At 61.4% G+C, this 57,671-nt stretch carries 44 protein-coding genes, 5 tRNA genes and 3 rRNA genes (2 of these 52 running past the window's edge); 39 read left to right on the top strand and 13 right to left on the bottom strand.

Going from position 1 to position 57,671, the window contains the following annotated elements:
* A protein-coding gene (gene purL / locus CE_RS12295; protein WP_006769162.1) for a phosphoribosylformylglycinamidine synthase subunit PurL crosses the window boundary here: on the top strand, nucleotides 1-458 show its end. It extends 1,834 nt beyond the left edge of the window; 458 of the gene's 2,292 nt are visible here — the last part of the coding sequence; its start codon lies off the left edge, out of view; the stop codon is at nucleotides 456-458.
* A gap of 124 nt (nucleotides 459-582) precedes the next feature.
* The gene (locus CE_RS12290; protein WP_011075947.1) at nucleotides 583-1,365 is read left to right on the top strand and encodes a PAQR family membrane homeostasis protein TrhA; all 783 of its coding nucleotides are present in this window, start codon (nucleotides 583-585) and stop codon (nucleotides 1,363-1,365) included.
* Here the strand turns inward: CE_RS12290 and CE_RS12285 are convergent.
* Nucleotides 1,362-2,369, bottom strand: coding sequence for an acyl-CoA thioesterase (locus CE_RS12285; RefSeq protein ID WP_011075946.1), 1,008 nt, complete (start codon nucleotides 2,367-2,369; stop codon nucleotides 1,362-1,364). The genes CE_RS12290 and CE_RS12285 overlap by 4 nt on opposite strands.
* A gap of 36 nt (nucleotides 2,370-2,405) precedes the next feature.
* Here CE_RS12285 and CE_RS12280 point away from each other — a divergent pair, with 36 nt between their 5' ends.
* From CE_RS12280 to purM, 3 genes are all read left to right on the top strand, one after another.
* Nucleotides 2,406-2,783 carry a sterol carrier family protein gene (locus CE_RS12280; protein WP_006769165.1) on the top strand — a complete coding sequence of 126 codons (378 nt, stop codon included), beginning with the start codon at nucleotides 2,406-2,408 and terminating at the stop codon, nucleotides 2,781-2,783.
* A gap of 47 nt (nucleotides 2,784-2,830) precedes the next feature.
* Nucleotides 2,831-4,363, top strand: a complete 1,533-nt coding sequence (gene purF, locus CE_RS12275) for an amidophosphoribosyltransferase (RefSeq protein ID WP_006769166.1) — start codon at nucleotides 2,831-2,833, stop codon at nucleotides 4,361-4,363.
* A 77-nt stretch (nucleotides 4,364-4,440) separates the two neighbouring features.
* Entirely contained in the window at nucleotides 4,441-5,529 is a 1,089-nt protein-coding gene (gene purM / locus CE_RS12270) for a phosphoribosylformylglycinamidine cyclo-ligase (protein WP_006769167.1), read from the top strand.
* Nucleotides 5,530-5,845: 316 nt separating this feature from the next.
* On the opposite strand, the gene CE_RS12265 is transcribed toward purM, so the two are convergent.
* Both CE_RS12265 and CE_RS12260 read right to left on the bottom strand, forming a co-directional pair.
* Nucleotides 5,846-6,058, bottom strand: a complete 213-nt coding sequence (locus CE_RS12265) for a DUF3073 domain-containing protein (protein ID WP_011075944.1) — start codon at nucleotides 6,056-6,058, stop codon at nucleotides 5,846-5,848.
* Nucleotides 6,059-6,292: 234 nt separating this feature from the next.
* A complete protein-coding gene (locus tag CE_RS12260; protein WP_006769169.1) occupies nucleotides 6,293-7,558 on the bottom strand; it encodes a YgfZ/GcvT domain-containing protein in 1,266 nt (421 codons plus the stop codon).
* Here CE_RS12260 and CE_RS12255 point away from each other — a divergent pair.
* Complete coding sequence (locus CE_RS12255; RefSeq protein ID WP_011075943.1) at nucleotides 7,533-8,459, top strand: aminodeoxychorismate lyase; 927 nt, start codon at nucleotides 7,533-7,535, stop codon at nucleotides 8,457-8,459. The two genes, CE_RS12260 and CE_RS12255, sit on opposite strands and share 26 nt — an antisense overlap.
* 1 nt (nucleotide 8,460) lies before the next feature.
* Here CE_RS12255 and CE_RS12250 read toward each other — a convergent pair whose 3' ends face one another.
* Nucleotides 8,461-9,159: an FABP family protein gene (locus CE_RS12250; RefSeq protein WP_006769171.1), complete on the bottom strand. Its 699-nt coding sequence runs from the start codon at nucleotides 9,157-9,159 to the stop codon at nucleotides 8,461-8,463.
* Nucleotides 9,160-9,189: 30 nt separating this feature from the next.
* Between CE_RS12250 and CE_RS12245 the strand changes: the two genes are divergently transcribed.
* Complete coding sequence (locus CE_RS12245) at nucleotides 9,190-10,293, top strand: diacylglycerol/lipid kinase family protein (RefSeq protein WP_006769172.1); 1,104 nt, start codon at nucleotides 9,190-9,192, stop codon at nucleotides 10,291-10,293.
* Here the strand turns inward: CE_RS12245 and CE_RS12240 are convergent.
* The gene (locus tag CE_RS12240) at nucleotides 10,290-11,063 is read right to left on the bottom strand and encodes an LmeA family phospholipid-binding protein (protein ID WP_006769173.1); all 774 of its coding nucleotides are present in this window, start codon (nucleotides 11,061-11,063) and stop codon (nucleotides 10,290-10,292) included. The two genes, CE_RS12245 and CE_RS12240, sit on opposite strands and share 4 nt — an antisense overlap.
* 42 nt (nucleotides 11,064-11,105) lie before the next feature.
* Here CE_RS12240 and mshD point away from each other — a divergent pair, with 42 nt between their 5' ends.
* The 6 genes from mshD (at nucleotide 11,106) to CE_RS12210 (ending at nucleotide 17,610) form a co-directional block, all read left to right on the top strand.
* Nucleotides 11,106-11,996: a mycothiol synthase gene (gene mshD / locus CE_RS12235; RefSeq protein WP_006769174.1), complete on the top strand. Its 891-nt coding sequence runs from the start codon at nucleotides 11,106-11,108 to the stop codon at nucleotides 11,994-11,996.
* 314 nt (nucleotides 11,997-12,310) lie between these two features.
* The gene (pstS, locus tag CE_RS12230) at nucleotides 12,311-13,432 is read left to right on the top strand and encodes a phosphate ABC transporter substrate-binding protein PstS (protein WP_006769176.1); all 1,122 of its coding nucleotides are present in this window, start codon (nucleotides 12,311-12,313) and stop codon (nucleotides 13,430-13,432) included.
* Between the two features lie 151 nt (nucleotides 13,433-13,583).
* Nucleotides 13,584-14,651, top strand: a complete 1,068-nt coding sequence (gene pstC, locus CE_RS12225) for a phosphate ABC transporter permease subunit PstC (RefSeq protein ID WP_006769177.1) — start codon at nucleotides 13,584-13,586, stop codon at nucleotides 14,649-14,651.
* Nucleotides 14,652-14,667: 16 nt separating this feature from the next.
* The gene (pstA, locus tag CE_RS12220; protein ID WP_011075941.1) at nucleotides 14,668-15,600 is read left to right on the top strand and encodes a phosphate ABC transporter permease PstA; all 933 of its coding nucleotides are present in this window, start codon (nucleotides 14,668-14,670) and stop codon (nucleotides 15,598-15,600) included.
* Between the two features lie 44 nt (nucleotides 15,601-15,644).
* Nucleotides 15,645-16,418, top strand: a complete 774-nt coding sequence (pstB, locus tag CE_RS12215) for a phosphate ABC transporter ATP-binding protein PstB (protein ID WP_006769179.1) — start codon at nucleotides 15,645-15,647, stop codon at nucleotides 16,416-16,418.
* Between the two features lie 88 nt (nucleotides 16,419-16,506).
* Entirely contained in the window at nucleotides 16,507-17,610 is a 1,104-nt protein-coding gene (locus tag CE_RS12210) for a cytochrome P450 (protein ID WP_006769180.1), read from the top strand.
* Here the strand turns inward: CE_RS12210 and CE_RS12205 are convergent.
* A complete protein-coding gene (locus CE_RS12205) occupies nucleotides 17,607-18,353 on the bottom strand; it encodes a phosphate signaling complex PhoU family protein (protein WP_006769181.1) in 747 nt (248 codons plus the stop codon). The genes CE_RS12210 and CE_RS12205 overlap by 4 nt on opposite strands.
* A 69-nt stretch (nucleotides 18,354-18,422) precedes the next feature.
* Complete coding sequence (dusB, locus tag CE_RS12200; RefSeq protein ID WP_006769182.1) at nucleotides 18,423-19,568, bottom strand: tRNA dihydrouridine synthase DusB; 1,146 nt, start codon at nucleotides 19,566-19,568, stop codon at nucleotides 18,423-18,425.
* Nucleotides 19,569-19,921: 353 nt separating this feature from the next.
* Here dusB and CE_RS12195 point away from each other — a divergent pair, with 353 nt between their 5' ends.
* The 17 genes from CE_RS12195 (at nucleotide 19,922) to CE_RS12115 (ending at nucleotide 38,843) form a co-directional block, all read left to right on the top strand.
* On the top strand, nucleotides 19,922-21,445 hold the full coding sequence (locus CE_RS12195) for an acetyl-CoA hydrolase/transferase family protein (protein WP_006769184.1): 1,524 nt from the start codon (nucleotides 19,922-19,924) through the stop codon (nucleotides 21,443-21,445).
* A gap of 169 nt (nucleotides 21,446-21,614) precedes the next feature.
* The gene (locus CE_RS12190; protein ID WP_006769186.1) at nucleotides 21,615-22,904 is read left to right on the top strand and encodes a cytochrome P450; all 1,290 of its coding nucleotides are present in this window, start codon (nucleotides 21,615-21,617) and stop codon (nucleotides 22,902-22,904) included.
* Between the two features lie 65 nt (nucleotides 22,905-22,969).
* A tRNA-Lys gene (locus tag CE_RS12185) sits at nucleotides 22,970-23,045 on the top strand.
* Nucleotides 23,046-23,814: 769 nt separating this feature from the next.
* Complete coding sequence (locus tag CE_RS12180; RefSeq protein ID WP_006769187.1) at nucleotides 23,815-28,518, top strand: prealbumin-like fold domain-containing protein; 4,704 nt, start codon at nucleotides 23,815-23,817, stop codon at nucleotides 28,516-28,518.
* 66 nt (nucleotides 28,519-28,584) lie between these two features.
* Nucleotides 28,585-30,081 (top strand): SpaH/EbpB family LPXTG-anchored major pilin, encoded by a 1,497-nt coding sequence (locus tag CE_RS12175; RefSeq protein ID WP_006769188.1) that lies wholly within the window; start codon nucleotides 28,585-28,587, stop codon nucleotides 30,079-30,081.
* A gap of 81 nt (nucleotides 30,082-30,162) precedes the next feature.
* A complete protein-coding gene (locus CE_RS12170; protein ID WP_049783621.1) occupies nucleotides 30,163-31,131 on the top strand; it encodes a class C sortase in 969 nt (322 codons plus the stop codon).
* 2 nt (nucleotides 31,132-31,133) lie between these two features.
* The gene (locus tag CE_RS12165; RefSeq protein WP_006769190.1) at nucleotides 31,134-32,897 is read left to right on the top strand and encodes a SpaH/EbpB family LPXTG-anchored major pilin; all 1,764 of its coding nucleotides are present in this window, start codon (nucleotides 31,134-31,136) and stop codon (nucleotides 32,895-32,897) included.
* Nucleotides 32,894-33,841: a class C sortase gene (locus CE_RS12160; RefSeq protein WP_006769191.1), complete on the top strand. Its 948-nt coding sequence runs from the start codon at nucleotides 32,894-32,896 to the stop codon at nucleotides 33,839-33,841. The genes CE_RS12165 and CE_RS12160 overlap by 4 nt, the downstream gene beginning before the upstream one ends.
* Before the next feature lie 22 nt (nucleotides 33,842-33,863).
* On the top strand, nucleotides 33,864-34,724 hold the full coding sequence (locus CE_RS12155) for an alpha/beta fold hydrolase (RefSeq protein ID WP_006769192.1): 861 nt from the start codon (nucleotides 33,864-33,866) through the stop codon (nucleotides 34,722-34,724).
* 63 nt (nucleotides 34,725-34,787) lie between these two features.
* A complete protein-coding gene (locus CE_RS12150) occupies nucleotides 34,788-35,507 on the top strand; it encodes a DsbA family oxidoreductase (RefSeq protein ID WP_231295120.1) in 720 nt (239 codons plus the stop codon).
* Nucleotides 35,508-35,601: 94 nt separating this feature from the next.
* Nucleotides 35,602-35,674, top strand: a tRNA-Glu gene (locus tag CE_RS12145).
* A 32-nt stretch (nucleotides 35,675-35,706) separates the two neighbouring features.
* Nucleotides 35,707-35,780 (top strand) — tRNA-Asp (locus CE_RS12140).
* A 263-nt stretch (nucleotides 35,781-36,043) separates the two neighbouring features.
* Nucleotides 36,044-37,243, top strand: coding sequence for an ADP-forming succinate--CoA ligase subunit beta (sucC, locus tag CE_RS12135; RefSeq protein WP_006769194.1), 1,200 nt, complete (start codon nucleotides 36,044-36,046; stop codon nucleotides 37,241-37,243).
* A 9-nt stretch (nucleotides 37,244-37,252) separates the two neighbouring features.
* Complete coding sequence (gene sucD, locus CE_RS12130) at nucleotides 37,253-38,137, top strand: succinate--CoA ligase subunit alpha (RefSeq protein ID WP_006769195.1); 885 nt, start codon at nucleotides 37,253-37,255, stop codon at nucleotides 38,135-38,137.
* Between the two features lie 127 nt (nucleotides 38,138-38,264).
* Nucleotides 38,265-38,338 (top strand) — tRNA-Asp (locus CE_RS12125).
* 32 nt (nucleotides 38,339-38,370) lie between these two features.
* A tRNA-Phe gene (locus CE_RS12120) sits at nucleotides 38,371-38,443 on the top strand.
* Between the two features lie 106 nt (nucleotides 38,444-38,549).
* Nucleotides 38,550-38,843: a GNAT family N-acetyltransferase gene (locus tag CE_RS12115; RefSeq protein WP_006769196.1), complete on the top strand. Its 294-nt coding sequence runs from the start codon at nucleotides 38,550-38,552 to the stop codon at nucleotides 38,841-38,843.
* Between the two features lie 62 nt (nucleotides 38,844-38,905).
* On the opposite strand, the gene epsC is transcribed toward CE_RS12115, so the two are convergent.
* A complete protein-coding gene (epsC, locus tag CE_RS12110) occupies nucleotides 38,906-39,472 on the bottom strand; it encodes a serine O-acetyltransferase EpsC (protein ID WP_006769197.1) in 567 nt (188 codons plus the stop codon).
* Nucleotides 39,473-39,621: 149 nt separating this feature from the next.
* Nucleotides 39,622-40,557: a cysteine synthase A gene (gene cysK / locus CE_RS12105; protein ID WP_006769198.1), complete on the bottom strand. Its 936-nt coding sequence runs from the start codon at nucleotides 40,555-40,557 to the stop codon at nucleotides 39,622-39,624.
* Nucleotides 40,558-41,217: 660 nt separating this feature from the next.
* On the opposite strand from cysK, the gene ramA reads away from it, so the two are divergent.
* On the top strand, nucleotides 41,218-42,063 hold the full coding sequence (gene ramA / locus CE_RS12100) for an acetate metabolism transcriptional regulator RamA (RefSeq protein WP_006769199.1): 846 nt from the start codon (nucleotides 41,218-41,220) through the stop codon (nucleotides 42,061-42,063).
* A 24-nt stretch (nucleotides 42,064-42,087) separates the two neighbouring features.
* Here the strand turns inward: ramA and CE_RS12095 are convergent, their stop codons facing one another.
* A complete protein-coding gene (locus CE_RS12095) occupies nucleotides 42,088-42,660 on the bottom strand; it encodes a cob(I)yrinic acid a,c-diamide adenosyltransferase (protein ID WP_006769200.1) in 573 nt (190 codons plus the stop codon).
* Nucleotides 42,661-42,731: 71 nt separating this feature from the next.
* Between CE_RS12095 and murA the strand changes: the two genes are divergently transcribed.
* The 4 genes from murA (at nucleotide 42,732) to rrf (ending at nucleotide 49,844) form a co-directional block, all read left to right on the top strand.
* The gene (gene murA, locus CE_RS12090; protein ID WP_006769201.1) at nucleotides 42,732-43,988 is read left to right on the top strand and encodes a UDP-N-acetylglucosamine 1-carboxyvinyltransferase; all 1,257 of its coding nucleotides are present in this window, start codon (nucleotides 42,732-42,734) and stop codon (nucleotides 43,986-43,988) included.
* 641 nt (nucleotides 43,989-44,629) lie between these two features.
* Nucleotides 44,630-46,150, top strand: a 16S ribosomal RNA gene (locus CE_RS12085).
* 367 nt (nucleotides 46,151-46,517) lie between these two features.
* Nucleotides 46,518-49,600 (top strand): 23S ribosomal RNA (locus CE_RS12080).
* 127 nt (nucleotides 49,601-49,727) lie between these two features.
* A 5S ribosomal RNA gene (gene rrf / locus CE_RS12075) occupies nucleotides 49,728-49,844 on the top strand.
* Together the 16S, 23S and 5S rRNA genes form the textbook arrangement of a ribosomal RNA operon.
* 145 nt (nucleotides 49,845-49,989) lie before the next feature.
* On the opposite strand, the gene ilvD is transcribed toward rrf, so the two are convergent.
* Nucleotides 49,990-51,693 (bottom strand): dihydroxy-acid dehydratase, encoded by a 1,704-nt coding sequence (gene ilvD / locus CE_RS12070; RefSeq protein ID WP_006768446.1) that lies wholly within the window; start codon nucleotides 51,691-51,693, stop codon nucleotides 49,990-49,992.
* A gap of 325 nt (nucleotides 51,694-52,018) precedes the next feature.
* Between ilvD and CE_RS12065 the strand changes: the two genes are divergently transcribed.
* From CE_RS12065 to CE_RS12055, 3 genes are all read left to right on the top strand, one after another.
* Nucleotides 52,019-52,840 carry an ABC transporter ATP-binding protein gene (locus tag CE_RS12065; RefSeq protein ID WP_006768444.1) on the top strand — a complete coding sequence of 274 codons (822 nt, stop codon included), beginning with the start codon at nucleotides 52,019-52,021 and terminating at the stop codon, nucleotides 52,838-52,840.
* Nucleotides 52,840-55,404 carry an ABC transporter permease gene (locus tag CE_RS12060; RefSeq protein ID WP_011075924.1) on the top strand — a complete coding sequence of 855 codons (2,565 nt, stop codon included), beginning with the start codon at nucleotides 52,840-52,842 and terminating at the stop codon, nucleotides 55,402-55,404. The genes CE_RS12065 and CE_RS12060 overlap by 1 nt, the downstream gene beginning before the upstream one ends.
* A gap of 80 nt (nucleotides 55,405-55,484) precedes the next feature.
* A complete protein-coding gene (locus tag CE_RS12055; protein ID WP_231295040.1) occupies nucleotides 55,485-56,228 on the top strand; it encodes a DUF1648 domain-containing protein in 744 nt (247 codons plus the stop codon).
* On the opposite strand, the gene CE_RS12050 is transcribed toward CE_RS12055, so the two are convergent.
* Both CE_RS12050 and CE_RS12045 read right to left on the bottom strand, forming a co-directional pair.
* A complete protein-coding gene (locus CE_RS12050) occupies nucleotides 56,225-56,560 on the bottom strand; it encodes a FluC/FEX family fluoride channel (protein ID WP_006768441.1) in 336 nt (111 codons plus the stop codon). The two genes, CE_RS12055 and CE_RS12050, sit on opposite strands and share 4 nt — an antisense overlap.
* The gene (locus CE_RS12045) at nucleotides 56,557-56,871 is read right to left on the bottom strand and encodes a fluoride efflux transporter family protein (RefSeq protein ID WP_006768440.1); all 315 of its coding nucleotides are present in this window, start codon (nucleotides 56,869-56,871) and stop codon (nucleotides 56,557-56,559) included. The genes CE_RS12050 and CE_RS12045 overlap by 4 nt, the downstream gene beginning before the upstream one ends.
* Nucleotides 56,872-57,001: 130 nt before the next feature.
* Here CE_RS12045 and pgm point away from each other — a divergent pair, with 130 nt between their 5' ends.
* Nucleotides 57,002-57,671, top strand: partial view of a phosphoglucomutase (alpha-D-glucose-1,6-bisphosphate-dependent) gene (gene pgm / locus CE_RS12040; protein WP_006768439.1) — the 5' end (the start) only. Its footprint extends 995 nt past the window's final position; the window shows 670 of its 1,665 coding nt (coding positions 1-670); the start codon lies at nucleotides 57,002-57,004; its stop codon lies beyond the right edge, outside the window.

Raw genomic sequence — 57,671 nt, 5'->3', positions numbered from 1 at the left:
CCGGCGCGGGCCTGTCCGGTCTGCCGCCGCAGATCGACCTGGCCAATGAGCAGCGACTGGCTGACCTGCTGGTTCCGGCTGCCGACCTCGTTGGCGCAGCCCATGACCTCTCCGAGGGTGGCCTCGGCCAGACCCTCGCCGAGCTGGCGATCCACGCCGGCCGTGGCCTGGATGTGGATCTCACGCAGGTCCATGAGGACCTGTTCACCGCACTGTTCTCCGAATCCGCCTCCCGCATCGTCGTGGCCACCACCCGTGGTGATGAACTGGTTGCGCGCGCTCAGGAGCTCGGTGTCCCGGTGACCAGGCTCGGTGTCACCAACGACTCCGGTGTCATCACCGTGCGTGGTGGCGACCTCAGCGTCGAGGTATCCGTCGAGGAGCTTCACGACGCATGGTCCAACACCCTGCCCGAGGCATTCGGACATGCTGTGGGAGCGAACTCCGTCGTTGAATAACATCACCGGGTAATATCGCCCCTGACTCGCCGCTAACCGGGTTTCACCCTGAATGGTGAAACCCGGTTAGCTGTATTTTGGGAAGACAGGGCTGTGAACCAAACCCCGCGCAGAAAGGAAGACGATGTCAGCACACGCACCCCGCGGTGAGGAAGCAAGGGACTACATGGACGCTGACCCTTCCATCGAGGGCGTGCCCAGATCAAACGACGGTGGGCCATCCGACGAACCCATCCTGGAACTGACCAGATATGTCTTCGACCGTGGCCCCCGCCCGCGTGCACGTGGACTGTTCCACCAGATCGCGGCTTTTCTCAGTGTGATATCCGGTTCGGTGCTATCCACCTACGCCTGGATGACGCTGGTGTGGTGGGAGGCCCTCGGCGTGACCATCTACGCCCTCTGCATGTTCGGACTGTTTGCGGTCTCCGCGGCCTATCACCGTGGCCAGTGGCGGCGCATGCACACTGTCGCCTGGTGGCGGAGGGCCGACCACTCCACGATCGCGGTGTTCATTGCAGCCACCTACACACCGCTGTGCATGATTGTGCTCCCGCCCAACCTCGCGACCTGGATGCTGGTGACCGCCTGGGTGGGCGCCATCCTCAGCGTGATCCTCAACATGGTGTGGATCGACCACCCGAGGTGGCTGTCCGTGGTGGTCTACCTTGCTCTCGGCTGGCTGATTGTGCCACTGATCCCCCAGCTGTGGGCGGGGGCGGGCCACACCGTGGTGTGGCTTCTGCTCGCCGGCGGCATCATCTACAGCCTGGGGGCGTTGATCTACGGCTTCAAATGGCCGGGGCGTGAGGCCCGGTGGATCGGCTACCACGAGCACTTCCACGCCGCCACCATCGTCGCCGCAGTGGTTCACCTGGTGGCGGTGTGGATGGTGGTGGTGGGTTAGTCGATCCGCGGCATCGAATGACGCGGGATCAGCGGGACCGGGGAGTACTCCGCCCGCAGATCACGCAGGATGTTGGCGTGCTCCGCCAGCTGGATGTCCTCCGGGGTGACCGGGGTGAACTGTGGAGCAGGCAGTGGCTGGCCATCCAGGTCGATGCCGATGTAGGTGACGGTGGCGTGGATCGCGGTGCGCAGATGATCACGCCCGCCCTTGGGGTTGCCGCTGCGGACGTGGATGGACATCTGCATGGAGCGGGTGTCCGTCCTCATCAGGCGGGCATCCACCTCGATGAGGTCACCGATGGAGATCGGGTTGTAGAAACGGATACCACCGGCGTAGACGGCGACGGTGTGGTTGCCCGACCACTCCATGGTGCACGCGGCACCGGCCTCGTCGATCCACTCCATGGCGGTGCCACCGTGGACCTTGCCGCCCCAGTTGATATCGGTCGGCTTGGCCAGGAAGCGGGTGATCAGGCGGGGGGCGTCCGAGGGGCCGTCATAGGTCTGCTTCTCCATCTCCGCCTCGATGGCGCGACGCAGGTCGATGCGGGAGAGCGCGGACTGCAGCACACGCTCCTCCTCCGCGGTCTTCGGGACGAAGGTGGGCACCTCCTGGGTTTTACCGGTGGCGGTGTCCTTGGCCACGAAGATCACCAGGCAGTCGCAGGCGCGCGTGAACTTACCGTCGCGTGGATCCGCGGAGAGAACCTCGTTGACGATGTGCATGGAGGACCGCCCCGTCATGGCGATGCGGGAACGGACCTCCACCATGTGCCCCGAGGGGATCGGGCGGGTGAAGTGGATGTGCCCCACATACGCGGTGACACAGTAGGTTCCGGACCACTGGGTGGCGCAGGCGTAGGCGGCCTTATCGATCCACTCCAGGACACGACCACCCCCGACACCGTGACTACCGGCCATGAGGACATCGGTGGGGGCGGCGAGGAAGCGCAGTGTCACATCGGGGGAACGTGGTGAAGCGGTTGTTTGGTTATCAGACATAGAGACACTTTAACGTGCCGGACTAACGTGGGGACCATGAAGATCGACCCCCACGACACACGTGTCGCCGTGCAGGCGATAGCCGACTGGATCGCGGATCCGGATAATCAGGAAAAACCAGCTAGAAAGCAGTTGGCGGACGCCACCCGCCTGACCGCCCGCACCCTGGCGCAGGACGCGCCGGGGCACAGCGTGGAGGTCAGGGTCCCCCCATTTGTGGCGGTTCAGTGTATCGAGGGCCCCCGACACACCCGCGGCACCCCACCCAATGTCGTGGAAACCGATGCCCTGACCTGGTTGCGCCTGGCAACAGGGAAAACAACCTTCGAGGAGGAATTGGCCAACGGCAGAATCGAGGCCTCGGGTACCAGGGCCGGGGAGATTTCCGCCTGGTTGCCCATCATCTCGTTGTAGGGCTGCTGAACGGTTTTAGTTTCTGATAGGTTGACCGACTACCATTTATGCATGTGGCACAACTTGATCAGCACACATCCCCCGGTTCTGTCGTGAACTACCCCTACGATGATCACAACGAACAGTCCCCGCAGGAGGAATGCGGAGTGTTCGGTGTCTGGGCTCCAGGTGAAGAGGTGGCCAAGCTCACCTACTTCGGTCTGTTTGCCCTGCAGCACCGTGGGCAGGAGGCCGCCGGCATTGCGGTAGGGGACGGCGAACAGATCCTGGTGTTCAAAGACCTCGGTCTGGTATCCCAGGTCTTCGACGAACCCATCCTGGAGTCCCTGCAGGGGGACATCGCCATCGGGCACACCCGGTACACCACCGCGGGCGGCAACTCCTGGGAGAACGCCCAGCCGATGTTCCGCATGGCCCCGGACGGCACCGATGTGGCGCTGGGTCACAACGGCAACCTCATCAACCATGTGCAGCTGCGCGAGAAGGCGACCGAACTCGGCCTCGTCGACCCGCAGCAGAAGCCTTCCGACACCGATGTGCTGACCGCGCTGCTGGCCAACGGCATCGGTGACGGTGATGATCTCTTCGAATCCGCCCGGAAGCTCCTCCCCGAGGTCAGGGGGGCCTACTGCCTGACCTTCACCGATGGCCACACCCTCTACGCCGCCCGTGACCCCTACGGCATCCGACCGCTGTCCATCGGACGTCTCGCCCGTGGCTGGGTGGTTGCCTCCGAGACCTCCGCCCTGGATATCGTCGGTGCTTCGCTGGTGCGTGAGGTGGAGCCCGGTGAGCTCATCGCCATCGATGAATCCGGGCTGCGTTCCACCCGTTTTGCAGAGACCAACCGCAAGGCCTGCGTCTTCGAATATGTCTACCTAGCCCGCCCCGACTCGGTGATCAAGGGACGCAACGTCAATGAGGTCCGTCTGGAGATCGGGCGCACCCTGGCACGGGAAGCCCCGGCCGAGGGTGATCTGGTCATCCCGACACCTGATTCCGGCACCCCTGCGGCGGTGGGGTTCGCCCAGGCCTCCGGCATCCCCTTCGGGCAGGGCATGGTGAAGAACGCCTATGTGGGACGCACCTTCATCCAGCCGTCCGACACCCTGCGTCAGTTGGGCATCCGCCTGAAGCTGAACCCACTGCGCGAGGTCATCGCAGGAAAACGCCTCGTGGTGGTCGATGATTCCATTGTGCGTGGCAACACCCAGCGCGCGGTGATCCGCATGCTGCGTGAGGCCGGGGCCGCCGAGGTCCATGTGCGCATCGCCTCCCCGCCGGTGAAATGGCCGTGTTTCTACGGCATTGACTTCGCCACCCCCGGTGAGCTCATCGCCAATGCGGTCACCAGTGACAACGAGGAGGAGATGGTGGAGGCTGTCCGCTCCGCCATCGGCGCTGATTCACTCGGTTATGTCTCCATCGACGGGATGGTGGCATCCACCACCAAGCCCGTGGAGGAACTGTGCCTGGCATGTTTCAACGGGCACTATCCCATGGGATTGCCCGAGGCCAACCCCAATGCCGAGCTGGTGTTCAAGATGCAGGCCGGCAGGCAGGATAAGATCGGGACCTAGGGTTCCCCACTTTTTCACCCCTTTGTAGAGCAGCGATCGGCTGCATCCAACCCCAAGCAGGAGAAGCGAAGAACACGATGAGTGATCACCTGGACACCGGCAACGGTGCCACCCCTGAAGGCGTATCCTACGCAGCCGCCGGCGTGGACATCGAGGCCGGTGACCGTGCCGTCGAGCTGTTTGCCCCACTGGCCAAGCGCGCAACCCGCCCGGAGGTCCGCGGCAACCTCGGCGGTTTCGCCGGACTGTTCGAGCTTGGGAAGTACCGGAAACCCATCCTGGCCGCGGGCTCGGATGGGGTGGGCACCAAGCTCGTTGTCGCCCAGATGATGGACAAGCACGACACCATCGGCATCGACCTGGTCGCCATGTGTGTGGATGATCTGGTCTGCTGTGGCGCCGAGCCGCTGTTCCTGCAGGACTACATCGCCATCGGCAAGGTTGTTCCCGAGCATGTCGCAGAGATCGTCTCCGGCATCGCCGAGGGCTGCATCCAGGCCGGTGCGGCGCTCCTCGGCGGGGAGACCGCCGAACACCCCGGTGTCATGGAACCGGGCCACTATGATGTCTCCGCCACCGCCGTCGGCGTGGTCGAGGCTGATGATCTGCTCGGACCTGAGCGGGTGCGTGCCGGTGATGTCATCATCGGTATGGCCTCCTCCGGTCTGCACTCCAATGGTTACTCCCTTGCCCGCCACGTCCTCTTCGACACCGCGGGCCTGACCGTGGACTCCCACATCGAGGAACTGGGTCGCACCCTCGGTGAGGAACTGCTTGAACCCACGCGCATCTACTCCAAGGACTGCCTGGCGCTCATCGCCGAATGCGAGGTGCATGTGTTCTGCCATGTCACCGGCGGTGGCCTGGCTGGCAACATGTCCCGCGTGATCCCTGAGGGCCTCGTCGCCGAGATGTCCCGCGGCACCTGGACCCCGGGTCAGATCTTCCGCTCGATCGCCTCCCTGGGCCGGGTGCCACGTGAGGAGATGGAGAAGACCTTCAACATGGGTGTCGGCATGGTGGCTGTCGTGGCGGAGAAGGACCGTGACCGCGCCCTGGCGATGCTCACCGCCCGCCACATCGACTGCTGGGAGCTGGGCACCGTCCGCAACGGTGAGGACGGCGAACCCAATGTCATCCTCAGCGGTGAGCACCCCGGTTACTGATCTCCGAAGTGGTGAAAAGCCCCGACCTCGGTCGGGGCTTTAGCTGTGTCTACCGGTCCGGAAAACGACTCAGACGGCGCGCGGTCTAACACGAGCCGTGATCCTGGAGTGGGAACACAGAAGGGATGACTCCAGGAGGGTGCCCATGATAAACCGTGCGCCGTCTGAGGCGGTAGTGGTGAATGGGAGAAGACCGCTTTCACTGGTGTCGCAACACCCTGAAACGGCCACAAGCCACCAGATGATGAAATGATGAGTCGATCAATTGGCTACCGACATGTGTGCCGGTGGCCGGACTGATCAGCAGATGAAAAGGTCAGCGCGTGCCGTAGGCACGGTACTGGTCATCTTCCTCATCCCAGTTTGCATAAGCTGCGTACTGGTCCTCATCACCAGGGGCATCGGAGTAGGAACGCCGGGGAGCTTGTGCCAGCTCCCGCTGCAGTTGATCAAGATCCATTTCTGGAGAGCTGTACTTCAACTGGCGAGCAACCTTGGTCTGTTTTGCCTTCGCGCGACCGCGACCCATTGCCTGACCCCCTTGGAGTGAGCGGAACGTCCCTGGGAATGTGGACGCCCCATGGGCTTTTCAAGATGTATTAACTGTATTCCTGATAGACACAATAGCCTGTTGACGCGGAAATTTCTGCAACATGGCCATGACCTGCATCAATGTGGGGTGGGAACGCCAAAGTAGGCGACTTTCGTCATCATGAAAGTCGCCTTTTCAAAGGCGGTTATCGCCGTGGTTGCACCTGCCCGGTTATTCCCTGCCGCGGAGCCTGTTCACGGCTGCACGCCCACGCTGCTCACCATCGTCGACGGGGAGGGAATCCGGATCCACCGTGACCGCCACGTCACCGATGGTGAGATCGGCATCCAGGGCGCTGCGCTTGACCAGTCCGAGGGCGATGGGGCCGAGATCGCAGTCATGGATCACCGTGCCCAGCCGACCCACCGTGCGGGTGCCGGACGTGATCTCCGCACCGGTGACCGGAGCGACGGGGGCGGAACCATCCAGGTGGAGCAGAACCATCACCCGTGGGGAACGACCGAGGTTGTCCACGCGCGCGACGGTTTCCTGCCCGCGGTAGCACCCCTTGGTCAGATGGACGGCCCCCAGGTGCTCATCACGGCCGATCCAGTGGGGGATCTCATGGGGGATGGTCTTGGCGTCCAGGTCGGGGGTCTCCGGCTCCAGGGCCTTGACACGCTCTGCCCAGTAGGCCATCAGGCCGGTGAGCTCGGCGCCGGCGTCCAGGAGCTTGTCGACGCCCGATTCGAAGGACGCGCGGGGCACGGCGACGTCGACACGCTTTGGGCCGTTCCAGTCGACGGTGCGCCGGAAGGTCACCTCCGGGAGGGGGATCTCCCGGCCGATCAGTGTGATGATCGCCAGGTCCGCCTCCTCGACGGTGACCTCGGACCAGAAGATCATCTTCCGGAGATAGGCGATGAGGGAATCGAATTCCGTCGCGGAGGTGTCGAGGTAGAAGACCCCGTCTGCGACGGTGACCATCATGGTGTGTTGGATACGACCCTGCGCATCCAGATCAAGTGCGCGGGCGGTGAAACCATCCTCCGCGGCATCGACCTTCTGGGACAGAATATTGTTGAGGAACGCGGGGGCATCAGGTCCATCGACTCGGATCACCTTGCGGTTGGAACGGTCAACCAGACCGGTTCCGGTTTCGAAGATGCGTTGTTCGACGAGCGGGGAACCATAATGCCACGCGACACCTTCCGTACCCGCCACAGCGGCGTCATCCTGTGCTTCCGCCGCCCCATCCCTACCCAGCAGGGGGGAGATGTAACGCTGCGGATCAGTCTGATCACGGTTGGTGTCGTTCGCGACCTCGGAGAGTTCGTTAGCCACAAACTCGACTGTACGCGGAAACTGCCCTCGAAGGGTAGTCAGCGAAACCGGCCAATGGTTACAACCGGTGGGCGGAACCTCCCGGAAACAGGCATAATCAGCGATTATGGTGTCTGTACCCAGTCGAATGCCCGAACCCACCCCCGTGATCATGATCGTCGAACCCTACGGTGGATCAATCCGTCAACAGAACCCGAACCTGCCCATGGTGTTCTGGGATGATGCTGCCGTCACCCGCGGGGATGGCATCTTCGAGACCATCCTCATCCGGGAGGGGCGGGCCTGTAACCTCGACCGTCACGCGGAACGTTTCAAGGCCTCCGCCGCACTGCTGGGACTGCCCGCCCCCGTGATGGACTCATGGGTGAAGGCAACCCGGATGGCCATAGAATCCTGGTATGAGCACCCCGGCGCGGGGGATGCGTCCTGCACCTGGACGCTGAGCCGGGGTCGGGCGAGCACCGGCCTGGCCTCCGGCTGGGTGACGGTGCAGGCGGTGTCGCGCGAGAAACTCAGGGAACGTGAGCGGGGAGTGGAGGTGATGACCAGCCCACGTGGATACACCATCGACACCCGACTCCCCGGGGTCCGGGATGTCACCCGTGGTGATGTTGACGGGGTGGAGGACACCCCGGCGCCGTGGCTGACCGTGGGGGCCAAGACGCTGAGCTATGCGGCGAACATGGCGGCGGTGCGGTGGGCCCGGGCCCACGGCTACGACGATGTCATCTTCACGGAAGGGGACCGGGTGCTGGAGGGCGCGACCTCCACGGTGGTCAGTGTCAAGGGGGATAAACTGCGCACCCCGGCCCCCGGCGGGGACATCCTCCCGGGCACCACCCAGGCGGCCCTGTTCGAGCATGCCGCCACCCTGGGCTGGCGGTGCAAGACCAAGAAGGACCTCACCGTCGATGACCTGCTGGGGGCGGACAGCGTCTGGCTGGTCTCCTCTGTGAGGATCGCGGCCCGTGTCACCCGCCTGGACGGGCACAAGATGCCCCGCCCGTCCAATGAGGTGGCGATCAAGGAGCTGATCACCGGGGCACTGGGGTGATCTACCCGATGATGCGGTGCAGCTGCGCGGACATGCGTGGCTTCAGTTCCTTGTCCACCAGCCGCTCATCCACCCAGCCGAGTTCATTGGTGGGCAGCAGACCGTAGAGGCGCTTGCCCGGGCCAAGGGTGACGGGGCCGGTGGCGGTGACCATGGTGGACGCGGACTCCAGTTCCCAGGCGCGTTCGTTGATGGGCTGGCCGTAGTAGATCTCCACGACACCACTGGCGTGGGCGCACACGAATTCGATCTCGTCCTGGAGGTTGATGCGCCAGAACCCGGTCTCACGCTGATCCGGGCCGACGGTGCCGCCCTCACTGTCCAACCTCCACACGCGGGACTCGAAGGACAGGTAGTTCTCCCCATCGTGGGAGAAGATGATCTGTTGACCGAAGGAGTACTGGCCACCCTCCGGGGTGTCAGCCTGGCCCTCACCGCGCCATACACCCACCAGGGGCAGCAGCGCGAGCAGTCCATCGTGCAGGTTCGGACCCAGGCGCAGGTTCGCGGTGTCCTCGGGGATGGGCAGATCATCCAGGGTGGGGATGTTGCGGTGGGCGGTGTTCTTCGCCTGTTCGGCCGCCAGGTTGACAGCGTCATTCCCACTGATGGCGGGGGAATCGGACAGGGATGGCGCGTCCGCTCCCGAGCCGGGAACGCCTGCATTGCCACCGGTCTTGCTGGTTTCGTTTTCGCTCATGGAGTCAAGACTAGCGTTTACCCACTACCCTTGGACAACGTGCATCTCCTATTGATCGCGAACCCGCAATCCACCACCCAGACCGCCGAGCTCTTCCGCCGCGTGGTGCCCAAACTGCTTGCCATTGACGGGCTCACCATGGAGACCCGGTTCACCCATTACAGCGGGCACGCCGAGGAGATGGTCAGGGGAATGACCCGCGCGGACGCGGATATCATCGTCCCCGCCGGTGGGGACGGCACGGTCAACGAGGTGATCAACGGGCTGCTCGGCAACGCCGGGGAGGATATCACCGACTGGCGTGAGGTGCCCGCCATGGCTGTCCTGCCCACCGGGTCGGCCAATGTGTTCGCCCGGGCCCTGGGCTACCCCTCTGACACCTATGCCGCCGCCGAGATGCTCATCGATCTGATCAGGGGGGATCTGCGGCGCACCATCTCGCTGGGCACCTGGAGTGAGCACGGGCGGGACAGGGAGAAGGGCCGGGAGGGGCACTGGTTCGCTGTGAACGCCGGCTTCGGCATCGACGCGGATGTGATCGCGCGCATGGAACGGGTCCGGTCCCGGGGGTTCGCCGCCTCACCATTCCAGTACCTCCTGCTGAGCACCCGTGCGTGGTTGTCCACCCAGGTGGACCCGCCACGCATGACCGTCGAGGCCGTCAGCGCTGATGGCGAGCAGCTGCGGCGGGTGGATGTGCCCATGCTGTTTGCCTCCAACACCAACCCGTGGACCTTCTTCGGTCCGCTGCCCGTGGTCACCAACCCCCGCAACTCCTTCGACATGGGACTCGGGATCTTCGGTGTCACCAGCGTGCACGGGCTCGGGGGTGTGGCCGCCCTGATGCACCTGATCGGGGTGGGGCACGGGAAACGGTACGAGAAACTGGTGGCGCGGCGCACCATCCAGTTCGACAACGTCGAACACCTCACCCTGACCTGCAGCAGGAAACAGCGGTTCCAGGTCGATGGCGAATTTGTCGGTGAGTACCGCGAGGTGCACCTCGATGCGGTGGCCGATGCCTTCGAGGTGTTCGCCCCGGAGGTCAATCCGAATCCGCCGACGATGGCGTGGTACCGTCACCTCTTCCACTATGTCCGCGACGCGGTGCGGGTGCGCACAAGGGGAGCCTAGCCTGCGCTGTCGGCCTCCGGTGCGGCCAGGGGGGAGAGCTCCCGCATGGTGATCTCCACATTGCGGGCCTGGGACTGGAAATGGATGGACCCTCCGGAGAGGTAGACGGCCATGGCGCGGTCAGCCAGGGGGAGTGTGCGGGTATCGATGCGCCAGGAGAACGCTGATTCCACATCGTCGAGTGTGAGGTTGGGCTGGGAGGCGTCGACAAGCTCGACGGGGACCATCTGGAACTCGGACCCGACCAACCGCAGCGTCACCACCACGCTCACGGGGTCCTCATGCCCGGGCGGGGTGCCGGTGAGCACGGCCTCGCTGGCGGTGCCGCCGGATGGTGAGATATCCGTCGGGTGGGCGATGTCCAGGTCCGTCATATCCAGCTGGGAGCCCAGCGCCACACCATCCATGCGCAGCGTGCGGGTGAATGTCTCGGCACGCGCGCCCTCAAGATCACCGGAGAACACCTGCGCCGGGGACACCGCCACCTCCTGCACCTCGGTGCGGGCATTGACCACGCCGATGCCCGGAACCGGCACATCCAACATGTTCACGCTGACGTGATCGAGTTCCCCTGTGACCAGGGCAAGTGTGTACAGGCCACTGCCCGCGTAGACGGCAGGTTCGACCTCAAGGTCGGCTGACTCCGCGACCGCGCGGGAGATGGTGCGTTCCGCGCGGGCGGCGATGGCCGAATCAACAAGCCAGAACACCGCACCCACGATGACGATGATGACGATGATCCTGATGGTCCTGCCTACCTGCTTCTGCACCCCTCTATCTTTACCGCACAGGCCCACCAAAGAGTGAAGTGAATGGCTACGCTTGGGCCCATGAACACAAAAGTCACCACCACCCACCTCTATAATCACCGCGACCTCCGCGAACAGGCCATGATCATGCTCAAGGAGGTCAGGGCCATCGACGGCGTCGAGGCGCTCTCCGAGCAGTTCGTGCGCGGTCTGGCAGAACCCGGCCTCGGGCACACCCATTACACGGTGTCCGTCGACGGGCGGATCATCGGCCTCGGTGCGACGGACGGAGAGACCAGTGAGCTGGCTGTCCACCCGGCGCACCGTCGCCAGGGGATCGGCAGGGAGCTTATCGACGCCCTCCCCACCGACGGTGTCTGGGCCCACGGGGACCTCCCCCCGGCCCAGGCCCTTGCGTCCTCCCTGGGGCTGAACAAAACGCGTGAACTCCTCGTCATGGCAGTCGAAGGGGACGCCCTGCGCGAGGCAGCCGTGTATGACAATCCCGCGGGGATCACCAACAGTTCACTGAAAACCGCCCCCGGAACCCGGGATGAGGTGGAGGGGAAATGGCTCAAGGCCAACAATGAGGCCTTCCACTGGCACCCCGAACAGGGCGGGTGGGACCGCAACCGCCTGACCCGCGCCCAGAGCGCCACCTGGTTCAGGGAAACCGATGTCCTCTTCCTCTGGGACGGCGATGAACTCGTCGGATTCCACTGGGTGAAGAAACACTCCGATGAACTGCAGGAGATCTATGTGGTGGGGCTTGCCGAGGCCTACCGTGGGAAGGGGCTCGGCGATCCCCTCGTCCGCCTCGGACTGCGGCACATGGTCAACGGTGGGGCGCGCCGGGTCATTCTCTACGTGGAGGCGGACAATGATTCCGCGGTAGCTGCCTATGAAAAACTGGGATTCACCGTGGCGGAACGCCATGTTGTCTATGAAAAATAGGTGAAAACAGTGTGAGGAGAGTGGGGGAGCGACGCGACCCTCCCCTGAAATGGGGGAGCTGGGGGAGGTCAAATCCCCAAAACTATTCCAATTTAGTGACATGCGTCGCGTTTTGGGGGCGGTGAGAACTGACAAGGTAGTGAATTCGTTTAAAGATATCCTTAAGTTCATTCTCCGTTAACCAGATCGGCCTTAGTTGGTCATTTCCGCCCCATAGGTTCTTAGTCCGTGAGCAACCCATGGGCCGGAACTGGCCCAGAGAAACAGTCCGGGGTTGCTCTGACGATGTATAACAACACCGGAAAGGCTTCCCTGTGAACCTCATCTTCAAGCGTTCTGCTGCCCTCGTTGGCGCCGTGGCCGTCAGCTCCTTCGCCCTCGTTGCCTGTGGCGACTCCGAAGAGACCGACACCACCGGCACCACCGCCGAGACCACCGGAGCGGCCTCCGCTGAGGGACTGACCGGTACCTCCGGTCAGCTCGTCGGCGAGGGTGCTTCCTCCCAGCAGTCCGCCATGGACTACTTCGGCGTCCAGTACTCCGAGGCTGTTGACGGTGCCTCCCTCGCCTACACCGCATCCGGCTCAGGCTCCGGACGTAAGAACTTCGTCGGTGGCCAGGTCGCCTTCGGCGGTTCCGACTCCCCGATGGATGATGCGCAGGCCGCGGAGGCCATGGACCGTTGCGATGGCAACGAGGCATGGCACCTGCCCTTCGTTATCGGCCCGGTCGCCATCGCCTACAACCTGCCCGGCGTGGAGGACCTGAACCTGTCCACCGCCACCGTGGCAAACATCTTCAAGGGTGAGATCACCAAGTGGAATGATGACGCCATCGCCGCTGAGAACGAGGGCGTTGACCTCCCCGACACCGACATCTCCGTTGTCTACCGCTCCGATGAGTCCGGCACCACCGACAACTTCCAGAAGTTCCTGACCGCCGCTGAGCCTGACCTGTGGGAGACCACCGGCCAGGTCTTCCCGGCGACCGTCGGTGAGGGCGCCAACGGCTCCAACGGTGTTGCATCCCAGGTCACCGCAATCGAGGGTGGCATCACCTACGTTGAGGCTGGCTTCGCACAGCAGCAGGGCCTGGGCATCGCCAACCTCGACTTCGGCAACGGCCCGGTTGAGCTCAACGCCGAGTCCGTCGGTGTGGCACTGGACAACCTGGAGTTCCTCACCGAGGGCAACAACATGGTCGTTGACACCGAGGCACTCTTCGCCGCGGACGATGCAGGTTCCTACCCGCTGATCCTCACCACCTACGAGATCGTCTGCTCCGCCGGCTACGACGACACCACCCGCGACCAGATCAAGGACTTCCTGACCGTCGCACTCGACTCCCAGGATGAGAACCTCGAGGCTCTCGGCTACATCCCGGTCACCGGCACCCACTACGACCGCCTGGTCGAAGCAGTCGCGGCAATCCAGTAACAACTGCCCCGACCGTGGGGTTGCCCGGAGGTAACCCCACACCCTGTTCCCCCGGGCACCCTCCCCTGACCTTCAGGTTGGGAGAAGGTGCCCGGTGGGAACACTCGCATGTTTGAAGCGACTATTCGTCAGTTAAGGAATTACACCCATCATGGCCCGAAATGAGTCAGCCACCGAGGCGAATGAGCTGGATCCGATCCAGGCTCAGACCCACCCGGTAGCAACCATCGGCAACACTGCACAGCCTGAGAATCCCAAGCCCATTGCGGCGCAGGAATCCGGGAATGTGAAACGCCCCGGAGACCGTATCTTCGAGTTTCTGTCCACCGCCTCTGCGGCGATCATCACGGTCATTATCGCGGCCATCGGTGCGTTCCTCATCTGGCGCGCCATCCCAGCCCTCAACAACAACGTTGGTGGGCTCATCGGCTTCTTCACCTACACCGGCGCTTGGGACACCGCAGATACCCAGGCAATGGAGTTCGGTATCCCGAATCTTCTGGCAGCCACCATGCTCATCTCGGTGATTGCCCTCCTGATCGCCATGCCGATCGCTCTCGGTATCGCCATCTTCCTCTCCAACTACGCACCCAAGCGTCTGGTCAAGCCATTGGGCTACACGGTGGACATGCTCGCAGCTGTCCCCTCCATCGTCTACGGACTCTGGGGCTGGCAGGTGCTCGGCCCCGCCCTGAGCAACTTCTACATCTGGCTGGAGAGCTGGGCCGGCGGATTCTTCCTGTTCACCACCTACTCCAACTCCCCGGCCTTCGCCACCGGCCGCAACATGCTCACCGGTGGTATCGTCCTCGCCGTCATGATCCTGCCGATCATCGCCGCGACCGCCCGGGAGGTGTTCGTCCAGACCCCCAAGGGGCATGTTGAGGCGGCACTCGCCCTCGGTGCCACCCGCTGGGAGGTCGTGCGCATGACCGTGCTGCCATTCGGACTGTCGGGTTATGTCTCCGGAGCCATGCTGGGCCTCGGCCGTGCACTCGGTGAGACCATGGCGCTGTACATGGTTGTCTCCCCCTCCTCGGCCTTCCGTTTCTCACTCTTCGACGGTGGCACCACCTTCGCCACCGCCATCGCCAACGCCGCAGCGGAATTCAACGACGACACCCGCGCTGGCGCCTACATCGCCGCTGGTCTGGTCCTGTTCCTCCTGACCTTCATCGTCAACGCCGCCGCACGTGGCATCGTGAACAGCGGAAAGTAGAGGGTTTTCACACATTATGACTAACAACGTTTCCGCAATCAGCACCCCGCGCATGGATGAGCAGCTGAAGAACAGCTCCGCCTTCACGGACATCTCCGGTCGACGCAAGGCTGTCGACGGTTTCGCAGCCGTCCTGATCTACGGGGCCATGTTCATCGCGGCCATCCCCCTGGTCTGGGTCCTCTGGACCGTGATCTCCCGTGGCCTGGGCCCGATCCTCACCGTCGACTGGTGGACCACCTCCCAGCAGGGCATCCTGCTCCAGCTGCCCGGTGGCGGTGCGGCACACGCCATCATCGGCACCATGGTTCAGGCCGTGATCACCTCGGTCGTGTCCATCCCGATCGGTATCTTCACCGCGATCTACCTGGTTGAGTACGCCAACGGCAACCGCCTCGGCCGCATCACCACCTTCATGGTGGACATCCTCACCGGTGTGCCCTCCATCGTCGCCGCGCTGTTCATCTACTCCATGTGGATCGTGCTCTTCGGTTTCGACCGTTCTGGTCTCGCCGTGTCACTGTCCCTGGTCATCCTCATGGTGCCGGTGATCATCCGAAACACCGAGGAGATGCTGCGCGTCGTTCCCCACGACCTGCGCGAGGCATCCTATGCACTGGGCGTGCCGAAGTGGAAGACCATCGCCAAGATCGTGCTGCCGACCGCACTGTCCGGCATCGTCACCGGTGTCATGCTGGCCATCGCCCGCATCATGGGTGAATCCGCCCCGGTTCTGGTGCTCGTCGGTTCCACGCAGGCCACCAACTGGGACCCCACCACCGGCCCGCAGTCCTCGCTTCCACTGATGATGCTGGACATGTACAAAGCCGGTACCGCGCCGGCCACCCTGGACAAGCTGTGGGGCGCAGCCCTCACCCTGGTCCTGATCATTCTCGCCCTCAACATCGGCGCCCGACTGATCTCGGCCAAGTTCTCGGTCAAGCAGTAACCCCACACTTTTCACGCAACACCCCCTTCAGGAGAAACCCAGCGATGTCGAAGCTCAAGCTCAATGATGTCAACATCTACTACGGCGATTTCCACGCCGTCCAGAACGTGAACCTCGAGGTTCCCGCACGTTCGGTCACCGCCTTCATCGGCCCATCCGGTTGTGGCAAGTCCACCGTGCTGCGTTCCATCAACCGGATGCATGAGGTCATCCCAGGTGCCTACGTCGAAGGTGAGATCCTGCTCGACGGCGAGAACATCTACGGCCCGAAGATCGATCCGGTAGCCGTGCGCAACACCATCGGCATGGTCTTCCAGAAGGCCAACCCCTTCCCGACCATGTCCATCGAGGACAATGTGGTCGCGGGCCTGCGGCTCTCCGGTGAGAAGAACAAGAAGAAGCTCAAGGAGGTTGCTGAGCAGTCCCTGCGTGGTGCCAACCTGTGGGAGGAGGTCAAGGACCGTCTGGACAAGCCGGGCGGTGGCCTCTCCGGTGGTCAGCAGCAGCGTCTGTGCATTGCCCGTGCCATCGCGGTCAAGCCGGAGGTGCTCCTCATGGATGAGCCCTGCTCCGCCCTCGACCCGATTTCCACCCTGGCCGTGGAGGACCTCATCCACGAGCTGAAGGAGGAATTCACCATCGTGATCGTGACCCACAACATGCAGCAGGCTGCACGTGTGTCCGATCAGACCGCCTTCTACTCCCTGGAGGCCACCGGCAAGCCGGGGCGCCTCGTAGAGCTCGGACCAACCAAGAAGATCTTCGAGAATCCTGACAACAAGGAAACCGAGGACTACATCTCCGGTCGCTTCGGATAATCCAGAACCACAAAACCGCCGTGCACTATTGCACGGCGGTTTTTCATTGGGGCCGGTAAACTGCGGGTACATCAAGGGAGGAACGTACATGCTGCAGGGCTCAGATCCACGGGTTGTAACCGACCAGAAGCGTCCCCAGGGGGCTGTGCAACGCATCGACGGCACTTGGACGGTCCTGGGGCATTCTGAAGCCCGTGCGGTGGCCAGTAATCCACACGTGTTCTCCTCCGCGGTCTCCCGATTCCTCCAACTGCCCAACGGACTCGACGGCGCGGAGCACTGGGAGTTCCGCACCCTGATCGACCGCTACCTCACCCGGGCTGTGGTGGCAGAGCTGGAGCCGACGTTCCGGATCATCGCCCACGAGGTGGTGGCGGAGACAGAAGGCGTCGACAAGCAGGACGCGGTGGAGCTCGGCATCACCTTCGCCGTGCGGGCGATGACCGCCTGGCTGGGTTGGCCTCGGGAACTCGAACCCCGGCTCGTGGAGTGGGTGCGCAGCAACGCCAAGGCCTCCCGTTCCGGGGATGATGCCCGGCTGGCGGCGGTCGCCGCTGATTTCGACACCATCATCCGCGAGGTGGTGGAACCACGTCTGAGCGATGCCTCCATCACGGATGTCACCGCCAGCCTGGTGCGTGATGAATCACTGGGTCGCGCACTCGAATTCGAGGAGATCGTGTCCATCCTGCGCAACTGGACCGGCGGGGACCTAAGTTCCATGGCGTTGTGCATCGGGGTGGTGGTGCAGGCGCTCGCGCACAACCGGGCCATCCAGGACCGTATCCGCAGTGGCGCATCAGACCGGGAGCTGGAGGCGATCATCGATGAATTCCTACGCATCGACAGCCCCTTCGTCACCAACCGCCGCATCACCACCTGCCCGGTGACACTCGGCGGCCAGCAGATCGGGGCAGGGGAGCAGGTCAACATCAACTGGACCTCCGCCAACCGCGATGAGCGCGTCTTCGGCGACCCCGATGCCTTCAATCCGCACAATCTCGCGGCGAACCTCGTGTGGGGAACCGGGACCCACGAATGCCCGGGCCGGGACCTGTCCATGGCGGAGCTGCGGAGTTTTGTCCGTGCGCTTGTCGACGCCCACCTGGTCACCCCCGACGGTGAGCCGGAGCGTGCCACCTACCCGCTGGGTGGCTACATTTCCGTGCCGGTGAGGCTGACACCGCGTTAGTCCAGGGGGTTCTTCCCACTGCGGAACTGTTTCTCCAGCTCAACCCAGCGGCGCTCTACGTCGGCCTCGATCTCCTCCTGCTTGCGTTTGCGGATGTATTCCTCCGGCTGCAGACCACTGGAGAGGTACACCACGCGGGCTGCCACGTTGACGGTGTGGTCGGCGTAGCGCTCATAAAAGCGCGACAGCAGGGCCATGTCCACCGCCTCGCGGGTGGAGTAGGGCCACTCCCGGATGGTGAGCAGGCCCATGATGTGGTGGTGGAGATCATCCACGGCATCATCATCCGAAGACAGTGCCAGGGCGATGTCCGCATCCGGTGTGATGAGGACCTCGCGGATCTTGTCGGACATGTTGGTGACCAGGCGGCCGAGTTCTCTCACGAAACCTTGCAGGTCCTCGGGGACCACCGGATCCGGGTGGCGGCGGCGGGCTGCGCTTGCCACGTGCATGCCCAGTGCACCCATGCGGCTGAAGTCCTCCACGATATAGATGGAGGAGACCACCTGTCGAAGGTCGCGGGCGACCGGGGTTTCCAGGGCGAGGAGTTCCACGGCCTGCACCTCACAGCGCAGGCGGACCTCCTCCAGCTGCTCGGCATTGGACAGGGCTGCCTCAGCCGAGGCCAGGGAGGTATTGACCAGGGCGTCCGTGGCCTTGGTCATGGTGTCCTTGGTGAGATCGCACAGGATGATGAGATCGTGTGCGAACTGGTCGAGTTGCTGCCGGTATGCCATACGCATGGGCACAACTATAGGCTTTTGGGGCCGAAACCGCAGGACTCCCCGATAAAAAGGTCTAGTCCGGAACTGTTAGCCGCCGGAGTTCTCCATCTCCGCGCCGACCGGAACGGTGTCGTCCTCCGGGTCGTCGAGCCAACCGTCGGGAAGCGCCACCTTGGCCGAGGACCCCTTGCGTCCCCGGGCACCGTCGGCATCCTCGGCCCGCGCGGTGGACGTGCCCCACGGTGCCAGGAGCTCCCCCAGCTCGGCATAGGTGGACACCCGGGCCAGGTTGGCGCGGAACTCGCCCCCGACGGGGAAGCCCCGGAGGTACCAACCCATATGTTTGCGCAGATCACGGATGCCCTTGAGCTCACCGTCGTGCTGCATGAGCAGTTCGGCGTGGCGCAGGATGATCCGGGTCACCTCACCGAGGGTGGGTTCCTCGGGGATGGGCTCCCCGCGCACGGCGGCGGACAGTTCGGCAAACAGCCACGGGCGGCCGAGGCAGCCGCGGCCAACCACGACGCCGTCGCACCCGGTCTGCTCCATCATCCGGGTGGCATCCTCGGCTGCGAAGATATCCCCGTTGCCCAGCACCGGTACCCCGGTGTCGGCCAGGTGTTCCTTGAGGCGGGCGATCTCATTCCAGTCTGCCTGGCCGGAGTACCGCTGCGCCGCGGTGCGGGCATGCAGCGCCACGGACTTCGCGCCGGCATCCACCGCGATGCGGCCGGCGTCGAGGTGGGTGTGGTGTTCGTCGTCAATGCCCACGCGGAACTTCACGGTGACGGGGATGTCGGTGCCCTCGGTGGCACGCACAGCCGCGGAGACGATGTTCTCGAACAGGCGACGCTTGTAGGGGATCGCCGAACCGCCACCACGGCGGGTCACCTTGGGCACCGGGCAGCCGAAGTTCATGTCGATGTGATCGGCCAGATTCTCGTCCACGATCATCTTCGCGGCCTCATAGGTGTACTGCGGGTCCACCGTGTACAGCTGCAGGCTGCGTGGATTCTCATCCGGGGCGAAGGTGGTCATGTGGAGGGTCTTCTCATTTCGCTCCACCAGGGCACGCGCCGTGACCATCTCGCAGACATACAACCCGGAGATCGTCCCGGTGCGCTGCATCTCCTGCTCACGGCACAGGGTGCGGAATGCCACGTTGGTGACCCCGGCCATGGGTGCCAGGATTACAGGGGAGGCGAGGTCAAAGGGTCCGATCTTCAGAGTCACACCCTCTATTGTCCTATCTCACCCGGTGGGGGCAAAATATCGGCAGCGGATCGGGTGAGCACAGCATTAATTTCAGGTGGTCCCCCTCCTGCGCGGGGATCGTCAGGGTGGGGCCCATGTCAAGGAGGGGGTGTGAATTCGTCCCGATCCGCGCAGATCACACCCCAAATTCGGACATTTGATGATGTGATGGTTTATCCTTAGGGGCACAACATCATAAAGTGGGGTACGTCATAAAACCTCCGCGGTAGTGATTTGGCAGCAGGTTCAGCTTCCTTTTGCTAAGCGGAGGGTTTCATATGTGCCGCATACGATTGTCCGCCGGTGTCCCCGGCTACCTGAGGAGGTAACCAATGTCAGATCGCATTGCTTCGGAGAAGCTGCGTTCCAAGGTCATGTCTGCCGATGAGGCAGCCCAGTTCGTCAACGCCGGTGACAAGGTCGGTATGTCCGGCTTCACCGGTGCGGGCTACCCCAAGGCCCTGCCCACCGCCATCGCCAACCGTGCGAAGGAAGCACACGCAGCAGGCTCCGAGTACGCGATTGATCTGTTCACCGGCGCATCCACCGCCCCCGACTGCGATGGTGTCCTGGCCGAGGCCGACGCCGTCAACTTCCGCATGCCCTACGCATCCGACCCGATCATGCGTAACAAGATCAACGAGGGCAAGATGTTCTACTCGGACATCCACCTCTCCCACTCCGGCCAGTACGTGGAGAACGGCTTCTTCGGCAAGCTGAACGTCGCCATCGTCGAGGCCACCCGCATCACCGAGGAGGGCCACATCATCCCGTCCTCCTCCGTCGGCAACAACGTTGAGTACCTCAACGCAGCCGAGAAGATCATCATCGAGGTCAACTCCTGGCAGTCCGCCGATCTTGAGGGCATGCACGACATCTGGTCCATGCCGAAGCTGCCGAACCGCATCGCCATCCCGATCAACAAGGCCGGCGACCGCATCGGTGCCCCCTACATCGAGATCGACACCGACAAGGTCGTCGCCGTGGTGGAGACCAACACCCCGGACCGCAACGCACCGTTCAAGCCCGTCGACGAGGTCTCCCAGAAGATCGCCGGCAACTTCCTCGACTTCCTCGAGGGTGAGGTCCGCGCAGGCCGTCTGTCCTACGACGGTTATGTCATGCAGTCCGGTGTGGGCAACGTCCCCAACGCCGTGATGGCTGGCCTGCTGGATTCCAAGTTCGAGAACATCCAGGCCTACACCGAGGTCATCCAGGACGGCATGGTCGACCTCATCGACGCCGGCAAGATGACCGTTGCCTCCGCCACCTCCTTCTCCCTGTCCCCTGAGTACGCGGAGAAGATGAACAACGAGGCCAAGCGTTACCGCGAGTCCATCATCCTGCGCCCGCAGCAGATCTCCAACCACCCGGAGGTCATCCGCCGTGTCGGGCTGATCGCCACCAACGGTCTGATCGAGGCTGACATCTACGGCAACGTCAACTCCACCAACGTCTCCGGCTCCCGCGTGATGAACGGCATCGGTGGTTCCGGTGACTTCACCCGCAACGCCTACATCTCCTCCTTCATCACCCCGTCCGAGGCCAAGGGTGGTGCGATTTCCGCGATCGTTCCATTCGCCTCCCACATCGACCACACCGAGCATGACGTCATGGTTGTCATCTCCGAGTACGGTTATGCCGACCTGCGCGGCCTGGCACCACGCCAGCGTGTGGAGAAGATGATCGCCCTGGCTCACCCGGATTACCGTCCGCTGCTGGAGGAGTACTACGCCCGCGCCACCTCCGGCGACAACAAGTTCATGCAGACCCCGCATGACCTGGCCACCGCGTTCGACTTCCACCGCAACCTGGCCAAGAACGGTTCCATGAAGAACCAGGACCAGATGGTCTAGTTCCTCAACTGTTGGATGAAGCCGCCCCTCGGGGCGGCTTTTTTCATTCCTCCCGGCTCCGGGAATAGGTGGTCATGGGTGGGGAGCCGACGGGGATTGGGATTTTTCGGGATGATGGGCTGGCAGAAGGAACCAACTGACCACACCACCTTTGGAAGAGGTCCCACCGATGACTCAGACATCCTCCTGCCCCTTTGCCCCCGGCGAACAGGCCCCCAACCTGCTGCGCCACGGCTACCTTTTTCTCTCCCGTCTGCGCCGCAAGGCCGGTATCTCACCCGATGCCAACACCCCGCTGCGGTCGCGCATGCTGTTCAAACCCGTCACCATCGTGCGCGGTTCAGCCGGAGTGGAGCTGTTCTATGACAATGACCGGATGAAACGTGACGGAGCCATGCCCGCGGTGATCCGCATCCCCCTGTTCGGTGAGGGTGCGGTGCATTCGCTGGACGGCGAGGAGCACCGTCTGCGCAAACGTCAGCTCGCCGATGTCGCCTATGACGATGACAAGGTCGCCGAGTTCGATGCACTCGTCCGCCGTGAGGTGGACCGTGTGGTGCAGGACTGGGCCCGCGAACCCGGGACGGTCTATGACGGTGCGGCGCTGGCCTTCGGGCGTGCGGCCTACCGTTGGGCGGGCATTGAGCTTAGCCAGAAGGAAGCCAGCCGGCGCGCCCATCAGATGGCCGAGCTGGTCTATCAGTTCGGCCATCCCCTCAAAGGGCACGCCCTGGGCTGGATCAACCGGGCGCGGTTGAACAGGTGGGCCTTGAAGCTCATCAGGCAGGCGCGCGCCGGGGAGCGGCACGTGGCGCCGGGTAGCGCCCTGGAGGCCATGTCCCGGTTGGTCGGTCCGGACGGGGAGCTTGTCGACGCCTCCATCGCCGGCATCGAATTACAGAACCTCACCCGTCCCACCGTGGCAGTATCACTGTTCGCCTCCTTCGCCGGCAGCGCCCTGGTCGAGCACCCCGAGTGGGTGGAGAAGATCCGCGAGGGAGGACAGCCCGTGGCCTTCGCCTTCGCCCAGGAGGTCCGCCGCGTCTATCCGTTTGTGCCCATGCTGCCGGCCATCGCCACCACCGACACCGAAATCCAGGGCTGCCCCGTGCATGAGGGTGAACGCGTGATCATCGACATCTACGGCACCAACACCGACCCCAATGAGTGGGAGAACCCGAGTGCGTTTCAACCGGAGCGTTTCCTGTCCCGGGAGGACCTGGGCACCCAGGAGGACTATGAGAGGCTCACCAGCTTCGTGCCCCAGGGCGGAGCCGGGGTGTACACCGGTCACCGCTGCCCGGGCGAGAAGATCGCCATGGCCGCGCTCACAGCCATGGTGGAGGCTTTATGCCGGCCCGGTGTGGTGCTCTCCACGGATCCGGCTGATACCCGTTTCCCCTGGACACAGATGCTCACCCGCTCCGAAACCGGCATGCGGGTGCGCGTGGAACGCTGATGTGGTGGGATTTTCGGGGGGTCATTTTCCATCTGTAAAACTCATGAACTAATATGTGCAGAGTTGGGCCTTTAGCTCAGTTGGTAGAGCTACGGACTTTTAATCCGCAGGTCCCGGGTTCGAGCCCCGGAGGGCCCACCAATTAACCCCCATCCACATCAGTGGATGGGGGTTATCTGTGTTTCTGTCTGTTCTGGCACTAGGGGCAGGATGGTCGCGGGGGTGAAAAACGGTCAGATCGGGGGTAATTCTTCCGCGGGCCAGGAGAGGAGTCAGGTGTGATTCTCTCCACATAAATTTGGCCGTATTGCGTTAGGCCACTGTTTTGTTTTGCTGACCTTCTCAGTATTGATGGATGCAGGATGGGCGTGAAAACAATTGGTCATGCTCCGAAAAAGGGCGAATTTGCCGGAGTTGAGAGGTTATAACCTTTCATGCTGTTGCATATAACGTTTTAGGTTTTCCCTCATGTGCAACGGGGGGATCTGGCCGGAAATCCCGGGCAGCAGCGGATAATCAGTGCCAATCAGTCCAATAAGAATCTACTAATGTATCGCGACATCGAAACATAGGATTTTCCTGTCTATTTAGGCGGTGAAATAGCTTTGTCGCTTATGCATAATCCATTAATAAATTTTGAATAGTTTGCCAAATTACCAGCTAGACCATTTTTATGTCGTAATACCAAATGTGGCCCTACCACATGGAGTGAAACCTGAGAAAAATCGGAAAAGGGCAGATTTTCTGAAATTTATATAAGAAGTTCGTATTTAGTTTCTGTTTGTTTTACCCAAATTTGAAGTGTTATCGTTCCGAAATAGAAGGGTTAAGCAATTTTGATAATTCGGAGGAACTAGGAATGACACGGCAATCACCTGGATTGAGAAGGCTCATTAGAGCATTCTCCGTCATGGTTTCTGCCATGCTCATGCTTATTATGACCGCCTTCGCGACAGGTGCAGTCCCATCGGTGGTATCCGATCAGGCTGCTGTTGCTACGGTCGACAACCTCCAGGATCTTCCCGCTGATTCTGGCACGGCTCTAAACCTGGACAATTCTCCCCTGGATGAGGAGGGGGTGGTCCCGGTTGAGGAAATGCCCATGGATGAAAACGATGCCGGGGAGCTTGCCGATCATATGATCGGATCTCCGGAAGTCGACGCTGGACTCGAGATGCCTGGCATGAATTCCCTGATGACGACGCTTGATGCCGGCATGGGGATCCTGTCTGAACCCACCTTCACCGAGCCGCACCTGAAATGGGAGGTAAAGCAGAACGGCGTCCACGTCGGAGGCGCCACTGTTGATGTGCGTGGTCCTCGGTCTTCATTTCTCATATTTGTGTACTGGGAGTTCACCACTTCGGTGAAGGACTGTGTGTCCGACAGCAACGGATGTGAGGACACCCTCGATAAGGACCCCCGCCCCGGTTACTTCGCCATCACTCATCTCTCTACCAGTTCCAACTCTGCTGTTAACCGCGGCAGTGTGTACGCCATCCAGCCGAACCCCACCGGCTTGCCGGCGGGCAAGGATTGGGCGAGCCCGATTACCTGGACGCAGATACCAGCAAATGGAAACTCCGTATCGAATAGCACCTGGCCCCAAAACGCCCCTGGCTACCAGTTTCCCGACCTCGCCGTTCGCGATCTGCCCAGCGTAACCTGGCGGGTGACACACGGAGGAGTTCAGACCGGTGGGGCAGTCGTAACTCTGGAAGGACCCCTCAACAGGCAGAACGTCGCCGCTAATTCAGTGCAGGTTCAGGACTGCGTCGCAGCGCCCTGCGCCCCAACATCAATGGATCAGGATCCTGCTCCGGGTGCATTCAAGGTGTCCACCATGAGGTGGGGCAGCGTTGACGGTTTTAAAACGCAACCTGTGTCCTCGTCCGAGAGGTACCGCATCAAGCCGTCTGACTCACCGGTCGGGTACGCATGGGAGGCTCCCAATTCCACGCTGGAGATTCCAGGCTCGTGGACATCCCAGGAAGTTTATGACTTCGGTGCTTTCACTCTCAAGCAGGCGAATGTGCTTTCCTGGACGGTCTCTGATGCGGCAAATGCGCCGGTCGGCGGAGCAACCGTCCGCGTAAACGGTCACAACACTCAGTATTTTGTGACGGACTGCACGGTCGCCCCCTGCCATCCGGAATCCATGGATCAGGACCCTGCACCGGGCTCCTTCCAGGTGGACACCCTGCGGGGTCTCGACTCGGAAGGCTTGATCCAGACAACGCAGGAGGTCACCACCACCGCCACCTATTCCTTGCTGCCGGTGGGCTCCATTTCGGGATATTCCTGGAGGACATCGACGACCCAGAGTATCCGACAGAACCAGCCGGGCCCGAACCTGAAGGTGGACACCCGGATAACCAGGTCGGGCGTATGCGAGTCATCAAACACATACTTTTCCCTGGCACGCCCGTTGGATACTCAGACTCGGATCCTGCAGAATTCCTACTCTGAAGATGAGAGGGCTCTGAACGCTTCGGCCACAAATGTGAGCTCGACCTACACTATGCTCGGCCAACAAGCGTCCAATGCTCTTGGTGTCACCCCTACAGGTATCTTCTACTTCACAGGTCAGCTTCGTACGATCCCCACCAGTGATGCGGATATCGCAAAGGCGAGAAATACGTCGATCTACCGTTACGATCCCTCATCGGGGCATCCGTACCCTGTGTTCAACATGGATCTTCTTTCACCCACCACGGGCACAGTTGTGGGTGGCGATGCGACCATCTATCAGGGGCGTGAAGAGTTCTATTTCGCCTACCTGTCTGATAAGCCCGCTAACTCACCCCTCCAGGGGGAGGGAGTTCGTTTCCACCTCTACCGCTATTCGCACGGCAACGGAGAACGCACCGGTGAGGTCACCCATGTCGACGTGCCGCGCCCGTCAAATCTGACCCAGTTCAACGGTGACTTCGCCTTCGACGCCCAGAACAACATCCAGTTCATCGTCTCTCAGTCGGGAGTTCAGGCGTCTGGTTCGGTGCAGGTCAAGGATTTTCAGGCGATGCCGAGTGCACACACCCTGCCTGAAGTCCCCACGATCACAGGAAACTCAAACGCCACCAGATTGAACTACGGTTCCATCAACGGCGTAGCTTACACGGCAAGCGGTCGCGGCATTATCCAGATCGGATCAGAACACCGAATCGTGGAGATGCCGAGCCTGAACTCCAGAACGAGCAGGCCTGTCTCCATGACTGGAAGCGCGGTGGATCTCGCCAGCTGTGCTACACCCGCGACCATCACCGTTCAGAAAGAACTCGTCGGTGACCGATATGATGCTGATGATCAATTCACATTAACGGCCAGCAGTAAGGAAGGTGCAGCTGCTGCGCAGGAGTTCTCCAGTGCCACCACCAGTGGCAATCAGAGCGGCATTCAGCGTGAACAGATCGGTCCTTTCGCGGCCTCCCTCGCCGGCACCTTCACTGCAACCGAATCCTTCGTCAATGCCGATTCTTCCCACTACCAGACGTCGTGGAAGTGTTATGCCCTGGATGGTTCGGGGAATCTCGGTGTCGCGTTCGCTTCCGGCGAGGGCACGAGCCTGAGTCTGGGGTTGACCGGGGCGTACGCCGAGATCAAACCCGGCGCGGATATTCTCTGCAGGTTCACCAACGTGACCCTCCGGGACAGGTTGCAGGTCGGAAAGATCGCCGATCCTCCGTCGCGTACCCAGTTGAATCCCGGTGCACGGGTTAGCTACACGCTGGACTTCGACAACTCGACGGGTACCAGTGGGGCTGCGGTCGACCACGTGGACCATCTCAGCGACGCCCTCGATGACGCGGACTTCGTGAATGCGGCAGGGGAGATCGTCGACAAGCCCGCTTTCACGGTCGAGGGTGGGCTGGAGGTCACCTGGAACGCGACCGACAAGCAGATCTCGATCAGCGGAAGCGTAGCTCCGCGCGCCACTGCCAGGGTGTCCTACACCCTTCAGACGAAACCCAACGAGGAAGACGCGGCGACGCGTAGCGACGACCTGACCTCTACGAACGGATACCTCCTTCGTAATTACCTGACAATCGCAGGTGCCACAGAGCTGCCAGAACAGTGTGTACCCGGTGGGGACTCCTCGATGGTGTGCACCGAGCACCCGATCAGCGCCTGGTCTGTGTTCAAGGATTCCCGGCCGGCGAGTGGTGCGCGGCTCCACAAGGGAGGCAACGCCCACTACCGCGTGGTAGCCCAGAAGGAAACCCCCGGCACGGTGATCAATGATCTTGTCTTCACCGACGACCTCACCAATGTCTTCAGGACAGCTGGTTTCGACCCGGAGGCTGTGGTCCCTGGAGGCGCACTGCCTCGTGGCATCTACTTCTTCGATGAGTTCGGCCATTCACTAGAGCTGGTGGAAAACGGCACGGTCGTTGCTGACATTCTTGGCGACGGCAGTACCACTCTCCCCGCGGTCACTGCCGAGCAGGTCGGTGTACCGGAAAAAACTGGCGATAAGTGGATTCTGGAGACCTTGCCGGTTGCCGTACCCAGGAACGCTGTCCGAGCCGAACTGTGGTTCGCTGTCCGCGCAGGCGAACCGATGACTCTTCCCGGGTCATGGCCCACGAACGCTTCCGGTATCACCATGACCCCGAAGATGGGCGACAAGTTCACCAATTATGTGACTGCATCGGCATCCATTCAGCCAACCACCTGTCAGGCGGGCACGGCTCCTTCCGAGCTCCCAATGTCATGCCAGGTCACCCACCAGTTGCAGGACAACTACTTCACCATCCGCAAGGATGCCATGGGGCCCGGTGTTGACCAGGTGAACCTCGTCCCGGATTCGGACCCTGCCATGGTCAATGACGCAGCCTACGGTGCTGACAAGACAGGCATGTGGAACATGATCGGTCATGAGTTCGAGATCCGCGATAACGTCGATGGCTCCCCGAGCGACTACCAGTCGTCCAAGTTGTGCCGCACGGAGTACAACCCGTCCATTGGTTGGATGGGCGAATTCACCGTGCCCGGTCCCGATGCCGTGTTCGACATCGGTGAGGACTCAGCAACCCTGGCTGCGATCGTGGAGTGGAACAACCAGAACCCGGAGCAGGAGTTGCCGCTGTGTGGTCTGCTCTACGAGCAGGGCAACATCGATGACCTCCGCGATCCGTCGAATCCCGGTGGCCAGACAGGCCGCTGGCGTTCCGAGAATCTACCGGCCGGTGATTACTGGCTCGTGGAGACCAAGGCCCCCACCCATCAGATCAGTGAAGACGGTAGGAAGAAGCGTCCCGTTCCGGGGATCCAGCTTCTGCCCGAGCCGATCCCATTCCGGGTCTGGCAGGATGCGGCCGGCGACGTCGCCGGAACTCCCCCGTCCAACTATGGCCTCGGACAGCTCGATGTCAGCCGTACCGGAACCTTTTCCAACTCGGATTGGCAGGGCCGCTGCCAGCCCGGGGCAGACGCGGGCCAACGCCCGACTGCCTGTGTCAACCCAACGGGATACCTGTTGCTGGTGAAGGATGTCACCACGATCACCCTGCCGTTCTCCGGTGGTCAGCTGTTGACGTCTTTCACGGCAGTAGGAGCCATGCTGATGGCACTAGCCGGCCTCGGAATCTTCTGGTGGAGGCGCCGTGAGTAGTTGACTGTGCTTCTAAGACACAACCCAGAAAATCCCCAAACTTGTTTCCAGAAAGGGAAACCCACAATGAAAACTCTCAAACGGCGAGGCCTCCTCGCCAAGGCTGGCGCCCTACTGGCCGTAGCCGCGCTCGCATTCAGCGCATCCCCGTCGTATGCGCAGACAAACGACGTACCGGAGACGGCGAATGTCGTCATCACCAAGCTGGAACAGCCTACTGTTGCGGGTTCTGTTGCTAGTGGCCAGTCTCAGACCCTCCCCGAAGGAAGCAAGGGAATCGAGGATGTTGAATTCACTGCCTATCGTGTTCCTGTGTACAAAGCAGGAGAGAACGGGGATGAGCACCCTGCTCGTACCTCAGCGTGGCAGCAGGCAACAGCTGACATTGACCTTGATATGGCGAAAAGTCGGGTTGCTGAGCTTGCCACCCCTACAGAAGTAGCGCTGAACCCGACCAACGAAAATGGCGTAACTAACTGGTCAGCCGCTGCTGCCGGTCTCTACCTGATCCGCGAGACCTCCACCCCAGCAGGCGTCATCCCGGCTCAGGATTTCCTCCTGGCAGTGCCCATGACCAATCCTGAAGGAACAGGTTGGCTGACCGATATCTATGTCTACCCCAAGGGTTCGACCTTCAGCGCCAGCAAGAGCGTTGACAATGCAGCCAGCCTCAAGACAGGTGACCCCGTCACCTGGACAATCGAGGCCGGTATTCCCCTGATCCGTTCCCATACCAGCGGTGATCCCGTCGCACCCGCGGAATTCAAGATCGTTGATACATTCAACACTGCCGACCTGGAATTGGTCGGGGGAGCTAATGGAGTGACGGTCACTGTGCCTGGGATTGAATTTGTCACAGCCGATTACACCGTCGATGTCAATCCGGTAGTAGATGGGTTGACCACCGTCACAATCACCTTTAACGAAGGTGGCCTGGCCAAGCTGGTAGGCAAGGATGACGTCACCGTTGAGTTGAAAACCACCGTGCTCAAGGCGGGTGAAATCAATACTACTGCAACGATTACCGCCACGGATGATACACGCGCCACGACGGTAACCGACATCAAGCAGACAGTGAAGTACGGCAAGGTCACCCTGACGAAGAAGAATCAGAACGGCCAGCTCGCAAAGGACGCTGTGTTCCGGGTGTACGCAACTGAGGCCCACGCAAAGGCCAAGGGAGATAATCACCTGATAACCGCGACGAACAAGACCGGTATCTGGAAAACCGGAGAAGGCGGAAAAGTTATCCTCGATGGCTTCCGATTCAGTGATTTTGCCGACGGAGCAGACCAGGTTAAGGGGGCAGATGGTTCCCTCTACCAGACCTACTGGCTCGTGGAGATGACCGCCCCGGCGGGACAGCAGCTGCTCGCTGAGCCGGTCCCCTTCACCGTGACGGAGGTCGAAGACACGCTGGAAGTCACTAACACCGCCAACACCAACGCGTTCGTTCTGCCGCTCACAGGTGGCACCGGCACCGCGATGCTGACCATCCTGGGTCTCGGCATCCTGGCGATCGTGCTGTTCGTCGCACGCTCCCGTCGCAACGCTGAGGCGTAAAGCGCACAACCGGAATAGATAGGTTCATCGGCACCCGGAACCGGGTGCACCGTGGACAACACAAGGAAAAGAGGTGTTCACATGTCCCACTCACAGTTGAGCGGACGTGCGGGCACCTCTGTCCGTGTTGAGGGAAAGTCAAAGCCCGGAACAACGGGCAGGCGGCGGTGGATCTCCATTGGACTGCAGCTGCTTGCCATGCTCGGCCTGGCTGTCATGGTCTATCCACAGGCGGCGAACTGGGTGTCCACCCTGGGGCACCAAGCACAGGTGTCTGGCTACGTCCGGCAGGTTGACACCCTGGCTGACCCCGAGCGGGTGGCTGCGATCGAGCAGGCGAGGGCGTACAACACCGACATTCCGCGCGGGGTGCTCCGCGATCCCTACACCCCACGATTCGATGATCTCACCGTCGATGAGCGTTATGGTTCCTACCTCGACCAATTAAGAGTTGGGGACGGTGACGCCATCGGTGAGGTGAGTTATCCCGGCCTGGGGATCTCCCTGCCCCTCTACCACGGCACCACGGATGAAGTGCTTTCCAAGGGGGTGGGGCACCTGTTCGGCAGTTCCCTCCCCGTTGGTGGGCATTCCACCCACGCGGTGATGACCAGCCATTCCGGGCTGGCCAACGCCGAACTCTTTACTCGACTCCCTGAAGCACGAACCGGTGATATCTTCACTGTCACGGTGCTGGGGGAGAAGCTGTACTACGAGGTCAGGAATCTCGAAACAGTCCTGCCCCATGAAGCAGGTGCCCTGGAGGTCATCGAGGGGGAGGACTGGGTTACATTGCTGACCTGCACCCCGACCGGCATCAACAGCCACCGTTTCCTGGTGCAGGCACAGCGCATCCCAGCTCCTGCAGAGGAGGGTATACGTACCGTTGCAGGAGTTGGCCTGACGGCGGTCTTCCCCTGGTGGGCCCTGATCTTCCTGGGCGGATCAGCGCTGGCCGCCGTCCTGATCTTCAGCCCACCACGAAAGAAGCACCACGCTGGAAAGCACCGTCTCGGTGAGTCCCGCGCCCGTAGCGAGGAAGCACAGTAACGATGCAGATAGTGACTATGATGTTCCGGCCCCGGGTGAGACTGACCGGATTCATCGCCCTGTGCTGTGCGTTGTTTCTCGCCCTGGTGATGTCGGCTGTGCCGGTCCCGGCCGCGCCGGGGGATACCCGTTCGATTGATCCGGATGCGGTCACCAGCATTGAGATCCACAAGTTTGAACAGCCAGTCGTGGCTGGCACTGTGGCCAATGGTCTGCCCAGGGATACCAGTGGTCTCACACCTGTACCCGGCGCCACCTACACCGCGAAGCGGGTGCCGGGAATTGACCTGACCACCAACAGTGGTCAGCAGGCAGCCGCAGAACTTACCCTGCGCCAGGTTGCTGAGCGCACAGCTGGCGCGCCGGAGGCCGCCACTGCTGTCACCGATGACAATGGTCGCGCCACCCTCTCCGGTCTCGGGGTGGGCCTGTACTACGTGCAGGAGACCGTCATACCTGCTGGTTATGCGGGTGCTTCTCCCTTCGTTGTCGCTCTGCCGTTGACGCACCCCCAGCGTGGCGACGAGTGGTTGACCACGGTGTATGTCTATCCCAAGACCGCCAGGGTGGGGGTGGATCTTGAAGTCGTGGATCAGGATGCGGTGAAGATCGGTGACACCGTACGCTGGATCTCCCGTTCCGGTATTCCGCTCAGGTCCTCGATCACCGGTTACCGCGTTGACCAGATCATTCATCCCCAGCTCTCACTGACCGGTGGTACCGGGAATGAGACCAGTAGCGTCAGGGTGACGATTGAAGCCGGCGGTGAGGTCCAGGTGCAGGCGCAGATGAGATTCGCCTCCTTCGTCAGGCAGGTGGCCGATACCCCATCGCTGACGGCCAATGTTGATTACAGAACCAGTTATTCAGCCTCCACCCGGACTCTCCAGGTCCTGTTCCTCGAACCGGGACTGCGTAAATTGGAACAGGCCATCGCGGGCTCCCCCGGGGCCCGGGTCCGCATCGAGTACGACACCACGGTCTGGGGTGAGGGAGCCCTGCTCAACGAGGCTGTGCTCTACCCCAGCAGATATGCCCTTGATACCGGCAGCGGGGTCCGGGATGGGGCCAGCACCAAGTGGGGTCCGTTATCGGTCACCGTGATGCAGAGAGATGACCCATCCCGCCCGGTTGCAGGTGCAATCTTTGAGTTGTACGCAACACCGCAGGACGCCTTCGCACGCCGTAATCCGATCACCATCAACGGCGTCAGCCGGTGGGCCACCGATGACCAGGGGCGCCTGGTGATCAACGGGTTGAGGTTCTCGGAGTTTGTCAACGGTCTCGACCGTGAGTCATCTGATCCTCTTTTCCGTGACTACTGGGTGGTGCCGGTCAGCCTGCCGGATGGATGGTCCTGGGTTGATCAACAGCCGCTCGGTGGCACCGTGAACTCAGAGCTTGAATACCAGACTCTGGTCTACTTGGCGGAACAGAAACCGGATGATCCTGATACAGGAGAGCTAGGGCGCACCGGACTAGTATTCGGTTGGATTCCGATTCCATGGATTTTCGACTGGTTCGGGGGCAGCAGCGACGGCAGCAGTAGCGGAGTTTCCTCCCCGATGAACCCGGGTGAGCAACCAGGTAACCAGCCCGAAACACCAGCAGGCATCCAGCAGGATGCCTTAACCGATAGGAGTGGCCTTGCCTCCACGGGTGCCCAGGTGATCGGTCTCGTGATGTTCGGTCTCGTGCTAATGATCGCCGGTGCGTTCCTGGTGCTCGGTCGGAAACGCCGGAATGAGGAGATGGTGGAGCCGTGAGTGTCATCGTCGACAAGCCCACCGATAAGCCCAGGCCCAAGCACCGGCTGGACCGGGCGAACAAGCCCAAGCGCACCAGGAAGCAGAAGCAGCGCCTGGCCACCAATATCTTCCTGCAGATCTTCGCCATGTTCGGCATCGGTCTGCTCATCTACCCGGATGGTGCGGACTGGGTGAATTCGCTGGGGCACAATGCGGAGATCTCCGGGTATGTGCGCCAGATCGAGAACACACCGCCGGAGCAACGCCGGGAGATCCTGAACGCGGCGTATGCCTACAATGAGCAGCTTGACCCCGGCCCCCTGACCGACCCGTATCTCACGGAGGCCGAGGACGCCGCCCTGGACAGTGATGTCTACCGGGCGTATCAGGAGATGCTGCGCGTCAGCGGCACGGAGGCGATCGGTACCGTCAACTACCCGGAGGTGGGTATTTCCCTGCCTGTGTACCACGGGACCTCCGAGGAGGTCATCGCCAAGGGGGTTGGACACCTGTACGGCACCTCGCTGCCGGTGGGTGGTCCGTCGACACGCTCTGTGCTCACCGCGCACAGCGGACTGCCGCACGCGAAGCTGTTCACCCAGCTTCACGACGCCGAGGTGGGCGACATCTTCTGGATCTCCGTCCTCGGCGAGGAGCACTACTACCAGGTGCGTGAGCTGGAAACCGTGCTGCCCAACGAGACCGATTCCTTCCAGATCATCGAGGGTGAGGACTGGGTCACGCTGTTCACCTGCACCCCGGTCGGCGTGAACAGTCACCGCCTGCTGGCGCACGCCCAACGTATCCCGGCCCCTGAGGGCGAGGGGGAACGGCTGGTGGCCGGCGACGGTATCTCCGCGGGTTTTCCCTGGTGGCTGGTGATCTTCATCGGTGGGTCGGTGCTGGTCGCGCTGATGCTGTTCATGCCGGCGAAGAAGAAAAAGAAGAAGGCCACCGCCTGAAATATTGCTAAGTTGGGTGGGGATGACCAGCAATCCCTACACAGCCTTCCTGCCACTGCCGTACCGTTCCCGGGTGGAACCGGAGCACACGTGGTGGCAGTGGCGTGACAACAAAATCCACATTGCCCGCGCACGTCGCCCGAAGGCCCGCGCCCGCGTGCTGGTTGTTCACGGCATGGGCGCGCACAGCGGTGCCCTCTGGCCCCACGCCGCGGCCCTGGTGGACCGCGGTTTCGAGGTGCTCGCGGTTGACCTGCCCCTGTTCGGCCTCACCGTCTGCGACCCGACGGAGGTGCGTTACGACGACTGGATAGCCCTGCTCGTCGATCTCATCGAGGAAGAACACGACGGCCGACCCCTCATCCTCTTCGGCGCCAGCGTCGGGGGATTGCTGGCGGCGCATGTGGCGTCGAAAAGCACACACGTCGACCACGTGGTGGCGACCTGCCTGATGAACCCCGCCGACCCCCTCGCCCGGCGCAAGATGACCCGCTTCGGGTCGCTGGCCATCCTGACCAAACCGCTGCTCAAACTCGCGCCGGGGCGCAGGATGGTGCGGATCCGGTCCTTTGCGCGGATCTCGAAGATGAGCCGCAGTCCGGGGCTGTCCAAACTGTGTGCCAGTGATGAACTCGGCGGGGGAGTGAAGGTGCCCCTGCGGTTTCTCAGCTCCTACCTGCATTTCAGACACGACATGCCCACCGTGCCGGTCACCTTGGTGCACCCGGGACATGATGAGTGGACACCGGTGCAGCTCAGCCTGCGCACCCTCAAGCGCGCGAAGGGACCCACCGAGGTGGTCATGCTCCGCGAATGCGGACACTTCCCGATCGAGGAACCCGGACTGTCCGATCTCTTCGGGGTGTTCGAGCACCTGGAATAGAAGGGGCGTGGGGTCCGTTGGGATGGGTGGAACTGTTTGCCTAAGCGAAGTGAGGAACCCACCGTGGCTGCGAAGATGAAGATTGAAGTGTGGAGCGACATCATGTGCCCGTTCTGCTACATCGGTGAGAAGAAACTCGACGACGCGCTCGCCGGGTTCGCTGACGCCGAGCGTATCGACGTCGAATTCAAGAGCTTCGAACTCATGCCCGGCCTGGAGACCCACCCCATCCGCAGCACCAACGAGATGCTCGCGGAGACCAAGGGCATGACCGTCGAACAGGCACGCCAGATGAATGCCCAGGTCGCCCAGCTCGCCGCCGCCGTCGGTCTGGAGATGGACTCCGAGACCTCCATCCCGGCCAACACCATCAACGCCCACCGGCTCACGCACCTGGCCAAGAAGCACGGCAAGCAGAAGGATGTCACCCACGCCCTGTTCCGTGCCTACTTCGCGGAGCAGAAGAATGTGGATGACATCGATACCCTCGTGGCCATCGCCGAGGGCGTGGGCATCGACGGTGACGAGGCCCGATCGGTGTTGGAGTCCGATGCGTACACCAATGAGGTCCAGCGTGATGTCCACGAGGCCCGTCAGCTCGGCGTCACCGGTGTGCCCTTCTTCGTCTTCGACCGCAAATACGCCATCAGCGGGGCCCAGGATGCGGCGGTCTTCGAGGGCACCATCGAGAAGTCCTTCGGAGAATGGGCGGAGGCCAACCCGGCCAGCCCCTTCGAGGTGATCGAGGGACAGACCTGCTCGGTGGACGGTACCTGCAGTTAGCGCATCTGGGTTGGGGTGAAAACCCCAGTTCAGGGGGCGATTTTGCATAAGGAAAAATGTCACGTATATTCTTATCCAGTCGCCTACGCGACGAGCTCCCATCGTCTAGGGGCCTAGGACACCGCCCTTTCACGGCGGCGACACGGGTTCGAATCCCGTTGGGAGTACTATCTGCCCTCGCAGGTAGATAATTGCAGATGGCCCTGTGGCGCAGTTGGTTAGCGCGCCGCCCTGTCACGGCGGAGGTCGCGGGTTCAAGTCCCGTCAGGGTCGCAATGCACACTGGAGGCACTCACTTTCTTGCAAAGTGGGTGCCTCCAGTTTTTTCGTTCCTCCAGTTGAACGTTTCCGTTGGTTTGCATCGGCACGCCTGCGATTTCGGGGCCTGCAGGGCACAAACCAACGAAAACGTTCATCACTGATCTGCGAACATGTAAGTGATAGACTTCACAGGGTAGTTGCAAGTGTGGTGCCCGGCATCGGCAGGCCCCGGGTGGCCGCATCCACCGCACACCCTGTCGAGGACGGAAGACATCATGGATCTCTTTGAATACCAGGCCCGTGATCTCTTTGAAGCCCATGGCGTGCCCGTGGTGCGTGGTATTGTGGCCGACACCCCGGAGGATGCCCGTCGGGCCGCTGAGGAACTCGGTGGTCCCACGGTGGTCAAGGCCCAGGTGAAGGTCGGGGGCCGCGGTAAAGCCGGCGGTGTGCGACTGGCCGGGGATCCGCAGAAGGCCCAGGAGGCTGCCGGGGCGATCCTGAGCATGGACATCAAGGGGCACACCGTCGAACAGGTCATGGTGGTGGAGGCGGTGGATATCGCCGAGGAGTACTACTTCTCCATCCTCCTGGATCGCGCCAACCGTTCCTACCTGGCCATGTGCTCCATGGAGGGCGGCATGGAGATTGAAGTGCTGGCCAGGGAACGCCCCGAGGCCCTGGCCCGTGTGGAGGTGAACCCACTGACCGGCATCGACGATACCAAGGCCCGGGAGATCGCCCGGGCCGCAGGTTTCGACGACACCATCGCGCAGAAGATCGTCCCGGTCCTGCAGCAGCTCTACCGGGTCTACCACGATGAGGATGCCACGCTCGTCGAGGTGAACCCCCTGGTGCTCACCGCGGAGGGGGAGGTCCTGGCGCTGGACGGGAAGATCACCCTGGACGACAATGCCGATTTCCGCCATGACAACCGGGAGGAACTGGTGGGATCAGCTGGAACCACGGACCCGCTGGAGCTCAGGGCCAAGAAGAACGGGCTTAATTATGTGAGGTTGGATGGCACCGTCGGGATCATCGGCAATGGTGCCGGTCTGGTGATGTCCACGCTCGACATCGTGGCCGAGGCCGGCCAGAGACACGGTGGACAGGCACCTGCGAATTTCCTCGATATCGGAGGGGGAGCCTCCTCTGACAGTATGGTGGCGGGACTGGAGGTGATTATGTGCGATCCGCAGGTCCGCAGCGTGCTGGTCAACGTCTTCGGTGGCATCACTGCCTGCGACGAGGTGGCCAGGGGCATCGTCGGTGCTCTGGAGGAGCTTGGGGACGGGGCGGCGAAGCCGATTGTCGTCCGTCTGGATGGCCACAATGTGGACAAGGGGCGGGAGATCCTGGAGGAGTTCAACCACCCACTGGTCACTCTCGTCGCGGGAATGGATGAAGCCGCCGACCGGGCAGCCCAGCTCGCCGCGGAACAGCCCACCACCGAATTTGCCACCGTCACCAGCTAGGAGCACCCCATGGCCATCTTTCTCGATGACACCTCACGCATCATCATCCAGGGCATCACCGGCTCGGAAGGATCCCTGCACACCTCCCGCATGCTTGCCTCGGGTGCCACCGTGGTCGGGGGAACTAACCCCCGCAAGGCTGGGGAGACGGTGACACTGGGTGATACGGAACTCCCCGTGTTCGGCACCGTCGCCGAGGCGATGGAGGCAACGGAGGCGAACGTCTCGGTGGTCTTTGTGCCTCCCGCGTTCGCCGGAGAGGCGATGAGGGAGGCTATCGACGCCCGGATCCCCCTTCTCGTGGTCATCACCGAGGGTATTCCCGTCCGGGACGTCGCCGAGGCGTGGGCCCATGCACAACAGGTGGGATCAACCCGCATCATCGGCCCCAACTGCCCCGGCATCATCACCCCGGGGGTGTCACTGGCCGGGATCATTCCCGCGACGATCACCGGTTCAGGGCCTATCGGCCTGATCTCCAAGTCGGGCACCCTGACGTACCAGATGATGAACGAACTTGCGGATGTCGGGATCTCCACCGCCATCGGCATCGGCGGCGATCCCATCATCGGCACCACGCATATCGACGCCCTGCGTGCTTTCGAGGATGACCCCGACACCGAGGCCATCGTGATGATCGGGGAGATCGGCGGCGACGCGGAGGAACGTGCGGCCGAATTCATCCGCGATCATGTGAGTAAACCAGTGGTCGGTTATGTCGCGGGTTTCACCGCCCCGGAGGGTAAGACCATGGGGCACGCCGGGGCGATCGTGACCGGGTCCGTCGGCACGGCCCAGGCGAAGAAGGAGGCGCTCGAGGCGGTCGGGGTGCGGGTGGGTACCACACCGTCCGAGGCTGCCGAGATCATGAAGGAGATCATCGCCGACCGTTAGGGGGCGGGCGCTGTCGTGCGTCGAAAAGCATTGTTGAGCTGCGGATTTGTGGGTTAATGTGACATCTGTGTAAGGTATTCACTTGTGCGCAGGACGGAGCGACTGCTTCAGATAGTGCATGTTGTAAGGCCCTGTGGCGCAGTTGGTTAGCGCGCCGCCCTGTCACGGCGGAGGTCGCGGGTTCAAGTCCCGTCAGGGTCGCTTGAGATGTTCTATACTGTAGTTCATTCTCTGGCCAGATAGCTCAGTCGGTAGAGCGTTCGCCTGAAAAGTGAAAGGTCGCCGGTTCGATCCCGGCTCTGGCCACAATGTCCGCCCTTATCAAGGAATTGATGAGGGCGGTTTGTTGTTTTCTGTATAAAGGCCATTAGACAGGTCACACCGCGAGCAGAAAACCTCAAGGAGCACGCCCATGAGCGATGACACCGGCAAGATCGACATCACCCACCACGAGACCCAGAAACGTTTCGTCATCACCGTTGACGGCGAGGCGGCGGGGTTCGCCAGCTACGTCGACGGCACCGACTACCGCAACTTCAACCACACCGTCATCAAACCCGAATTCCGCGGGCGGGGCCTGTCCACGCCCCTGATCAGATATGCCCTCGATGATGCCCGGGACAATGGCATCCGCATCCACGACTCCTGCTGGGCGGTCGCCGGGTTCATCAAGAAGAACCCGGAGTATGAGGAGCTGAAGAAGTAGGCAACCCCCAGATGAATGTGGCCCGGTTCCCCTGTCGGGAACCGGGCCATGAGTGGATTCTGCTAGATGTAGTAGTCCGGGTCGACCAACTTGATGGTCTCATCCTTGCCACGCGGGCGGGCCTTGGCAGGGATACCCACCGCGATGTGGTTGGCGGGGACATCCTTGGTCACAACGGCGTTGGAACCGATGGCGGAACCCGCACCGACCGTGATGGGGCCGAGCACCTTCGCACCCGCACCGATGGTGACATTGTCCTCGATGGTGGGGTGGCGCTTGGTCTGGGTGAGGACCTGGCCGCCGAGGGTGACACCGTGGTAGAGCATCACGCCATCACCGATCTCGGCGGTCTCGCCGATGACCACCCCCATGCCGTGGTCGATGAAGAAACGTCGACCGATGGTGGCGCCCGGGTGGATCTCGATGCCGGTGAAGAAACGGTTCAGCTGCGACAGGATACGTGCGGGGCCACGGAAACCCGCCTTCCACCAGGCATGTGCGATGCGGTGGGCCCAGATTGCGTGAAGACCGGAGTAGACGATGGCGTTTTCAAGGTCCCCTCGCGCCGCAGGGTCATGGTCGCGGGCGTTGGCGAGGTCTTCGCGGATCATCTTCACAACTAAAAGCATGCAGGCAAGTCTAACAGCGAGCAGTTGGGCCTTCAGAGAATCCCACCTGGATTAATTCAGGGGGCTGATCCGGATTGGACACAGTCGAATGACAACCGCCCCTTCCCCGAACTGGCACGGGGAAGGGGCGGATGGTGATCGGCGGCTGATTAGTCGCGGATGTCCTCGTAGAGGACGGTGGAGACGTAGCGCTCACCGAAGTCACAGACGGTGGTGACGATGGTCTTGCCGGCGTTCTCCGGCTTGGCAGCCAGGTCCAGAGCGGCCTTGATGTTGGCACCGGTGGAGATACCACCCAGGATGCCCTCCTCGGTGGCCAGCTTGCGGGACCAGGTGACGGCATCCTCGTTGGAGATGGTGATGACATCATCGAGGATCTTACGGTCGAGGTTTTCCGGGATGAAGTTGGCGCCGATGCCCTGGATCTTGTGCGGGCCGGCCTTGCCAGAGGTCAGCAGCGGGGATGCCTCAGGCTCAACTGCGTAGACCTGGGCCTCCGGGTTGTGCTCCTTGAGCACGCCACCGACACCGGTGATGGTGCCGCCGGTGCCGAAACCTGCGACGAAGATGTCGAAGTTACCGTCGGTGTCCTCCATGAGCTCCTTGGCGGTGGTCTCGCGGTGGATCTCCGGGTTGGCGGGGTTCTCGAACTGGCGGGCCAGGATGGCGTTCTCGCGCTCGGCGACGATCTCATCGGCCTTGTCCTTGGCGCCCTGCATACCGGCTGCACCCGGGGTGAGGACGATTTCCGCGCCGTAGGCGCGCAGCAGGACGCGACGCTCGGTGGACATGGTCTCCGGCATGGTCAGGACAACCTTGTAACCGCGGGCTGCGCCGACCATGGCCAGGGCGATACCGGTGTTGCCGGAGGTTGCCTCGACGATGGTGCCACCCGGCTTCAGTTCACCGGAGGCCTCAGCGGCGTCGATGATGGCTAGACCGATGCGGTCCTTGACGGAGTTCGCGGGGTTGAAGGACTCGAGCTTCACCAGGACGGTGGCGTCCAGGCCCTCGGTGAGGCGGTTGAGTTTGACCAGGGGGGTGCGGCCGATGGTCTCAGTGATGTTGTTGTACACGTTGCCCATGAAGGGGGTGCTCCTTAACTAAACAGTTCTTTCAATGGAAAGTTCACCGGACGATCGGGATACCCGTGTGCGGATGATCGGGTGTCCCGCGCCCTATAGGTAGCGAGTCTACACCAAAGAGCATCGACTAAACAGACGGATCGGTCTACTTTTTCTAGACTGTTAGGTTTGGGCAGGTTAAGGAGTTTTCGGGAAGGTGAATTTAATTTGAGTGCCGTCCGGGCGGGTGGTGGGGCCGGGGTGTGATGGGCATTTCCTGACAAAATCATCAGATAGGCCCCCGCAAAAACGTGTTCTGCACCACTTGAATGGTGGGATCTTTTGGACTTTTCAGCCTAACTCGGGGGTGATTGGGTGTGGGTGGGCAGTAATCGCCCTTCGAAAGGTGGGAAAAGGTGGAAAATGCAGTGTGAACTGCATGTAAGCGGGCAGCGGGGGTGGAAGTTGCGGTGAGGGGGTAGGGTTGAGGGGGTGGGGAACTTTTTCTCATACCCCCAAAGTCAAAAGAATTCCTGCAAATAGTCAACATAGTCCGGCGGTGGAGGGAACTATGACTACCCCCAAAGGGGAGTTATACTGTACATCTGACGGATATTTCTTACTCGTCTGAGCCCCTTCGGGTGTACCAGCACGGGTGTAAAGCAGGAGGAAGACTACAAGGTGGATACCCAGCGGATCAAAGATGATGAGGATGCCATTCGCTCGGCGCTGGCATCGCTGAAGACCGCCACCGGCATTCCCGTGACGATGTACGCGACCGTCCTTCCGGACAACCGCCTTCAGATCACCCAGTGGGTTGGTCTCCGTACACCGGCACTGCAGAATCTGATCATCGAACCCGGTGTGGGTGTCGGTGGCAGGGTCGTGGCAACCCGTCGTCCGGTCGGTGTGAGTGACTACACCCGCGCCAATGTGATCTCGCATGAGAAGGATTCTGCGATTCAGGATGAGGGGCTGCACTCTATCGTTGCGGTTCCCGTGATTGTTCACCGGGAGATCCGTGGCGTTCTCTACGTCGGTGTTCATTCGGCAGTTCGTCTCGGAGACACCGTCATCGAGGAAGTCACCATGACCGCCCGTACCCTGGAGCAGGACCTGGCGATCAACTCCGCTCTGCGTCGCAGCGGGGCACCGGATGGTCGTGGGGCGCTCAAGCCGAACCGCGTCATGAATGGTGCGGAATGGGAGCAGGTCCGATCCACCCATTCCAAGTTACGCATGCTGGCTAACCGGGTGGCGGATGAGGAACTGCGCCGTGAGCTCGAGGAACTCTGCGATCAGATGGTCACCCCGGTCCGCGTCAAGCAGACGACCAAACTGTCAGCGCGTGAGCTCGATGTGCTTGCCTGTGTGGCGCTGGGCCACACCAATGTTGAGGCCGCAGAGGAGATGGGTATCGGCGCGGAGACCGTGAAGAGCTACCTGCGTTCGGTCATGCGCAAGCTTGGCGCCCACACCCGTTATGAAGCAGTCAACGCAGCACGCCGCATCGGGGCGCTGCCCTGATCTGTTCCGCCTGCTGAGAAACAGTTAGCGTTTTCCACCCGGAACCCACTTCACGTCATCGCCCTTGTTGGCCACCCGCGAGAGAATGAACAGTAGATCACTCAACCTGTTCAGGTATTTCGCCGGCAGGACGGATGTGGTGTCCGGGTGTTCTCGTATCGCCACCCATGCCGAGCGCTCCGCCCTGCGGGTGACCACTCGCGCGGTGTGCAACAGAGCCGCGGCTGGGGTGCCTCCGGGCAGGATGAAGGAATCAAGGTTGGGGAGACCCTCGTTCCACTTGTCGCAATCCGCCTCGAGCCTGTCGACGTACTCGGGCAGAACCCGCAGCGGCGGGTACTTCGGGTTTTCCTCGATGGGGTTGGCGAGGTCGGCGCCGACGTCGAAAAGCTCATTCTGCACCCGACGCAGCAAGGTCACCATCGCCTCGTCGGGGTTGCCCAGGGCGAGCACCTCGCCGATGGCGCAGTTCGCCTCATCGGTATCGGCATAGGCGATGAGACGCGGGTCGTCCTTGGGGACACGGCTGAAATTAGACAATCCGGTCGTGCCGTCATCGCCGGTGCGGGTATAGATCTTGGTTAGGTGAATAGCCATGGTTCAAACGGTAGCTGTCATCGGCCCCGCCGTGCACCATTCCGGCGACGGGGGCGGATAGGGTGGGTGGGGTGAAAGACAAGTTTCTAGTCAAAGGTGGAGCAAGGCTCCAGGGATCCGTGCGTGTCGACGGCGCGAAGAACAGCGTGCTCAAGCTCATGGCGGCCGCCTTGCTGGCGGAGGGCACCACAACCCTGACCAACTGTCCTGAAATCCTTGATGTCCCTCTCATGCGGGATGTCCTGGTAGGTCTCGGTTGTGAGGTGGAGATTGACGGGCACACTGTCACCATCCACACCCCGGCCGAATTGAAATCCGATGCCGATTTCCCGGCCGTCACGCAGTTTCGCGCCTCGGTGTGTGTCCTGGGGCCACTGACCGCCCGCTGTGGCAGGGCGGTCGTGTCCCTTCCCGGCGGTGATGCCATCGGATCGCGCCCCCTGGATATGCACCAGAGTGGCCTCGAGCAGCTCGGCGCCACCACACGAACCCAGCATGGTGCCGTAGTCGCTGAGGCCGACAAGCTCGTCGGTGCTGAAATCTCCCTGGACTTCCCCTCGGTGGGTGCCACCGAGAACATCCTCATGGCCTCGGTCATGGCGGAGGGGCAGACTACCCTGGATAACGCAGCCCGCGAACCGGAGATCGTCGATCTCTGCCGCATGCTGCGTTCCATGGGTGCGGATATCGAAGGTGAGGGTTCCCCCAAGATCACGATCAATGGGGTGGAGAAGCTCCACCCCACCTCGCATGAGGTTATCGGTGACCGCATCGTGGCAGGAACATGGGCGTTCGCTGCCGCCATGACCCGGGGAGATGTCACCGTCGGTGGGATCGCACCCCGCTACCTCCATTTGCCCCTCGAGAAGCTCAAGCTTGCCGGTGCGCAGGTGGATACCTTCGAAAACGGTTTTCGTGTGGTGATGAACAAACGTCCCAAATCCACCGATTACCAGACCCTTCCGTTCCCCGGTTTCCCCACGGATCTCCAGCCGATGGCCATCGGTCTCAACGCCATCGCCGATGGGGTTGCCGTAGTGACCGAGAATGTCTTCGAATCGCGCTTCCGCTTTGTCGACGAGATGCAGCGTCTCGGCGCAGACACCTCCGTTGACGGCCACCATGTGGTCATCCGGGGAATAGAGGAACTGTCCTCAACCACCGTCTGGTCCTCGGATATCCGTGCCGGCGCAGGGCTGGTTATCGCAGCGCTCTGCGCTGAAGGCACCACCGAGGTCCGCGATGTCTTCCACATTGACCGCGGTTACCCGAACTTCGTGGAGAACCTGCAGGCGCTGGGGGCTGATATCCAGCGGGTAGTGGCCTAGAACCTGCGGGGTGGTTGGTCTGTTTGGTGGTGTGAGCTGGGGGTTTGTGGGTTACCGGTGGGCTGTGTAGATTAATACCAGTCAGCGCGACCGACAACGCCCCGCCCAGTGAAGCACTGGAGTGTGCGGCGGTAGGACAACAGGTGCTGACCCCAACGAACACCACCACATCGACTGAGAAACAGCGTTTTGACTTCGATGATCACGGTGAGTAACGTTGATCAAGCTGCCAACGAGCACCAACCACCATACAACGGTTGCGGGTTCGGGGTGTGCGAATGTTGTTTGAGAACTCAATAGTGTGCCATTTATTTTATGTTTGTCGTACCCCGCCATACGTGGTGGGGTGGTCATGCCGGGTGGTGGGGGAGCATTACCTCCTACCACTGTAAATAATGGACCAGGCCCCATCGGGGTGTCTGGTTGATTGTGTGCATGGTTATATTTTTTTTACGACACACCGGTTCCCATGGTGCTTTTCCCCGTCGGGACAGGCGGGAACCGGGTTTTGTTTTAACTTTTTAACCATTATTTTTGGTTGAACAAGCCAGACCACCATGAACCTTGTCGGTTGTGGTGGTTGTTTGTTTGGCTGGGTTATCGGGCTTTTCACGCCCTGACACACACATTGTGTGTCGTCTTTTGTGGAGAGTTTGATCCTGGCTCAGGACGAACGCTGGCGGCGTGCTTAACACATGCAAGTCGAACGATGAAGCCCTGCTTGCAGGGTGGATTAGTGGCGAACGGGTGAGTAACACGTGGGTGATCTGCCCCGCACTTCGGGATAAGCCTGGGAAACTGGGTCTAATACCGGATACGACCCCCTGGTAGGTCAGGGGGTGGAAAGATTTTATCGGTGTGGGATGAGCCTGCGGCCTATCAGCTTGTTGGTGGGGTAATGGCCTACCAAGGCGTCGACGGGTAGCCGGCCTGAGAGGGTGATCGGCCACATTGGGACTGAGACACGGCCCAGACTCCTACGGGAGGCAGCAGTGGGGAATATTGCACAATGGGCGCAAGCCTGATGCAGCGACGCCGCGTGGGGGATGACGGCCTTCGGGTTGTAAACTCCTTTCGACAGGGACGAAGCTTTTGTGACGGTACCTGTAGAAGAAGCACCGGCTAACTACGTGCCAGCAGCCGCGGTAATACGTAGGGTGCGAGCGTTGTCCGGAATTACTGGGCGTAAAGAGCTCGTAGGTGGTTTGTCGCGTCGTCTGTGAAATCCCGGGGCTTAACTTCGGGCGTGCAGGCGATACGGGCATAACTTGAGTGCTGTAGGGGAGACTGGAATTCCTGGTGTAGCGGTGAAATGCGCAGATATCAGGAGGAACACCAATGGCGAAGGCAGGTCTCTGGGCAGTAACTGACGCTGAGGAGCGAAAGCATGGGTAGCGAACAGGATTAGATACCCTGGTAGTCCATGCCGTAAACGGTGGGCGCTAGGTGTAGGGGACTTCCACGTCTTCTGTGCCGCAGCTAACGCATTAAGCGCCCCGCCTGGGGAGTACGGCCGCAAGGCTAAAACTCAAAGGAATTGACGGGGGCCCGCACAAGCGGCGGAGCATGTGGATTAATTCGATGCAACGCGAAGAACCTTACCTGGGCTTGACATACACTAGATCGCTGCAGAGATGTAGCTTCCCTTGTGGCTGGTGTACAGGTGGTGCATGGTTGTCGTCAGCTCGTGTCGTGAGATGTTGGGTTAAGTCCCGCAACGAGCGCAACCCTTGTCTTATGTTGCCATCACGTGATGGTGGGCACTCATGAGAGACTGCCGGGGTTAACTCGGAGGAAGGTGGGGATGACGTCAAATCATCATGCCCCTTATGTCCAGGGCTTCACACATGCTACAATGGTCGGTACAGCGAGTTGCCACACCGTGAGGTGGAGCTAATCTCTCAAAGCCGGCCTCAGTTCGGATTGGGGTCTGCAACTCGACCCCATGAAGTCGGAGTCGCTAGTAATCGCAGATCAGCAACGCTGCGGTGAATACGTTCCCGGGCCTTGTACACACCGCCCGTCACGTCATGAAAGTTGGTAACACCCGAAGCCAGTGGCCCAACCCGTAAGGGGGGGAGCTGTCGAAGGTGGGATCGGCGATTGGGACGAAGTCGTAACAAGGTAGCCGTACCGGAAGGTGCGGCTGGATCACCTCCTTTCTAAGGAGCTTTAATAAACCCACCATGGACTGTGTTCATGTGGTGGGTTGTTGGTGTTGGAACCCGGATGTGGTTGCCACCAACACGTAGTAATCGGGTGGATCATGACCCTTGAGGTCGGCAAACACATCACCGAGATGGTGGTGATAAGTAGGTGGCATGCTGTTGGGTGTCTGGGATGACAAGTGTTATTCCAAGCCAGGCACTTATCATCGTTGATGCGCAACCTGTTGTGGTTGGGTGTTTTCTGGTGTGGGTGTTGTGTTGTGTGAGAACTGTATAGTGGACGCGAGCATCTTTATTTTATTGTGTGATTTTGCATAAGTAGTATCCGAACGCCACACCGACCTTTCGGGGTTGGTGTGGGAGTGTTTGTTTTAAGGGCACACGGTGGATGCCTTGGCATATCAAGCCGATGAAGGACGTGAGAGGCTGCGTTAAGCCTCGGGGAGTTGCCAACTAAGCGTTGATCCGAGGATGTCCGAATGGGGAAACCCAGCCGCAGTGATGTGTGGTTACCCGCCGGTGAATATATAGCCGGTGTGGGGGGTGACACGGGGAAGTGAAACATCTCAGTACCCGTAGGAGAAGAAAACAATTGTGATTCCGTTAGTAGTGGCGAGCGAACGCGGATGATGGCTAAAGCCTATGTGTGTGATACCCGGCAGGGGTTGCATGTAGGTGGTTGTGGGGCAATGACGGTTGTGTTCTGCCGGACACTGGCTCATCGCGCATTGATTAGTGGAAGTGGTGTGGAAACACCTACCGTAGAAGGTGATAGTCCTGTACATGAAGGTCAGTGTGGGTGGGTGGTTGTTGTACCCGAGTAGCAGCGGGCTCGTGAAATCTGCTGTGAATCTGCCGGGACCACTCGGTAAGCCTGAATACTTGATATGACCGATAGCGGATTAGTACCGTGAGGGAATGGTGAAAAGTACCCCGGGAGGGGAGTGAAATAGTACCTGAAACCGTGTGCTTACAATCCGTCAGAGCATCCTGTGGGGTGTGATGGCGTGCCTTTTGAAGAATGAGCCTGCGAGTCAGCGGCATGTCGCGAGGTTAACCCGTGTGGGGTAGCCGTAGGGAAACCGAATCCTAATCAGGGTGAATCAGTGGCATGTCTTGGACCCGAAGCGGAGTGATCTACCCATGGCCAGTGTGAAGCGATGGTAAGACGTCGTGGAGGCGCGAACCCACTTAGGTTGAAAACTGAGGGGATGAGTTGTGGGTAGGGGTGAAAGGCCAATCAAACTCCGTGATAGCTGGTTCTCCCCGAAATGCATTTAGGTGCAGCGTTGTGTGTTTCTTCCCGGAGGTAGAGCTACTGGATGGTTTAGCGGGACCAACATCTTAGCGACATCAGCCAAACTCCGAATGCCGGTGAAGTGATAGCACAGCAGTGAGACTGCGGGGGATAAGCTTCGTAGTCGAGAGGGAAACAGCCCAGATCGCCGGCTAAGGCCCCTAAGGGTGTGCTAAGTGGAAAAGGAGGTGGGGTCGCGAAGACAGCCAGGAGGTTGGCTTAGAAGCAGCCATCCTTGAAAGAGTGCGTAATAGCTCACTGGTCGAGTGATCCCGCGCCGACAATGTAGTGGGGCTTAAGTACACCGCCGAAGCCGCGGCAATGACATGTATGTGTTGTTGGGTAGGGGAGCGTCGTGCACGTGTTGAAGCAGCCTGGTGACGGTGTTGTGGAGTGTGTGCGAGTGAGAATGCAGGCATGAGTAACGATTGATGAGTGAGAAACTCATCCGCCGGATGACTAAGGGTTCCTGGGTCAAGTTAATCTTCCCAGGGTGAGTCGGGGCCTAAGGCGAGGCCGACAGGCGTAGTCGATGGATAACGGGTTGATATTCCCGTACCCGAGTGTGCGCGCCCATGGTGAATCAGTGATACTAACCACCCACAAGATCACGTGCCTTCCTTCGGGTTGGTGGTGGTGGCGTGCGTGGGACCTGATCTGGTAGTAGCTAAGTGATGGGGTGACGCAGTGAGGTAGCATGAGCCACTTAGTGGATTGTGGTGTAAGCGTGTGGAACGAGGTATTGGTAAATCCGTATCTCATTATGTTCGAGGCGTGATGCGTAGCCCTTAAAGGGGTGAATTCTGTGATCCTGTACTGTCGAGAAAAGCCTCTAGCGATGTGCATATTCGGCCCGTACCCCAAACCGACACAGGTAGTCAGGTAGAGAATACTAAGGCGTTCGGGTGAACTGTGGTTAAGGAACTCGGCAAAATGCCCCCGTAACTTCGGGAGAAGGGGGGCCTGCACTGGTGAAGGAATCTGCTTCTGGAGCTGGTGTGGGTCGCAGAGAATAGAGGGAAGCGACTGTTTACTAAAAACACAGGTCCGTGCGAAGACGTTGAAGTTGATGTATACGGACTGACGCCTGCCCGGTGCTGGAAGGTTAAGAGGACCGGTTAGCTGCGTTAAGCGGCGAAGCTGAGAATTTAAGCCCCAGTAAACGGCGGTGGTAACTATAACCATCCTAAGGTAGCGAAATTCCTTGTCGGGTAAGTTCCGACCTGCACGAATGGCGTAACGACTTCCCTGCTGTCTCAACCACAGGCCCGGTGAAATTGCAGTACGAGTAAAGATGCTCGTTACGCGCGGCAGGACGAAAAGACCCCGGGACCTTCACTATAGCTTGGTATTGGTGTTTGATTCGGTTTGTGTAGGATAGGTGGGAGACTATGATGCCATGACGCTAGTTGTGGTGGAGTCGTTGGTGAAATACCACTCTGATCGGATTGAATGTCTTAACCTTGGCCCATGATCTGGGTTGGGGACAGTGCCTGGTGGGTAGTTTAACTGGGGCGGTTGCCTCCTAAAATGTAACGGAGGCGCCCAAAGGTTTCCTCAGCCTGGTTGGTAATCAGGTGGTGAGTGTAAGTGCACAAGGGAGCTTGACTGTGAGAGTGACAGCTCGAGCAGGGACGAAAGTCGGGACTAGTGATCCGGCACCTACTTGTGGTTGTGGTGTCGCTCAACGGATAAAAGGTACCCCGGGGATAACAGGCTGATCTTCCCCAAGAGTCCATATCGACGGGATGGTTTGGCACCTCGATGTCGGCTCGTCGCATCCTGGGGCTGGAGTAGGTCCCAAGGGTTGGGCTGTTCGCCCATTAAAGCGGTACGCGAGCTGGGTTTAGAACGTCGTGAGACAGTTCGGTCTCTATCCGCCGCGCGCGTTGAAACTTAAGGAAGGCTGTCCCTAGTACGAGAGGACCGGGACGGACGTACCTCTGGTGTGCCAGTTGTTCCGCCAGGAGCAGGGCTGGTTGGCTACGTACGGAAGGGATAACCGCTGAAAGCATCTAAGCGGGAAGCCTGTTTCGAGATGAGGTTTCTGTTGAGGTTCCCTAGAGATTATGGGGTTGATAGGCCAGATCTGGAAGCATCGTAAGATGTGGAGGTGACTGGTACTAATTTACCGACACAAACACCCCACTAATGGTGTTGGGGTATGTTAAAGCGCTTATGTAACACACAATTTGAACACGTTGTTCGCGTCCACTATGCAGTGTCTGGCACAACACGCCCAACATGGTTGGGTTGGTGCACCGTGATAGGTGTGTCGGTGGTGATAGTAGCAGGGAAACGCCCGGTCCCATTCCGAACCCGGAAGCTAAGCCTGGTTACGCTGATGGTACTGCACTCGGGAGGGTGTGGGAGAGTAGGTGACCGCCGACCAACAACTTAATGATTGATCAGGGGGTGGGGTTCGTGCCGTGTGGTGCGGGCCCCACCCCCTGCTTTTGCACGTCCACTATGCAGTCAGGGGGGTGTGGGATGGTACCTTCACGGTACCCATCCCACACCCCCCTTTTTTGACGTTCTAGAAGCAGACCGCGCCCATTGAGGCTGACTGCACCAGCTTGGCGTACTTCCCCAGCACGCCGTGGAGACGTGGATTCTCCGGATGCTGCAGGGTTTTCCTGCGCTCCTCCAGAATGGATTCGTCTACCAGGAGATCGATACGTCGTTGGCTGATGTCGACCAGGATGGGATCGCCGTCTTCAACGAGGGCGATAGGTCCGCCGTCGACGGCCTCGGGGGCCACATGCCCGATGCACAGGCCGGTGGACCCACCGGAGAAACGACCGTCGGTGATGAGCAGCACCTCCTTGCCGATGCCGGCACCCTTGATGGCACCGGTGATGGCGAGCATCTCGCGCATGCCGGGGCCGCCCTTCGGTCCCTCGTAGCGGATGATCACCACGTCGCCAGCCTTCAGTTCACCGTTGAGCACCGCATCCATGGCGGGTGCTTCCTGGTTGAAGACACGGGCGGTGCCCTCGAAGCGTTCGGTGTCGAAACCAGCGGTTTTGACCACGGCACCACCCGGTGCGAGGGAACCGTGCAGGATGGTCAGCCCACCGGTCTTGTGGATCGGGTTGTCAATGGCCCGTAGGATCTGGCCGTCGGGATCCGGTGGGTTGATGCCCTGGAGGTTCTCCGCAACGGTCCGGCCGGTGATGGTGAGGCAGTCGCCGTTGATGAGGCCGGCGTCGAGAAGCGCTTTCATCACCACGGGGATGCCGCCGATCTTGAATACGTCGTTCATCACATACCGGCCGAAGGGTTTGAGGTCACCAAGGTGGGGGACCTTGTCGCCGACGGCGTTGAAGTCCTCCAAGGTGAGATCCACCTCGGCCTCGTGGGCGATGGCCATGAGGTGCAGAACCGCGTTGGTGGAGCCACCCAGCGCCATGACCACGGCGACGGCATTGAGCAGTGATTCCCGTGTGATGATGTCACGGGCACGGATTCCCCTGCGCAGCAGTTCCACCACCGCCTCGCCGGAACGGCGGGCATAGAGGGTGCGGTCCTGGTGGATCGCCGGGGGAGCGGCGGAACCGGGCAGGGACATGCCCATGGCCTCAGCAGCCGAGGCCATGGTGTTGGCTGTGTACATGCCGCCACAGGCACCCTCCCCGGGGCACACGGAGCGTTCAATGGCATCCACGTCCTCCCGGCTCATGGTTCCCGCACGACAGGCTCCGACGGCCTCGAAGGCATCGATGAGGGTGACCTCCCGCTCCGTACCGTCGGACATCTTCGCGGTGCCCGGCATGGTGGATCCGTTGTAGAGGAACACCGAGGACAGATTCAACCGGGCGGCGGCCATGAGCATGCCGGGAATGGATTTGTCACAGCCGGCGAGTAGAACAGAACCGTCCAGTCGCTCGGCACTCATGACGGTTTCCACGGAGTCGGTGATGACCTCGCGGGATACCAGGGAATAGTGCATGCCCTCGTGGCCCATGGAGATACCGTCGGAGACGGAGATGGTCCCGAACTCCAGGGGGTAACCCCCCGCCTCGTGGACACCCTCCTTGGCAAATCCAGCAAGCTTCTTCAGCGTGAGATTACAGGGGGTGATTTCATTCCAGGAGCTGGCCACACCGATCTGGGGTTTCTCCCAGTCGTCGTCGCCCATGCCGACTGCCCGGAGCATGCCCCGGGCGGCGGTGCGTTCCAGGCCGTCGGTCACATCGCGTGAACGTGGCTTGATATCGATGTCATGATCGTTGGTCATGCCCCCACCCTAGTTCGGAATGTGATACCTGACACCGGTGCCTTCCTATCAGTGGTGCCCCAACCCCGGATTGGCCCCTGTTTTCCATGGTGCGCACAGCAAATTCCATGGTTTTACCTGTGAACTGGTCCATGAGGGAAAGGCACGGGTAAATACCCGTGTGTTTTGGGGGTCTTCCCTGATTTCCCGCCCATGTGCCCTCCGGTAGATTGACAGGGGTAATCGTCGACAAGCACGTCGTTGAACACGTCAATAGCCGAGCCAGCCCAGGCCCCGTGGCAGTCGCCCACGGGGCGCAACAAGTTTGAGGAAAGCACCCGAATTGATGAGCAACCAGTCCGCCAACACTCCTGATACGGGGTCGGAGAACTCCTTCACCCCTGCCACCGACATCAATGCTGGCCGTCCGGTCGCGGGTGAGGCTGCGGCACGGGCCGTGAATCTGCACAAGTCCTATGGTCAGGGTGACACCACGGTCACCGCCCTGGACCATGTGAATGTGGAGTTCGAGGCGAGGAGATTCACCGCCATCATGGGGCCGTCCGGTTCCGGTAAGTCCACTCTCATGCACTGCATGGCGGGTCTGGATACCGCGACCTCCGGTTCCGCCTTCATCGGTGAGACCGATCTGTCCACACTCAGGGACAAGGAGATGACGGCACTGCGCCGCGATCGCCTCGGGTTCATCTTCCAGTCCTTCAACCTGGTGCCCACCCTCACCGCTGCGGAGAACATCACCCTGCCCACCGACATCGCCGGCCGCAAGGTTGATCAGGAGTGGTTCGAGGAGGTCACCTCCCGCCTGGGTCTGACTGAGCGTCTCAAGCACCGTCCGGCTGAGCTGTCGGGTGGACAGCAGCAGCGTGTGGCCTGTGCCCGTGCCCTGGTCTCCCGCCCCGACATCATCTTCGGTGATGAACCGACCGGTAACCTCGATTCCAACTCATCCGCAGAGGTGCTCAACATCCTGCGCACTGCTGTGGACAAGGATGACCAGACCGTGGTCATCGTCACCCACGACGCCCGCGCTGCCTCCTACGCTGATCGCGTCATCTTCCTCGCCGACGGCCGTGTGGTCAATGAGATCATCGATCCGAAGATCGATGACATCCTGGCCACCATGACCGGAATCGAGGACGTCAAGTAATGAGTTCCGGATCAACCATGCGCAGGGTGAGCCTGCGCAACATTGCCGCGCACAAGGTCAGGTTGTTCCTGACCGTGTTGGCCGTGGTGCTGGGTACGGCGTTCGTCTCCGGATCCATGATGTTCACCAACGCGCTGTCCTCCACCTTCGATGAGGCGATCTCCAGCTCGCTGGACGGTGTGGATGTGGTGGTGTCCCCGGGGGAGAACATCGACGGCATCCCGGTGGAAACCGTCGAGGAGATCCGCGCCCGCGATGACGTAGCCAACCTCAATATCGACGCCAGCCAGAGTATCGTCCTGGCCACCGAGGACGCCAAGGCCATCCAGACAGGCTCGGGCACTTCCTCCCTCGGGATCTTCTACGACCCCGCGGAAGCTGTGGGCATGCCCTACCAGCTCGGCGAGGGTGAGCTGCCCGAGGGCACCGAGGAGGTCCTGATCAATGATTCCGCCGTGGAGGAGTATGGCATCGGCATCGGTGACACGCTGCTGGTGGTGGATTCCGGTGGCCGTTACACCGTGACCATCACCGGCACCACCACTTTGGAGGAGGAAGCCGCCTCCATGGGTGGTATCCGCCTGGCGATGTCCGAGGAGGCCTACACCGAGCGGTATCTCGACGGGGAGACCGTCCCCACCGTGATCATCTCCGCGACGGAGGGCACGGACCCCCAGGCGCTTGTCGACGCCCTCAGCACCGACCTCGGTCCCGACTACCAGATCGAAACCGGTGAGGCCCTCGTCGAGGAGATCACCGGTGTCATCCGTGATGCCCTCAGCTTCGTCCAGTACTTCCTGGTCGCCTTCGGCCTCATTGCGCTGCTGGTGGGTACCTTCATCATCGCCAACACCTTCTCCATGATCGTGGCGCAGCGGATGCGTGAATTCGCCCTGCTGCGTGCACTCGGAGTCTCCCGACCGCAGCTGACCACCTCCGTGGTGTTCGAGGCGATTGTGGTGGGTCTGTTCGGTTCCGCCCTGGGTGTCCTCGGTGGCATGGGACTGGTGGCGGCCATCTCCGCCGTGCTCAACAACCTGGGGATGCCCATGGGCAGCAGCCTCGGTCTCACCCCGGCCGCGGTGATCACCGCCCTGGTGCTCGGCACCATCGTCACGGTCATCAGTGCCTGGGCACCGGCCCGGCGTGCAGGTCAGGTCAAACCTGTCGAGGCCATGCGCGCCATCGAATCCACCACCGTCCGCTCCATGGCGGGACGCACCATCACCGGCGGCATCATCCTGGTGCTGGGCATCATCCTCGCCATCGCGGGTGCCGCCCTGGAGGATTCCTCCACCACCACCCGTGCCATCATGGTGGGCTTCGGTGCCCTGTTCGTCATCGTGGGTACCTTCTTCTTCTCCCCGGCACTGTCCATCCCCGTGGTCGGCGGACTGGGGCGGATCCTGGGGGCACCCTTCGGTGCGGTCGGGCGTCTGGCATCCACCAACTCCCGACGTAACCCGCGTCGTACCGCCACCACCGCCTTCGCGCTGACCCTGGGTATCGCGCTGGTCACCGCGATCGGCATGCTGTCGGCCACCATGAAGGAGGCCGTCAGTGATCTCATGGAGGAGCAGGTCAGCGCCGATTATGTGCTGACCGGCCCCTCGGGTGGTTCCATCACCCTGCCCCGGGAGGCCGCCGGTGATGTGGCCGCCCTGGACAGTGTGTCCGAGGTGTCCACCGTTGGTGCCAACCTCGTGGACATCGACGGCCAGTCCTCCTTTGTCGGTGGCCCGCAATCGATGAGTTTCACCGCTGATGGCAACATCGGGGAGCTCATCGTCGCAGAAGGTGTGGAGGGCACCCTGGATCTCACCGAGTCGGGTTTCATCGCCTCGAAGCCATTTGCGGAATCCGCCGGCTGGGAACTCGGTGGCACCTATCCACTCAACGCCGCCGGTCAGCCCATCGGTGAGGTGGAACTGGTTGGTGTCTATGACGAGAACATGGTGCTCGGCAACTTCATGGTGTCTGAGGCCTCCTTCGCCGACACCCCGCTTGAGGGGCGGACCATTCCCCAGCTGATCCTGGCCAATGTCGCCGAGGGTGTGGATCCGGAACAGGCCCGCGCCGACATTGAGGACGCGGTGGCCGAGTACATCGTGGTCAAGGTCCAGAGTTCCACCGAGTACGCCGGTGAGACCGTCCAGATCATCAACACCATGATGAACATCCTGTACGCGCTGTTGGCGCTGGCGGTGATCGTGGCGATCATCGGCATCATCAACACCCTGGCACTCAATGTCATTGAACGCCGTCAGGAGATCGGTATGCTCCGGGCGGTGGGTACCGGGCGTGGTCAGGTCCGCACCATGATCACCCTGGAATCTGTTCAGATCGCCATCTACGGTGCGCTCGTGGGTATGCTCATCGGTCTCGGACTGGGCTGGGCCTTTGTCACGGTGATGTCCGGTGAGGGGCTTGATGCCCCCGCCACCGTGCCGTGGGGTCAGCTGGCCCTGATGCTGTTGGGTGCCGCCGTGGTCGGTGTCATCGCGGCACTGTGGCCGGCGCACAAGGCTGCCAAGACTCCTCCGTTGGAGGCCATCGCGGACTAACGCATCCCGACGACGAAGCTCCCTGCCCGTGTGGTGGGGAGCTTCTGCGTGTTCGAGGGGCCTTGCTACCATCTGGCACTGTGAGGCGAACAGACAAGCGCATGCCCGATCTGCCGAAGATCCCGATGAACTGGGGTTGGATCCTGGCCACGGTGGCCTCCACCGTGATCGTGGTGCTCACCCTGCTCGTGGTCTACTACCCGGACATCCCCGACCCGATGCCCATCCACTGGAACGCCGCGGGCGAGGCGGATGGCTTCCGGGAGAAGACCCTGGGCGGGTTCCTGTTCAACATCCTGCTGGGTCCTGTCGTGCTGATACTCAGTCACCTCGCCGCGGAGGCGATGATCTCCATGCAGTCGGGGTATATCACCGGCCCCGGTGGGGCGAAGAACCCCAATGAGGCCCACCGCACCTGGCACGGTTACCGTGCGACACAGCGGCACCTGGGCTGGTTCATGTTCACCCTCAACCTGCTGGTGTTGTTCATGCTGGCACGCAGTTACACCGCCGACCACAACCGGTGGGGACTACCCCTGTCACTGGCTGCCATCTTCGCGCTCTGCGGACTACTCATGTGGATGCTGGTGAAGGAACAGAAGGCGGTGGAGCGGAAATATCCCAAGGAACCGGGCGAGCAGGGGAAGGCCTGGGGGATCTTCTACAACGACCCCGAGGATAAACGCATCCTGGTGGACACCGGCACCGGCACCAACTTCACCTTCAACCTCGGGCAACCCGCCGGCCGGGCATGGGCCTTCCTCCTGCTTGTGCTCATCCCCGGCGCGCTGCTGGTGTGGGTGATTATCGCCGCGTTCCGTTAGGGCACCGGCATCTGCAACCCCACCTGGACCGCCACGATGCCCAGCACCAGGGTGGTCCCACCATAGGCCACCAGCCCACCCCAGGCCCGTTTTCTGCACAGTTCCCCCAGTTCCCGGGCCAGGGTGGACCAGGTGGACAGCGCCCCACAGAAACCGGTGACCAGGAGCGCTGTCTCCAGCACGGGTAATGCACTGCCGATGACGATCCCGGCAACCAGGCAGGCCAGGGTGTTGGCGGTAAGCGTTCCCCGCCGGGCGGGCAGCAACCGGGTCAGTGCCCACCGCAGGGCCCCACCGACGAAGGCACCTGCGGCCACCACAACGAAGATCATGCTGACCACCGGTTGCCCATCAGCCATGCTGCCACGCAGCTCACCACGGTCACGGTGAGGTAGGCGACGGCGTGCGGGAGGGGGACGTCGACAAGCACCACCGCGAAGGCGGAGAAGGTGGTGAAACCACCCAGCACACCCGTACCCCAGAACGGGCCCGGTCGGTAGCGTCCCATGAGGAAGGAACCCAGCATGTTGATGGCGAGGATCGGCCACAGACCCTCGCCGAACTGCATCGTCAGCGCCAGGCGCGCGCAGGCACCCACCGCCGCGCCGGCACCGACGGACAGGCCCTCCCAGAGTTTCGGCATGAAACCGGAGTCTACCCGCCCGAATTTTCGCCCATCCCCTGCAAACGGGCGTGTTTGGGGGAATGATGGACAGGGATAGCAGACAGGGATTGAAACCTGCACGAGTCATTTTTCATAAGGAGCAGCACACATGGCACACGAGCGCGCCGGGCAGCTGGCACAGCCAGAGGACCTCATCGACATCGCGGAGGTGGTCACCGCATACTTCACCCGCATCCCGGACGTGGAGAACCCCGATCAGCAGGTTGCCTTCGGTACCTCCGGCCACCGCGGTTCCTCGCTGGACAGCGCGTTCAATGAACACCACATCCTCGCCACCACCCAGGCCATCGTGGATTTCCGCAACCAGCGCAGCTCCAACTGGGTCGGTCCGATCTTCATCGGCCGTGACACCCACGCCCTGTCGGAGCCGGCGATGATCTCCGCGCTCGAGGTGCTGCTGGCCAACGACGTCGAGGTGCTTGTCGACGCCGCCGGTGGCTACACCCCGACCCCGGCGGTCTCCCACGCGATCCTGCGCCATAACAAGGATGTGCGGTGGGGTACGGCCGGTCCGTCCTACCCGCTGGCCGACGGCATCGTGATCACCCCGTCCCACAACCCGCCACGCGATGGTGGTTTCAAGTACAACCCCACCAACGGTGGCCCGGCTGACGCGGACGCGACCGACTGGATCGCCGACCGCGCCAATGAGCTGCTCCGCGGCGGGCTTGCCGACGTCAAACGCGTCCCCGTCAACGGTGTCCTGGATGAGCGCGCCGGGCGCTATGACTTCAAGGGCACCTACATCGAGGACCTGC

The sequence above is a fragment of the Corynebacterium efficiens YS-314 genome (genome assembly GCF_000011305.1).
Classification (GTDB): Bacteria; Actinomycetota; Actinomycetes; order Mycobacteriales; family Mycobacteriaceae; genus Corynebacterium; species Corynebacterium efficiens.
This window is presented reverse-complemented; position numbering and strand designations above follow the sequence as displayed.

Bases quoted from the DNA above. Each gene is read 5' to 3' on its own strand.
- CE_RS12290 (WP_011075947.1), top strand. From the start codon at position 583: ATGTCAGCACACGCACCCCGCGGTGAGGAAGCAAGGGACTACATGGAC.
- CE_RS12285 (WP_011075946.1), bottom strand. From the start codon at position 2,369: ATGTCTGATAACCAAACAACCGCTTCACCACGTTCCCCCGATGTGACA.
- CE_RS12280 (WP_006769165.1), top strand. From the start codon at position 2,406: ATGAAGATCGACCCCCACGACACACGTGTCGCCGTGCAGGCGATAGCC.
- purF (WP_006769166.1), top strand. From the start codon at position 2,831: ATGCATGTGGCACAACTTGATCAGCACACATCCCCCGGTTCTGTCGTG.
- purM (WP_006769167.1), top strand. From the start codon at position 4,441: ATGAGTGATCACCTGGACACCGGCAACGGTGCCACCCCTGAAGGCGTA.
- CE_RS12265 (WP_011075944.1), bottom strand. From the start codon at position 6,058: ATGGGTCGCGGTCGCGCGAAGGCAAAACAGACCAAGGTTGCTCGCCAG.
- CE_RS12255 (WP_011075943.1), top strand. From the start codon at position 7,533: ATGCCCGAACCCACCCCCGTGATCATGATCGTCGAACCCTACGGTGGA.
- CE_RS12260 (WP_006769169.1), bottom strand. From the start codon at position 7,558: ATGATCACGGGGGTGGGTTCGGGCATTCGACTGGGTACAGACACCATA.
- CE_RS12250 (WP_006769171.1), bottom strand. From the start codon at position 9,159: ATGAGCGAAAACGAAACCAGCAAGACCGGTGGCAATGCAGGCGTTCCC.
- mshD (WP_006769174.1), top strand. From the start codon at position 11,106: ATGGCTACGCTTGGGCCCATGAACACAAAAGTCACCACCACCCACCTC.
- pstC (WP_006769177.1), top strand. From the start codon at position 13,584: ATGGCCCGAAATGAGTCAGCCACCGAGGCGAATGAGCTGGATCCGATC.
- pstA (WP_011075941.1), top strand. From the start codon at position 14,668: ATGACTAACAACGTTTCCGCAATCAGCACCCCGCGCATGGATGAGCAG.
- pstB (WP_006769179.1), top strand. From the start codon at position 15,645: ATGTCGAAGCTCAAGCTCAATGATGTCAACATCTACTACGGCGATTTC.
- CE_RS12210 (WP_006769180.1), top strand. From the start codon at position 16,507: ATGCTGCAGGGCTCAGATCCACGGGTTGTAACCGACCAGAAGCGTCCC.
- CE_RS12205 (WP_006769181.1), bottom strand. From the start codon at position 18,353: ATGCGTATGGCATACCGGCAGCAACTCGACCAGTTCGCACACGATCTC.
- CE_RS12195 (WP_006769184.1), top strand. From the start codon at position 19,922: ATGTCAGATCGCATTGCTTCGGAGAAGCTGCGTTCCAAGGTCATGTCT.
- CE_RS12190 (WP_006769186.1), top strand. From the start codon at position 21,615: ATGACTCAGACATCCTCCTGCCCCTTTGCCCCCGGCGAACAGGCCCCC.
- CE_RS12180 (WP_006769187.1), top strand. From the start codon at position 23,815: ATGGTTTCTGCCATGCTCATGCTTATTATGACCGCCTTCGCGACAGGT.
- CE_RS12175 (WP_006769188.1), top strand. From the start codon at position 28,585: ATGAAAACTCTCAAACGGCGAGGCCTCCTCGCCAAGGCTGGCGCCCTA.
- CE_RS12170 (WP_049783621.1), top strand. From the start codon at position 30,163: ATGTCCCACTCACAGTTGAGCGGACGTGCGGGCACCTCTGTCCGTGTT.
- CE_RS12165 (WP_006769190.1), top strand. From the start codon at position 31,134: ATGCAGATAGTGACTATGATGTTCCGGCCCCGGGTGAGACTGACCGGA.
- CE_RS12155 (WP_006769192.1), top strand. From the start codon at position 33,864: ATGACCAGCAATCCCTACACAGCCTTCCTGCCACTGCCGTACCGTTCC.
- sucC (WP_006769194.1), top strand. From the start codon at position 36,044: ATGGATCTCTTTGAATACCAGGCCCGTGATCTCTTTGAAGCCCATGGC.
- sucD (WP_006769195.1), top strand. From the start codon at position 37,253: ATGGCCATCTTTCTCGATGACACCTCACGCATCATCATCCAGGGCATC.
- CE_RS12115 (WP_006769196.1), top strand. From the start codon at position 38,550: ATGAGCGATGACACCGGCAAGATCGACATCACCCACCACGAGACCCAG.
- epsC (WP_006769197.1), bottom strand. From the start codon at position 39,472: ATGCTTTTAGTTGTGAAGATGATCCGCGAAGACCTCGCCAACGCCCGC.
- cysK (WP_006769198.1), bottom strand. From the start codon at position 40,557: ATGGGCAACGTGTACAACAACATCACTGAGACCATCGGCCGCACCCCC.
- CE_RS12095 (WP_006769200.1), bottom strand. From the start codon at position 42,660: ATGGCTATTCACCTAACCAAGATCTATACCCGCACCGGCGATGACGGC.
- ilvD (WP_006768446.1), bottom strand. From the start codon at position 51,693: ATGACCAACGATCATGACATCGATATCAAGCCACGTTCACGCGATGTG.
- CE_RS12065 (WP_006768444.1), top strand. From the start codon at position 52,019: ATGAGCAACCAGTCCGCCAACACTCCTGATACGGGGTCGGAGAACTCC.
- CE_RS12060 (WP_011075924.1), top strand. From the start codon at position 52,840: ATGAGTTCCGGATCAACCATGCGCAGGGTGAGCCTGCGCAACATTGCC.
- CE_RS12050 (WP_006768441.1), bottom strand. From the start codon at position 56,560: ATGATCTTCGTTGTGGTGGCCGCAGGTGCCTTCGTCGGTGGGGCCCTG.
- CE_RS12045 (WP_006768440.1), bottom strand. From the start codon at position 56,871: ATGCCGAAACTCTGGGAGGGCCTGTCCGTCGGTGCCGGCGCGGCGGTG.